At 50.2% G+C, this 57671-nt stretch carries 54 protein-coding genes (1 of these 54 running past the window's edge); 44 read left to right on the plus strand and 10 right to left on the minus strand.

Annotated features, from left to right (window positions below; genetic code table 11):
• Positions 1-63: 63 nt before the first annotated feature.
• From C5O22_RS06975 to C5O22_RS07000, 6 genes are all read left to right on the plus strand, one after another.
• Positions 64-1671, plus strand: coding sequence for an Eco57I restriction-modification methylase domain-containing protein (locus C5O22_RS06975; protein ID WP_132780497.1), 1608 nt, complete (start codon positions 64-66; stop codon positions 1669-1671).
• Positions 1672-1681: 10 nt separating this feature from the next.
• The gene (locus C5O22_RS06980; RefSeq protein WP_207895359.1) at positions 1682-4504 is read left to right on the plus strand and encodes a TrlF family AAA-like ATPase; all 2823 of its coding nucleotides are present in this window, start codon (positions 1682-1684) and stop codon (positions 4502-4504) included.
• A 74-nt stretch (positions 4505-4578) separates the two neighbouring features.
• Positions 4579-5319: a TIGR04255 family protein gene (locus tag C5O22_RS06985; RefSeq protein ID WP_132780498.1), complete on the plus strand. Its 741-nt coding sequence runs from the start codon at positions 4579-4581 to the stop codon at positions 5317-5319.
• A 2-nt stretch (positions 5320-5321) separates the two neighbouring features.
• Positions 5322-5606, plus strand: a complete 285-nt coding sequence (locus C5O22_RS06990) for a hypothetical protein (RefSeq protein WP_132780499.1) — start codon at positions 5322-5324, stop codon at positions 5604-5606.
• Positions 5593-5943 carry a type II toxin-antitoxin system PemK/MazF family toxin gene (locus C5O22_RS06995; protein WP_132780500.1) on the plus strand — a complete coding sequence of 117 codons (351 nt, stop codon included), beginning with the start codon at positions 5593-5595 and terminating at the stop codon, positions 5941-5943. The genes C5O22_RS06990 and C5O22_RS06995 overlap by 14 nt, the downstream gene beginning before the upstream one ends.
• A complete protein-coding gene (locus C5O22_RS07000; RefSeq protein ID WP_132780501.1) occupies positions 5943-8465 on the plus strand; it encodes a GIY-YIG nuclease family protein in 2523 nt (840 codons plus the stop codon). Before C5O22_RS06995 ends, C5O22_RS07000 begins: the two co-directional genes overlap by 1 nt.
• Positions 8466-8796: 331 nt before the next feature.
• On the opposite strand, the gene C5O22_RS07005 is transcribed toward C5O22_RS07000, so the two are convergent.
• Positions 8797-9309 (minus strand): GyrI-like domain-containing protein, encoded by a 513-nt coding sequence (locus tag C5O22_RS07005; RefSeq protein WP_132780502.1) that lies wholly within the window; start codon positions 9307-9309, stop codon positions 8797-8799.
• 213 nt (positions 9310-9522) lie between these two features.
• On the opposite strand from C5O22_RS07005, the gene C5O22_RS07010 reads away from it, so the two are divergent.
• Positions 9523-10344, plus strand: coding sequence for a hypothetical protein (locus tag C5O22_RS07010; RefSeq protein ID WP_132780503.1), 822 nt, complete (start codon positions 9523-9525; stop codon positions 10342-10344).
• Here the strand turns inward: C5O22_RS07010 and C5O22_RS07015 are convergent.
• Complete coding sequence (locus tag C5O22_RS07015; protein WP_132780504.1) at positions 10341-10946, minus strand: hypothetical protein; 606 nt, start codon at positions 10944-10946, stop codon at positions 10341-10343. The two genes, C5O22_RS07010 and C5O22_RS07015, sit on opposite strands and share 4 nt — an antisense overlap.
• 108 nt (positions 10947-11054) lie before the next feature.
• The gene (locus C5O22_RS07020; RefSeq protein WP_132780505.1) at positions 11055-11237 is read right to left on the minus strand and encodes a hypothetical protein; all 183 of its coding nucleotides are present in this window, start codon (positions 11235-11237) and stop codon (positions 11055-11057) included.
• 188 nt (positions 11238-11425) lie between these two features.
• Between C5O22_RS07020 and clpB the strand changes: the two genes are divergently transcribed.
• Positions 11426-13996 (plus strand): ATP-dependent chaperone ClpB, encoded by a 2571-nt coding sequence (gene clpB, locus C5O22_RS07025; protein WP_132780506.1) that lies wholly within the window; start codon positions 11426-11428, stop codon positions 13994-13996.
• Between the two features lie 179 nt (positions 13997-14175).
• On the plus strand, positions 14176-16698 hold the full coding sequence (sppA, locus tag C5O22_RS07030; protein ID WP_132780507.1) for a signal peptide peptidase SppA: 2523 nt from the start codon (positions 14176-14178) through the stop codon (positions 16696-16698).
• Here sppA and C5O22_RS07035 read toward each other — a convergent pair.
• From C5O22_RS07035 to C5O22_RS07045, 3 genes are read right to left on the minus strand one after another with little or no spacing between them, the layout of a single operon-like run.
• The gene (locus C5O22_RS07035) at positions 16652-17590 is read right to left on the minus strand and encodes a polymerase (protein WP_132780508.1); all 939 of its coding nucleotides are present in this window, start codon (positions 17588-17590) and stop codon (positions 16652-16654) included. The genes sppA and C5O22_RS07035 overlap by 47 nt on opposite strands.
• Before the next feature lie 28 nt (positions 17591-17618).
• The gene (locus C5O22_RS07040; RefSeq protein WP_243692898.1) at positions 17619-18980 is read right to left on the minus strand and encodes a lytic transglycosylase; all 1362 of its coding nucleotides are present in this window, start codon (positions 18978-18980) and stop codon (positions 17619-17621) included.
• On the minus strand, positions 18977-19981 hold the full coding sequence (locus C5O22_RS07045; protein WP_243692899.1) for a tetratricopeptide repeat protein: 1005 nt from the start codon (positions 19979-19981) through the stop codon (positions 18977-18979). Before C5O22_RS07045 ends, C5O22_RS07040 begins: the two co-directional genes overlap by 4 nt.
• Positions 19982-20153: 172 nt before the next feature.
• Here C5O22_RS07045 and C5O22_RS07050 point away from each other — a divergent pair, with 172 nt between their 5' ends.
• The 35 genes from C5O22_RS07050 (at position 20154) to C5O22_RS07220 (ending at position 54793) form a co-directional block, all read left to right on the plus strand.
• Positions 20154-20759, plus strand: a complete 606-nt coding sequence (locus C5O22_RS07050) for a DUF5668 domain-containing protein (RefSeq protein WP_132780511.1) — start codon at positions 20154-20156, stop codon at positions 20757-20759.
• Between the two features lie 7 nt (positions 20760-20766).
• The gene (locus C5O22_RS07055) at positions 20767-22458 is read left to right on the plus strand and encodes a tetratricopeptide repeat protein (RefSeq protein ID WP_207895360.1); all 1692 of its coding nucleotides are present in this window, start codon (positions 20767-20769) and stop codon (positions 22456-22458) included.
• A 126-nt stretch (positions 22459-22584) separates the two neighbouring features.
• On the plus strand, positions 22585-23160 hold the full coding sequence (rbr, locus tag C5O22_RS07060) for a rubrerythrin (protein WP_132780513.1): 576 nt from the start codon (positions 22585-22587) through the stop codon (positions 23158-23160).
• A 19-nt stretch (positions 23161-23179) separates the two neighbouring features.
• Positions 23180-23554 carry a desulfoferrodoxin gene (locus C5O22_RS07065; RefSeq protein ID WP_132780514.1) on the plus strand — a complete coding sequence of 125 codons (375 nt, stop codon included), beginning with the start codon at positions 23180-23182 and terminating at the stop codon, positions 23552-23554.
• Between the two features lie 18 nt (positions 23555-23572).
• The gene (rd, locus tag C5O22_RS07070; RefSeq protein WP_132780515.1) at positions 23573-23734 is read left to right on the plus strand and encodes a rubredoxin; all 162 of its coding nucleotides are present in this window, start codon (positions 23573-23575) and stop codon (positions 23732-23734) included.
• A 67-nt stretch (positions 23735-23801) separates the two neighbouring features.
• A complete protein-coding gene (locus tag C5O22_RS07075) occupies positions 23802-24122 on the plus strand; it encodes a hypothetical protein (RefSeq protein WP_132780516.1) in 321 nt (106 codons plus the stop codon).
• A 355-nt stretch (positions 24123-24477) separates the two neighbouring features.
• Complete coding sequence (yajC, locus tag C5O22_RS07080) at positions 24478-24843, plus strand: preprotein translocase subunit YajC (RefSeq protein ID WP_132780517.1); 366 nt, start codon at positions 24478-24480, stop codon at positions 24841-24843.
• 47 nt (positions 24844-24890) lie between these two features.
• The gene (gene secD / locus C5O22_RS07085; RefSeq protein ID WP_132780518.1) at positions 24891-26612 is read left to right on the plus strand and encodes a protein translocase subunit SecD; all 1722 of its coding nucleotides are present in this window, start codon (positions 24891-24893) and stop codon (positions 26610-26612) included.
• Positions 26612-27838, plus strand: a complete 1227-nt coding sequence (gene secF / locus C5O22_RS07090) for a protein translocase subunit SecF (protein WP_132780519.1) — start codon at positions 26612-26614, stop codon at positions 27836-27838. Before secD ends, secF begins: the two co-directional genes overlap by 1 nt.
• A gap of 240 nt (positions 27839-28078) precedes the next feature.
• A complete protein-coding gene (gene ispH / locus C5O22_RS07095; RefSeq protein WP_132780520.1) occupies positions 28079-28957 on the plus strand; it encodes a 4-hydroxy-3-methylbut-2-enyl diphosphate reductase in 879 nt (292 codons plus the stop codon).
• A gap of 148 nt (positions 28958-29105) precedes the next feature.
• Positions 29106-31763 carry a valine--tRNA ligase gene (locus C5O22_RS07100; protein ID WP_132780521.1) on the plus strand — a complete coding sequence of 886 codons (2658 nt, stop codon included), beginning with the start codon at positions 29106-29108 and terminating at the stop codon, positions 31761-31763.
• A 9-nt stretch (positions 31764-31772) separates the two neighbouring features.
• The gene (locus C5O22_RS07105; protein ID WP_132780522.1) at positions 31773-32324 is read left to right on the plus strand and encodes a hypothetical protein; all 552 of its coding nucleotides are present in this window, start codon (positions 31773-31775) and stop codon (positions 32322-32324) included.
• 135 nt (positions 32325-32459) lie between these two features.
• On the plus strand, positions 32460-33530 hold the full coding sequence (gene gap, locus C5O22_RS07110) for a type I glyceraldehyde-3-phosphate dehydrogenase (protein WP_132780523.1): 1071 nt from the start codon (positions 32460-32462) through the stop codon (positions 33528-33530).
• 272 nt (positions 33531-33802) lie between these two features.
• Positions 33803-35062 (plus strand): phosphoglycerate kinase, encoded by a 1260-nt coding sequence (locus C5O22_RS07115; protein WP_132780524.1) that lies wholly within the window; start codon positions 33803-33805, stop codon positions 35060-35062.
• Between the two features lie 92 nt (positions 35063-35154).
• Positions 35155-35901 carry a triose-phosphate isomerase gene (tpiA, locus tag C5O22_RS07120; protein WP_132780525.1) on the plus strand — a complete coding sequence of 249 codons (747 nt, stop codon included), beginning with the start codon at positions 35155-35157 and terminating at the stop codon, positions 35899-35901.
• A gap of 267 nt (positions 35902-36168) precedes the next feature.
• A complete protein-coding gene (gene secG, locus C5O22_RS07125; protein WP_132780526.1) occupies positions 36169-36597 on the plus strand; it encodes a preprotein translocase subunit SecG in 429 nt (142 codons plus the stop codon).
• Between the two features lie 38 nt (positions 36598-36635).
• Positions 36636-37109 carry a PTS sugar transporter subunit IIA gene (locus C5O22_RS07130; protein ID WP_132780527.1) on the plus strand — a complete coding sequence of 158 codons (474 nt, stop codon included), beginning with the start codon at positions 36636-36638 and terminating at the stop codon, positions 37107-37109.
• 11 nt (positions 37110-37120) lie between these two features.
• Positions 37121-37435 (plus strand): hypothetical protein, encoded by a 315-nt coding sequence (locus C5O22_RS07135; RefSeq protein ID WP_132780528.1) that lies wholly within the window; start codon positions 37121-37123, stop codon positions 37433-37435.
• Positions 37432-38493 (plus strand): V0D/AC39 family V-type ATPase subunit, encoded by a 1062-nt coding sequence (locus C5O22_RS07140; protein ID WP_132780529.1) that lies wholly within the window; start codon positions 37432-37434, stop codon positions 38491-38493. Before C5O22_RS07135 ends, C5O22_RS07140 begins: the two co-directional genes overlap by 4 nt.
• 14 nt (positions 38494-38507) lie before the next feature.
• Positions 38508-40583, plus strand: a complete 2076-nt coding sequence (locus C5O22_RS07145) for a V-type ATP synthase subunit I (RefSeq protein WP_243692900.1) — start codon at positions 38508-38510, stop codon at positions 40581-40583.
• Positions 40583-40939 (plus strand): ATP synthase subunit C, encoded by a 357-nt coding sequence (locus tag C5O22_RS07150; RefSeq protein WP_132780531.1) that lies wholly within the window; start codon positions 40583-40585, stop codon positions 40937-40939. The genes C5O22_RS07145 and C5O22_RS07150 overlap by 1 nt, the downstream gene beginning before the upstream one ends.
• Before the next feature lie 10 nt (positions 40940-40949).
• A complete protein-coding gene (locus C5O22_RS07155; protein WP_132780532.1) occupies positions 40950-41291 on the plus strand; it encodes a V-type ATP synthase subunit F in 342 nt (113 codons plus the stop codon).
• Between the two features lie 33 nt (positions 41292-41324).
• Positions 41325-41942 carry a hypothetical protein gene (locus C5O22_RS07160; RefSeq protein ID WP_132780533.1) on the plus strand — a complete coding sequence of 206 codons (618 nt, stop codon included), beginning with the start codon at positions 41325-41327 and terminating at the stop codon, positions 41940-41942.
• On the plus strand, positions 41935-43764 hold the full coding sequence (locus C5O22_RS07165; protein ID WP_132780534.1) for a V-type ATP synthase subunit A: 1830 nt from the start codon (positions 41935-41937) through the stop codon (positions 43762-43764). The genes C5O22_RS07160 and C5O22_RS07165 overlap by 8 nt, the downstream gene beginning before the upstream one ends.
• A complete protein-coding gene (locus C5O22_RS07170) occupies positions 43761-45269 on the plus strand; it encodes a V-type ATP synthase subunit B (protein WP_132780535.1) in 1509 nt (502 codons plus the stop codon). Before C5O22_RS07165 ends, C5O22_RS07170 begins: the two co-directional genes overlap by 4 nt.
• Complete coding sequence (locus C5O22_RS07175) at positions 45269-45892, plus strand: V-type ATP synthase subunit D (RefSeq protein WP_132780536.1); 624 nt, start codon at positions 45269-45271, stop codon at positions 45890-45892. The genes C5O22_RS07170 and C5O22_RS07175 overlap by 1 nt, the downstream gene beginning before the upstream one ends.
• Positions 45889-46374, plus strand: a complete 486-nt coding sequence (locus C5O22_RS07180; RefSeq protein WP_132780537.1) for a universal stress protein — start codon at positions 45889-45891, stop codon at positions 46372-46374. Before C5O22_RS07175 ends, C5O22_RS07180 begins: the two co-directional genes overlap by 4 nt.
• Before the next feature lie 136 nt (positions 46375-46510).
• Positions 46511-46921 (plus strand): hypothetical protein, encoded by a 411-nt coding sequence (locus tag C5O22_RS07185; RefSeq protein WP_132780538.1) that lies wholly within the window; start codon positions 46511-46513, stop codon positions 46919-46921.
• 94 nt (positions 46922-47015) lie between these two features.
• Positions 47016-47801, plus strand: coding sequence for a J domain-containing protein (locus tag C5O22_RS07190; RefSeq protein ID WP_132780539.1), 786 nt, complete (start codon positions 47016-47018; stop codon positions 47799-47801).
• 60 nt (positions 47802-47861) lie between these two features.
• The gene (map, locus tag C5O22_RS07195) at positions 47862-48620 is read left to right on the plus strand and encodes a type I methionyl aminopeptidase (protein ID WP_132780540.1); all 759 of its coding nucleotides are present in this window, start codon (positions 47862-47864) and stop codon (positions 48618-48620) included.
• A gap of 99 nt (positions 48621-48719) precedes the next feature.
• Entirely contained in the window at positions 48720-50219 is a 1500-nt protein-coding gene (locus tag C5O22_RS07200; RefSeq protein ID WP_132780541.1) for a Do family serine endopeptidase, read from the plus strand.
• Between the two features lie 115 nt (positions 50220-50334).
• Positions 50335-50943 (plus strand): phosphoribosyltransferase, encoded by a 609-nt coding sequence (locus tag C5O22_RS07205; protein ID WP_132780542.1) that lies wholly within the window; start codon positions 50335-50337, stop codon positions 50941-50943.
• 82 nt (positions 50944-51025) lie between these two features.
• Positions 51026-52804, plus strand: coding sequence for a hypothetical protein (locus tag C5O22_RS07210; protein WP_132780543.1), 1779 nt, complete (start codon positions 51026-51028; stop codon positions 52802-52804).
• The gene (locus C5O22_RS07215) at positions 52801-54069 is read left to right on the plus strand and encodes a hypothetical protein (RefSeq protein ID WP_132780544.1); all 1269 of its coding nucleotides are present in this window, start codon (positions 52801-52803) and stop codon (positions 54067-54069) included. Before C5O22_RS07210 ends, C5O22_RS07215 begins: the two co-directional genes overlap by 4 nt.
• Before the next feature lie 52 nt (positions 54070-54121).
• Positions 54122-54793, plus strand: coding sequence for a ribonuclease HII (locus C5O22_RS07220; RefSeq protein WP_132780548.1), 672 nt, complete (start codon positions 54122-54124; stop codon positions 54791-54793).
• On the opposite strand, the gene C5O22_RS13745 is transcribed toward C5O22_RS07220, so the two are convergent.
• From C5O22_RS13745 to C5O22_RS07240, 4 genes are all read right to left on the minus strand, one after another.
• Positions 54726-55199, minus strand: coding sequence for a DUF3276 family protein (locus C5O22_RS13745; protein ID WP_132780545.1), 474 nt, complete (start codon positions 55197-55199; stop codon positions 54726-54728). The two genes, C5O22_RS07220 and C5O22_RS13745, sit on opposite strands and share 68 nt — an antisense overlap.
• A gap of 51 nt (positions 55200-55250) precedes the next feature.
• On the minus strand, positions 55251-55430 hold the full coding sequence (locus C5O22_RS07230) for a hypothetical protein (protein WP_132780546.1): 180 nt from the start codon (positions 55428-55430) through the stop codon (positions 55251-55253).
• On the minus strand, positions 55408-57351 hold the full coding sequence (locus tag C5O22_RS07235; RefSeq protein WP_243692901.1) for a phosphatidylglycerol lysyltransferase: 1944 nt from the start codon (positions 57349-57351) through the stop codon (positions 55408-55410). Before C5O22_RS07235 ends, C5O22_RS07230 begins: the two co-directional genes overlap by 23 nt.
• A gap of 227 nt (positions 57352-57578) precedes the next feature.
• On the minus strand, positions 57579-57671 hold part of the coding region annotated (locus C5O22_RS07240) for a sensor histidine kinase (protein WP_165910445.1) (this coding region is incomplete at its 5' end). 771 nt of the annotated region lie beyond the right edge of the window; 93 of 864 annotated nt are visible.

The following is a 57671-nucleotide window of genomic DNA, read 5'->3' on the forward strand; positions in this document are numbered from 1 at the left end:
CCGGTGGCCAGGATTCATTAGCGTGTATTCGCGTGTATTGGCGGATAAAGGGGGAAACCACGAATGGACACGAATGGACGCGAAGGGGAGAATAATCAACGGTCGCAATCTCTTGGTAACCATTCGCGTGGATTAGCGAATAGAGGCTACAATCCCGATGTGCTGACTTGCCTTGCAAACCTTTCGAGCGACGAGGTTTTTACGCCGCCGGCGCTGGCAAACCGCATGCTCGACCTGTTGCCCCAAAGCCTTTGGAGCGATCCCCAGGCCCGCTTTTTGGACCCCGCCTGCAAAAGCGGCGTGTTTTTGCGGGAAATCGCCAAGCGCCTGGATAAGGGCCTGGAACAGACCATCCCCGACCGGCAGGAGCGGATTAACCATATCATGAAAAATCAGCTCTTTGGCATCGCCATCACCGAGCTCACCGCCCTCATGGCCCGCCGCACCCTGTATTGTTCCAAGCACGCCAACGGCAAATATTCGGTGTGCACCGTTTTTGATACGGCCGAAGGCAATATCCGTTACCGGCGTACCGAACACGCCTGGCAGAACGGCCGCTGCCTTTACTGTGGGGCGAGCGATCAAAACTACGACCGCGGTGCGGACCTGGAAACCCACGCCTATGAGTTTATTCATACCGAACAACCGGAGGAGATCTTTAACATGAAGTTTGATGTGATTATCGGCAACCCGCCGTATCAGCTGAGTGATGGTGGCTTTGGGCGGAGCGCATCCCCGATTTATAATAAGTTCGTACATCAAGCGAAAAAACTCAATCCCCGTTTTTTAACGATGATTATTCCTTCCCGCTGGTTTGCCGGCGGCAAGGGGCTGGATAGTTTCCGCGAAGAAATGCTTCATGATGATCGGATTCATAAACTGGTGGATTTTGAAAACGCTGGCGAAGTTTTTCCCGGCGTGGATATTGCTGGTGGGGTTTGCTACTTCTTGTGGGAACGGGATTACCATGGTCCCTGCGAGATTACCAATGTCAAACAGGGAGAACAGGCTGTCTCGACCAGAAAGCTCGATGAATTCCCCACGCTGATTCGCCACGGCAAAGCAGTCTCGATTGTGCGTAAGGTGTTAGCCAAACGGGAACGACCCATGAGCGAGCAAGTGTCTGCAAGTAAACCATTTGGTTTAAGAACATTTGTCCGTCCAAAAGAATCGGGCGATTTAATTTTGCGCTGGCAAAACGGTGAGGGACCATATCCGCGCGGTGAGATTACCGTAGGGGTTGAGTTAATTGACCTGTGGAAGGTGATTACTTCCTATGTAGGCTATGATCATGCGGGAAATCCTGGTCCAGACGGGAAACGGCGGGTTTTTTCCAAGATTGATATTTTACCGCCTGGAACGATCTGCACAGAAACCTATTTGGTGATTGGTGCTTACGCTACCAAACAGGAGGCACAAAACTTAATCAGCTACATGAAAACGAAGTTTTTCCGGTTTTTAGTTGCCCAGTTCATGTATTCTCATCATATCACAAAAGAATCATATACTTTCGTCCCCATCCAGGATTTCTCCAAACCCTGGACCGATGAAGAGCTCTATGCCAAATACGGCCTGACCGCGGATGAAATCGCCTTTATCGAACAGATGATCCGCCCCATGCCGGCCACAGGCGAACAAGAAGCTCCCCCGGCGGAGGATGAAGAGGAATAAGGAGGCGCATATGGAACAAATAGTGAAACCGCGAATGAACACGAATAGACGCGAAGAAGAGAGCTTGAAATATTGGAAATATCCTGGCGCTCGGTGGTGGAAATTCGATTTTCACGCGCACACGCCGGCTTCTGCTGATACTGAACACTGGCAAAAATCAATTGGGACAGAACAGGAAGTAACACCGGAAAAATGGTTGCTTCGCTTTATGGCGGCTGGCATTGATTGTGTGGCCATAACCGACCATAATAGCGGCGTATGGATTGATCGAATCAAAACAGCTTACGAGAAAATGAAGAGCCAATCTGACAATGGATCGCCTCCTGAAGGTTTTCGTGAATTGACATTATTCCCAGGGGTGGAAATTTCGGCGAATGGTGGGGTGCATATATTGGCTATTTTCGATCCCAATGCCACAACCAGTGACATTGATACTTTGTTAGGGGCGGTCGGTTATCAGGGAACCAGGGGCAACAGTGACGGAGAAACCAACAAATCCGCGGCCGAAGTGATTGCCGAAGTATTGAAAGCGGGGGCTATTCCTATCCCGGCACACGCTGACGACGAAAAGGGTTTATTGCGTGTTAAACCAGGGACTAAGCAATGTTCGCTTTCCGCGAATACTATCAAACAAGTCTTGGAAGTAGAGGGGCTACTTGCAATAGAATGGTGCAGTGCAGCAACTCCATTTCCGGAAGCCGTGGAAAAACAAGCGTCTGCTTTAACCCGTGTATTGGGGAGTGATTGCCATAGTTTTCAGGGGAATAACGCGCCTGGTAGCCGCTATACATGGGTTAAAATGGCCAAGCCTACCTTAGAAGGTTTGCGGTTAGCGTTGCTTGATGGGAATGGTGTGTCAATTCTGAGAAGCGAAGAAGGATCATTTGATCCGTTTAAAATCCCCGCGCATATAATCCGTGCTATTGAAATTAATAAGATGAAGGTAATGGGGCACGGAAAACCTGCGCGATTTGAATTTTCGCCATATTTTAACGCCGTGGTTGGTGGTCGTGGAACCGGTAAGTCCACAATGGTGCACGCGCTTCGGATCGCAACTCAACGGGAAAATGAGCTTGAAGTTTTGCCAGAGGACAGTGAACCATATGAACGCTTTCAATCATTTCGCCGAGTGACCGAAGGCCGGGATGATCCTGGCGCATTGCGACAGGATACAGAAATCCGGGTAGAGTGGCAGACAGAGAATTCGCTTTTACGGGTGACTTGGCAAGCAGCAGATGAAAAAGCCATCGTCGAAGAGTGGCAAAATGATCAATGGCAGCAAACGGAAAGTCAGGCTATCAACGCTAGTCGTTTTCCTTTGCGATTATTTTCGCAAGGACAGATTATCGCAATGGCAGGTAAGGGGAGATTGGCCTTACTGAATGTTATTGATGAAGCGGCCGGAGTAGAATCTTTACAGCAGAATTTCGAAGAAGCACGGCGCGCATTTCTAACTCAGCGTACCCAATTGCGCGAAATTGAGGGAAAACTCACTACTCTGCCTGAGGTTAAGCGCCGTTTGCAAGAAGTGAAAGAAAAACTGAATTTCTTGAAACAGGGGGACCAAGCAGCCATACAACAAGCATATGCTCAGGCTCGGTATCAAGAACAGATCCTTAGCGATACACAAGCAAAGCTTCATAATATGGTGGAAATGTTGCGCGGTACTGCGAAACAATTGATTCTTGATGAATGGCCTCCGGAATATTTCGGGGAGTCTGATGTTGATCTTTTGCAATGGCGCAGAGAAGTTGATGCATTTCTCACAAAAATTTGCCAATCTTTAGAACAAGAAATATGTTCGTTAGAACAGTTTGTTAACAGTCTAGAGAGTCGCGAACAACTGATGGCTTGGAATTCTCGCATCCGCTCTATATATAATAAATATGAAGAATTACAAAAACAACTTGCCAGTCAAGGGGTGTCAGATTCGCAAGCCTTTACGCGCCTGACGCAGGAACAGCAGGAATTAGAAAAACAAGTTAAAACTCTTCAGCAATTGGAGACCCTACACAACGAATTAGTCAGCCAAATCCAGAGACAACAGGAACTGATTCTTGAATACCGCCAGGCCATTACTCAGAAAAGGGAAGAATTCCTGGAGCAGAAACTGGAGCAAAATCCCTATGTCCGTATCCAGGTAGTTTCTTTTGGTTTTGATAAGCAGATTATTGAACAAAGTTTGCGTGAACTTATCGAAGCGCCAGACGAACGGTTCCAAGATGATATTGACAAATTGGTATCAGAAATTACGACAAACACAGAAGATATCAACTGTAAGCTTGAAAAACTAAACAACATACGGTCTGTTTTGCTTGATCGTTCGGATACTATTGGAGGACGCTTTTCGAACTATTTAGAGCGTAAACTCCAAAAACCAGAGTTTGCCGATTATGTGATGACATGGTTTCCAGAAGATGATCTCAAAATCCAATATCAGCGCAATAATCAGTGGTATGAAATCCACGAGGGTTCGCAAGGGCAACGCTCAGCGGCATTATTGGCTTTTTTACTCGCATTTGGTGAAGAGCCTATTGTGCTTGACCAGCCCGAAGATGATCTAGATAATCACCTCATCTATGATTTAATAGTACGCCAAATTCGAGAAAATAAATTGCGCCGCCAGCTCATTGTTATCACCCATAATGCTAATGTGGTGGTCAATGGGGATGCCGAATTGGTGCATGTCATGGATTTTAAAAATGGTCAATGCGTTGTAGCGCAAAGTGGTGTATTGCAGGATAAACAAGTCAGAGAGGAAGTCTGTAGGGTAATGGAAGGAGGGCGTGAAGCTTTTGCTAGTCGTTGGAAACGATTGGGAAAGGAAATATAAGTTCTCAAACACGCTGCCTTGACAAGTTCCAAGCCTTATAAGACACTAAAACAGCAATAATAAAGGAAATATCAATGGCCATGGTCCCCAAACGATTAAAAAAAGAGCCCCTCATTGAAGTCATTTGGCAGCTCCAGTTTGAGGCTCCCGGCGCAGCAGAGGTTTTACCAGGCTTACTGTTTACGAAGCTCCAAGCAGAACATCCAGATTTACGGATAGAGCGCCTGCCCGCCGCAGAACTGCCCGCGTTTATTGGCCAGGTGGATCCGAATCTGAGTTTCGCCGCCAAGGTACGGATCAAAGCAACAAACAGCCCCTTAGTATGGCAGGTTGGGGATCGGGTAGTTACCGTCAATTGTACAAAACCCTACATTGGATGGGAAGCCTTTTATACAAATATTACCTCCGTAATCCGCACTCTTAAAGAAAGTCATCTTATACCGAATCCCCTGCGGCATTCCCTTCGATATATAGATTTGATCAACCTGGATAAAGAGCCGGATCTTTCGGCAATTCAGTTGGATTTAAAAATCGGGTCTTATCAAGTCAATCAGTTCCCTGTGCAAACACGTGTAGAAATTCCTGAAACAATGGTCACCCATATTGTACAAATTGTAAGTCCCGCAGAGCTCATGCTTCTCGACGGGAAACAAAAGGGAACACTAATCGATCTAGAAACCCTTTCTCAGAAAGAGCTAGCCTCATGGGATGAACTTCAGGAGGATTTAAAGCAATTACATAATGCTTCAAAAGCATTCTTTTTCACCCAGATTTTAACAAATAGTACTATAGAAAAACTAGAACCGGAGTATTAAAGATGATTTCTGATACCCTTTCTCTACATCTTAATTTTTGGAATACCACAACCCTAAATGTATCACAAAAACCCTCACTCAAAGGGAATAAGCAGAGTGGTATATCCGAACAGATCCCCCAATTCTATCAGCCGGGGAATGCCCTGAGTACAGCCTCTTCTGGGAATATCCTCTCCGTCCAGTCTTTGGGCTGGACAGCGGAAGAAACCCTCGAAACCTATGCTCGGCTTCGTCATTTTGCAGAAGACTGGGATGCTCCGGGGATGGAAGGGTATGACCAGCTATAAACGGGGTGATGTCATTCTTGTACGTTTCCCCTATTCAGATCTTACCCATTATAAAAAACGACCTGCCTTAATCGTTATGGGTGATGAAGTTCAGAGCGAGTTCAACCAGACCATTGCAGTGATGATTACTTCAAACCTGCAACGTACAGGCCCCACGAGGATACCAATCAATATGCAGGATGCTGCAGCCCAAGCTATGGGTCTGCTTACTGATTCAGTAATAGTCACCGATCATCTTGCTACTATAGAAGAACGAGAGATAGACAAGAAAATAGGGCACTGCCCTTTGATGGCGAAAGTGGATGATGCACTAAAAATTACCTTGGGGTTGTATTAATGATGCGTACCTTAGACGAAACAGCGGATTCCCAATTTTTCCCCCCGCGGCCTAAAGTAGATCCTAAAATCTATGCCTACGAGGACACTCATCCGCAATACAAGGGATTATTAAAAGTCGGTTACACATCCCGCAGTGTTCAAGAACGGGTGGCCGAACAATACCCAATCGTAAAACCCGGAGAAAAGCCCTATCGTATCGTTTTGGAGGAACCGGCAATTCGCAGTGATGGTACCACCTTTACCGATCATGAAGTACATCGGATGCTGCACATTAATGGCGTTCACAAAGAAGCAGGCGAATGGTTCCGTTGCACGGTTGAACAGGTCCGTTCTGCAATTCATGCGGTACGCACCGGACAGCTTTTCGAGGACCAACGTTCTTATTCTTTTGGTTTACGGCCCGAACAAGAAGCGGCCATTCAAAAGACGATCACCTATTTCAAGAGCTACCGAAGTGAAAACAACAAAACACCCCATTTTTTATGGAACTGCAAAATGCGCTTTGGGAAAACCTTTGCGGCATATCAGCTGGCCAAACGCATGGGATGGAAAAAAATCCTGGTGCTTACCTTTAAGCCCGCGGTGCAAAGTGCCTGGGAAGAGGATCTTCGTACCCATGTAGATTTTGCAGGCTGGCAGTTTATTAAACCCGACGGATCAATCACCTGGCAAAATGCAGATAAGACCCAACCTATCGTGTGTTTTGGGTCATTCCAGGACTATTTGGGCCGTGATCGCAGTACCGGTGGTATCAAACCTAAAAATGAATGGGTCCACGCAACCAACTGGGATTGCGTGATTTTCGATGAATATCACTACGGTGCCTGGAGGGAACGGGCAAAGGAGCTTTTTGAAGCAGAGGATGATAAAGAACAAGACTATGCGGAAGGTGAAGCGGCGGACTTTCTCAAAGATCCAAATGAGGAGATAGAAGATATTTTACCAATCACCGCAAGCCACTATCTGTATCTTTCGGGGACTCCATTCAGAGCAATTACTACCGGTGAATTTATAGAAGAACAAATTTATAACTGGACCTATTCAGATGAACAACAGGCCAAGGAAAATTGGGATTCTACACAAGGGCCCAATCCCTACGAAGCCCTTCCGCGGATGGTCCTGATGACCTACCAGCTACCTGACACATTGCGTGAAGTAGCCCTGCAAGGCGAATTTAATGAATTTGATCTAAATGAGTTCTTTGCCGCCGAGGGCTTTGGTGAGGCGGCGCGCTTTAAACACGAAGATGAGGTGCAAAAGTGGCTGAATATTATCCGTGGTGCAGATTTGCCTACCAGCTTGGACAATCTGCGGCTCGGCGCCGAAAAACCACCGTTGCCTTATTCGGATGTACGGCTTTTGAAAGTTCTGAATCACACGCTGTGGTTTTTGCCCAGTGTGGCCGCCTGCCATGCCATGGCGAACCTGTTGAAAGCTCGACACAACCGTTTTTTCCATGATTACCGGGTTATAGTGGCGGCAGGAGCTTCCGCAGGCATCGGAGTGAATGCTTTACAACCAGTATTAAAAGCTATGGCTGATCCATTAACAACTAAAACCATTACTCTCACTTGCGGCAAGCTTACTACGGGAGTTACGGTGCGCCCCTGGACAGGGATCTTTATGCTCCGTAATCTTTCGAGCCCGGAAACTTATTTTCAAGCCGCTTTCCGGGTGCAGAGCCCCTGGACAATCAAAAATCCCGATGGCGAAAGCCCAAACAAAGAATTAATCCTCAAAAAAGAATGTTATGTCTTTGACTTTGCTCCCGACCGGGCGCTTCGCCAAATCCAGGAATACAGTTGCCGTTTGAATGTAGACGATGTTGACCCCGAACAGAAGGTCGCTGAGTTCATTCACTTTTTGCCGATTCTGGCATACGATGGCAGTTCTATGCGCCAGATTGATGCAGCCGGAGTCCTCGACATGGCCATGAGCGGCACCACTGCCACGCTCTTGGCCCGCCGCTGGGAAAGCGCCCTCCTTGTTAATGTGGATAACGAGACACTCCGTCGCCTGATGAACAACGAAAAGGCCATGCAAGCCCTTATGAGCATCGAAGGCTTTCGCCGTCTAAACCAGGACATCGAGACCATCATCAACAAATCCGAAGCGGTCCATAAAACAAAAAAAGAAGCCTTCGACCGGGAGCTTTCAACGGAAGAAAAAAAGCAACTTACCGACGATGAGAAGGAATACAAGAGCCTGCGTAAACAAATCCAGGAAAAGCTCATCAAATTTGCGACGCGAATTCCCGTGTTTATGTATCTCACCGACTACCGGGAGCGGACCCTGAGGGATGTAATTACCCAGCTTGAACCGGGGCTTTTTAAAAAGGTGACGGGGCTCACCGTCCAGGACTTTGAGCTTCTTGTAAGCCTTGGGGTCTTTAACAGCGCCCTCATGAACGACGCGGTGTATAAGTTTAAGCGCTACGAAGACCCGAGCTTGGGTTACACCGGCATCCGCCGCCACGAAGGCGAGCCGATCGGACTCTATGATACGGTGGTGACGGAATAATCAATTTGAATCCAATGTGGCACAAGTACTATAGCCCCCCACTCCACAAATTTAGTCAAATTTATGGAGTGCCATTCCATAAATTCATACAAATTTAAGGAGCGGGGCTCCGGCCATGGAGTCTGGTAGAGCCAGGCGGACCCGTCCGCACGGGGCCCGCCACCAGCAGAGCCCCGCAGCCGCACCTGCATGCGCTGCACAGGGGCCCCGCAGCCGCACCTGTTGCACACAGCCCAGGCGGCCGCACCCGCATACGCCCTGCACAGGCCTGGGGACCGCCGGCCCCCGCACGCACCGCACACCGGCCCGGCAGCGCCCCGCGACCAAAGCACTAGCCCTTAGCCTTCTTTTTAATAGGAATCCAGACTTCGCTCCGGTAGTTGGGGCTGTTCTCCGTTATGGCCGGGTCATCTTGGTCAGGATAGACTTCAAAGTCCGGGGTGCCCGCATGCTCGTATTCAGAAGCAGGGAACCAGTCGGTATAAATCTGCTTCCAGAGGTCCTGAATCGCCTGGGGCATGGGGCCCCGGCATTCAAAGACCGCATAGGTTGCGGCCGGCACCTTTATTAGCTGGCAGCCCTGCGGAAAGTCCTTAAGGCTTTTGATGCCCCGCTCTACCGCAATAGCGTAGGCAAAGCTGTTGTCCTCCGGCTTGTAGTCATAGCAAATGCCGAGCATTCCCATGGGGCCGCAGAATTGAGCAAGCTTTGCTACCGAACCATCCTTGTGTTTATCCACCCAAAACTGGGGAATAACCTTAAGGTTAACCCCGCCGGTACTCGTTGTACGGAACACCAGCCCCGCAAACTCCATTTCATCCCGTTGTTCAATGCGATATTTCATCGATCTATCTCCTTTGAGTATCACCGTAAGCTGTATAGGCGGCCAGAGTTCCAGGGGAACCGATGCCGAGCGTGCCTCTGATGGGGTGATGCCGAAAAGGCGCTTAAACGCCTTGGCCTGTCATTTTTTGCTCAGTGCTGACCGGTTGTACTATACTGTAGTATACTTTTAATATGACCGGTAGGTCCCGGAAGAATTGCGGAGGGTATATTGATGAAGAAATTTGTGGCGGCGCTTTTTGCTTGTACCGTGAGTTTTGCGGCGGCGGCCCAGTCATGGAACCTTATAGATATGGGAGTGGGGCTTATCATCGAGGACGCCGAATACGACAAGGTGCTCAAGATTGCCCAGCGGGGAACCGCCTGGGATATGAAAGAACTCTATGAACAGGGAGCCTTTGCGGGAACCTACAAAGGGAATCAGCGTTTTGGGGCCTGGATTAAGGGGCCGGTACAGGCTGACCCGGTGTGGTACTATTCCTATGTAATTACCTACCCGGATGGCAAAACCTTTTCCTCCGGGCGAAACGGTTTTTATCTAGGCGGTCATGGAACTATACCCATTACCTCTGGCTCATACACAGATGGAAATTGGAAAATCGATTTTACGGTCTGGAACAAAAAAACCAACGAGAGCCGCTCTGTGGGTTCCGTTCAGTTCACCACAACCTGGGGTAAACCCGCCACCGGGTCCTGGCAGCTTATCGATGCAGGGGTGGGCATCTTAGACCAAAGCAACTACGATACCAAACTGGTCGTCCTTAACCGCGGGAACCGCTGGTCCCAAAAGTGGCTCTACGAACAGGGCTACCTGGCAAACCGGACCCAGACCTTTGCAACCTGGCTTGCGGGCCCTCCCGTATCAATCTATACCGATGCCAATGGATTCCCCATCTGGATGTACAGCATAAAGCTTACCTATCCGAACGGTACAAGCCAGGAATTCGGACCATCTTATTTTTATACCCCAGGCTTTGCCACCATGTTCCTGAATGTGGCTGAAGGACCGCTCGGGGGATTGAGGACCCTTAACTAATTAATTGCAATACCAACACAAAATGCTGGTGCAACCATAAGGGAAGGCTTAAATGGAACATCTTCTTGGGAGAGCACTCCAATGAGAGTGTATATCACTTTAATATTAAAGAAAATTGAGAATCTTTTCGTTATCGAATAGCCAACTCCTCCATAGATTCCAGGACCTACTCCTTGGGATAAAAACGTGGGTAGATCTAAACCAGATGTAAAATCCAGCATAGCCATTATACCCCCTACACCTCCTCCAAGGAGAAAGTACCACTTATTTAATTCCTTATAGTAACCTACACCTATGAGTCCATCAAAATGATAGGCTTGCGTTAGTACATTCTTCGGATAGCTATTACCATTGAAATTGGCACTTGATCCAAAACCACCGGATATACTGCCTAAGAAGCCAAATTCATCACCTTTAAAAGTATCAAAGGATACACCAATTGAACTCATGAGTGCTGTTAGTGAACCAGCCTCATGATATTTGTCAGAATGTAGGCTATCAAGTGTGTAGTTCGATCCTAAAAAATAAATTTCCTTTCCAAAAGAAAAACCTGCTAAAACAACTAGAAAAGCGCTCATTAAAAAATCTCTTTTTAAGTACATAACAAGATTTCCTCCTTGAAGGAAATATTAATCGCTTTTTTTTTAGCGCAAGTATAGCTAATAAAAAATAAAGTTTTCCTGTGACCAGAGTCTAATTGTATTAATTTACTACTGAAGCGGGAGCTGATTGATAGCCTGGAGAACTTCCGATTTAATAAAGGAAAATCCTTCTTTAAAAAGCTCAAGGCATGCGTTGACTACATCTGGATCATAAAGAGAACCAGCATGTTCCTTAATTTCAAACGAAGCCTGTTCTATACCCCGTGACGGCCGGTAAGGCCGGTGGGACACAACAATAGCATCCCCATCGGCCACGCAGATAATGGGGCTTGCGAGGTTGATGGTATCTCACTGAAGCCTCGCAGAATACTCCGAGCCATTATCTGTGTGACCGATTCAGAGGACCGGCTTTCCCTTATCCCTCTGTTAAAACAGAGAGCAAGTTGCCCCCTTTGGCGTTCCCTTCGTATCTTATAGGTATGAACTACGATAAACTAACCCTCAAAGCCCAGGAGGCGCTCCAGGAGGCCTCCAGTATTGCCCAAAAAAACGATCAGACCCAGGTGGATCTGGATCATATCCTGCTTGCGTTGCTGGAGCAGGAAGGGGGCATTGTTCGCCCGATTGTAGAAAAAATTGGGGCGAATCCGGACATTCTTACCCAGGATGTGCGGAAACTTATCAGTACTAAACCCAAGGTATACGGGGAAGCGGCGCAGCTCTACCTGAGTCCTGCCGCAAGTCGTGTCCTTGCCAAGGCGGAAACCGAAGCGGAAGCCCTCAAGGACGAATATGTGTCCACGGAACACATCCTGTTGGCCCTTACCAAGGCAGACGGCCCTGTGGCGGATCTTTTAAAACGCCATGGCATTACCCGGGAGGCGATTCTTACATCCCTAAAGAGTGTGCGGGGCAACGCCCGGGTAACGGACCAGAGCCCCGAAGAAAAATACCAGGTCCTCGAAAAATATTGCCGGGACCTTACCTCCCTGGCCCGGCAGGGAAAACTGGACCCCGTCATCGGCCGGGACGAAGAAATCCGTCGGGTCATGCAGGTCCTTTCCCGGCGAACTAAGAACAACCCGGTACTCATCGGTGAACCGGGGGTCGGGAAAACCGCCATTGTGGAAGGCCTTGCCCGGCGTATTGTGGAAGGGGATGTGCCCGAGGGGCTGAAGAACAAGCGAATCCTGGCCCTGGACCTGGGGGCCCTTGTGGCGGGGGCCAAGTTCCGTGGTGAATTTGAGGAACGCCTTAAGGCGGTAATCCACGAGATCCAATCCGCCGAAGGCCGGATCATCCTCTTTATCGACGAACTCCATACCCTGGTGGGGGCGGGGGCCGCCGAAGGGGCCACCGATGCGAGTAACCTCCTAAAGCCTGCCCTTGCCCGGGGAGAACTGCGCTGTATCGGGGCCACCACCATGGATGAATACCGGAAGTATATCGAAAAGGATGCGGCCCTGGAGCGACGGTTCCAGCAGGTCTACTGTGCCGAGCCTTCGGTGGAAGATACCATTGCCATTCTGCGGGGGCTTAAGGAACGGTACGAGGTCCACCACGGTGTGCGAATTAAGGACGAGGCCCTGGTGGCGGCGGCGACCCTTTCTACCCGGTATATTACGAGCCGTTTCTTGCCCGACAAGGCCATCGACCTGGTGGATGAGGCCGCAAGCCGGCTTAAGATGGAACTGGATAGCCGGCCCACCGAACTGGACAAGCTCGAACGGAAACTTCTGCAGCTTTCTATAGAAAAGCAGGCCCTGCAGCACGAGGAAGACCCGGCAAGTAAGGACCGGCTCGAAAAGCTCGAAAAGGAAATCGCCAATCTGACGGCCGAACGGGACGCCATGCGGGCCCGCTGGGAGGCGGAACGCAAGGATATTCAGGAATTGCGGGCCCTAAAGCAAGAAATTGAAGAACTTAAGATCGAAGAAGCCCGCTACGAGCGGGAAGGGAACCTCCATAAGGCCGCAGAAATTAAGTACGGCCGGATTCCCGAGGCGCAGCGGCGGCTTAAAGAACTGTCCGATAAAATCGAAGCCCGGAAAAACGAAATGAGCCTCCTTCGCGAAGAGGTAAGCGAAGAGGACATCGCCGCGGTGGTTTCCAGCTGGACGGGTATTCCCGTATCCAAGATGCTTGCCAGCGAGCAACAGAAGTACCTGGAACTGGAAAAGGTTCTGGAGCGCCGGGTGGTGGGCCAGGATGCGGCGGTCCAGGCTGTGGCAGACGCGATCCGCAGGAACCGGGCGGGTCTGTCCGACGCAGCCCGGCCCCTGGGGTCGTTCCTGTTCCTGGGGCCCACCGGGGTGGGAAAAACCGAACTCGCCAAGGCTTTGGCGGAGTTCCTTTTTAACGAGGAAAAGGCCCTCACCCGCATCGATATGAGTGAGTACGGCGAAAAACATACCGTAAGCCGGCTTATTGGGGCGCCTCCGGGGTACGTAGGCTACGAAGAAGGGGGCCAGCTTACCGAAGCGGTCCGTCGCCGGCCCTATAGTGTGGTCCTTTTTGACGAAATCGAAAAGGCCCACCCAGATGTATTCAACGTGTTCCTGCAAATTCTGGACGATGGGAGACTCACCGATGGGCAGGGTCGGGTGGTGGACTTTAAAAACGTGATCATCATCATGACCAGTAACCTGGGCTCGGACCTGATCCTGAATGCCAGGAATCCCGAAGAGATCCGGGGGGCGCTGCAGGAACTGCTTAAGGCGAGTTTTCGCCCCGAGTTCCTTAATCGTATCGACGAAACGGTGATCTTTAACCGCCTTGGAAAAGCGGAGATCCATAAAATTGTGGATATCCAGCTCGAGCGCCTTGCCCATCGTCTTGAGGATCGCAAATTGCGCCTTACGGTTACCCCTGCGGCAAAGGACTTCCTTGCCGAACGGGGCTACGATCCCCTCTTTGGCGCCCGGCCCTTAAAGCGGACCATCCAGAGCGAACTGGAAAATCCCCTGGCCCGGCTTATCCTGGCGGGTAAATACAAGGAAGGGGCTACGGTGGTGGTGGATCGCCAGGGGGATGGGCTGGTGTTTGCCTAGTCCTGACGCATCAGAGGGGGCCCTCAAGGGGCAGGCTGCCACGGGGGCCCTCCATAGGGTATCTGATAAGGGAGCGCGGTCCTCCAATCCTTCTAAATTTAAAAAGGCTTTCCCCCTTTGAATGAGTTCAGAGAGCGTGATACTATTTGTTCCATCTACTAAGTGGAGGAACAAATAGAATGAAAAAATTGCTGTTTTCCCTATCTGTGCTCTCGTTAGTCTGGGGTGGGGGAGGTCTTCTTCTCGCCCAATCCCCTGGCTTTGCAACCTTTGGGGATTTACTCGGGTATACCACCACCCCGGCGGTTCAGACGTCTCCCTTTGGTTCTTATCTTAATCCGGCCCTGGGAGGAACCTTACCCTTACTTGGTAGCGAATTCGAAGGGTGGGCCTATTCCAGGGTAGCTTCGTTTCAGGATATACGGGGCTACGGCCTGTACTATGCCGATGGGGTACTCTGTGGGGGCTTCCATGTTGATGAAAGTGGACCGGTAGCTAAGCGGGACCTCCGCTTTGGCCTTGCCCTGGGGAACCGGAGGTTTAGCCTTGGTTATGCCAATATCAGTGTGCTGGATGAAAAACTTAACGTTTCCCAGGGGTTTGCGGCCTTTCTCGTGGGGGCCCTGTACCGACCGCTTAAATATCTTTCCCTTGGTGGGGCCATGCTCGCCGATTACCAGGGGTCCTATCGTCAATTTATGATTGATGGGGGGATCCGTCCCCTGGGAACGGGAATGCTTACCCTTTTTGGTTCCTGGATCCTGATCCCGGGGGAAAGCTCTCAGTGGGCCGCCGGTGTTAGTGTCCAGCCTGCCCGGGGATTCGAGGTCTTTGCAAAATATAACGGAGAAGAGCGGTTTTCCGTTGGCCTTTCCCTTAAGCTTGATGGAGTAGGGGCTGGCTCTTCGTATAGTGGTTCCCTTCAAAACACCGATACGCTGGTCGGCGCGGGACTGTATCTCCCCGTAGGCAAGAAGGGATATGTGTTTCCTGGCCCTGCCGGGACTACCTACATCGAACTCTGTCCTGGCGAAGTAGTAGGGCAACCGAGGAGCCTCTTTGGAAGTCAGCAGAGCCTGCAAGATATCCTTTTGGTCATTCGGAAGGCCGCAGGGGACCCGGAAGTGGCAGGGCTTATCCTGAACCTTTCAAATTATAGTGCAAACCAGAGCGACACCTGGGAAATCGAACAGGCCCTGGAACAATTTAAGAAGGGGGGCAAAAAAATCGTTGCCTTTATCGACGATGCCAATTTTGATACCTACCTGCTCGCCTCGGTGGCGGATTCCATCGTGATGGATCCCCAGGGGACCCTTACCCTGGAAGGCTATGCCGTGGGGCGGGGCTACTTTAAGCATACCCTTGATAAATTGGGCATTGGTTTTCGGGAGCTCCGCTATTTTACCTATAAATCCGCGGGAGAAACCTTTTCTCAAGATAAGCTTTCCCAGGCCGATCGAGAACAATACGGAGCCTACCTCGATCGCATCTATGAGACCAGCATTTCGATCCTGCAGAAGAATCGTAACCTGACGCGGGAAACCATCGAACAGCATATTAACCAGAATTTCTTGCTTGCCGCCCCCATTGCCCGGGATGCAAAACTCGTGGATGAGATAGGGCGAAAAGAGGCTATCCTCACTGCGGTGGAGCGGCTCTCGGGTTCTCGAAGGAATATCCGCTTCTTTGGGGATGGTCAGCTTAGTTTCTTTAATCAGGGAATAATGGCCATGCTCCAGCAACCCTACAGCCCGGAAGATGAAAGCCGGGATGTGTGGGGAGAGCCCGCCCATGTGGCGGTGGTGTATGCCCTAGGATCAACCAGCCTGGATACGGGCATGCAGGCCCGGTCCCTTGCCCAGCTTATCGATACTCTGGCGAATGAGGGCTCTATCAAGGGAATAGTGGTTCGCATCGAAAGCCCTGGCGGCGATGCGGTGGCCGCCGATTACGTGGCCAAGGCAATTCGCCGTGCCAAGGAGAAAAAACCGGTCATTGTGTCTATGGGATCGGTGGCAGGTTCGGGAGGCTACTGGGCGGCCCTGTATGGGGATACCCTGTATGCTACTCCCTATACGATTACGGGTTCTATTGGCGTGATTGCTTCCTGGTTCTACGATAAGGGGCTAAACCAGAAGATTGGGGCCTCGCTGGATGTTCTAAAGCGGGGAGCCCATGCGGATTTGAATTCGGGAATCCTCTTACCCTATCGGGATCTTACGGAAGATGAGGTGGCCCAATACAAGAAATACATCTATGCCCTCTATGATCAATTCATAGAGGAGGTCGCTGCTGGCCGAAACATGAGCAAGGAAGAGGTAGAACAGCGGGCCCAGGGTAGAATCTACGCGGGACAGGATGCCCAGGAAAAGGGCCTTGTGGATCACGTGGGTGGGCTCATGGATGCCCTTACGGAACTGCGAGGGCGGCTTGGCATACAGGCGGAAGATGAACTCATTATTGAAAGTTATCCTCTGATGAACCCCTTTGCGGCCTTTGCCCAATGGATGACCCAGACCGTGATTCAGACGAACCAGAGGCCCCTCTTTACTTCGGTAGGCCTTTCTGTTTTTGAAGCGGAACTGCGACGTCTTCTTGCCTCGAGTGGTACTGTGGAACCCCGCATGTCCCTCGAAGATCTGGATATGCTCTCTGCTACCACGAAAAGGTCTGTTCTATCTGCTGATCCGCTATTACCATAATCATCCGGCCCTGCCGGAGTAACTCCCGATTTTCTTCGTTCGAGAGGATCCGCAGGGCATCCTCCCGGTTGATGATGGGATCAGTAGGGGTAACTCCAAACACCCCCTCTGCGAGAATACGGAGGGGGTATTCTCCCACCAGGGGAATGAGCGAATTCTGAAGCCCCGAAGGGGTCGGCAGAAGGATAGCCCGTTCATTCGTATAATGTACAATGCCGTTCTGGCGGGCTATGGTGGGATCTACCATGGTCCGTTCATATACAAGATTCATGGCTGAGTCCCATATGCGGGGAAAAAGGCAAGGGATAAGGTAGCTTGTTTCTTTTTTCCCATGAATGGGCAGGGGATCCTTTGCAATAATAATGATTCCCGTGTAGGGGCGGCTTGCCACAGTGGTAAGCGGGCGCGGGAGGGAGCGGGGGCGGGTATGCTGAATAAGGGTGGCCAACAGGTGATGCAGGGGGAATGTGTAGGTGGCCACCAATTCGTCCTTTGGAAAATCAATATACGTGGAAAGGGGAGAAGCAGAAGATATATAGGTATCAAGCACATCGGGCAAAATCGTATTTTCTTTAAGCAGATCCGCGATAGTGGTGGTGCTGCTTACCTGGAGATTCAAGAAAAAGGGCCGAATTTGGGCAGGAAATTCCATCGTAAGCCGTTCCATTGCTTCGGTTCTGCCGGTGGGCAGTTGAATCCCGTTGGGCGTAAGGGCGAGTGCTGCCCGTACATGAATTTGATGACTTTCCCAGGAAAGGGTTGCCTGTCCCCGGATCTGTCCTTTTCCCCCTTGGGCAGGTGAAAGTCCCTGGGCGTCTATCAGAAAAGGAACACAAAATAAGAAAAACACCTCTTTTATCGTATGGTGCCCCTTTGTTTTCCTTATACGCATGGTTCCCTCTTGAGCTTTTTGGGTTTTATTAGTTTCTTATCGGCGTTTTTAGGACCAAACCTTCGCGAAGAATTGAGGTAAGCTCAAGCCCATTGACGGAGGCCAGAATTTCCGGGTCCACGTCGTAAGCCAGGGCGATGGACCACAGGGTTTCCCCTTTCTTTACCAGATGCCGGCCGTTAAATTGAATAGAATCATCGATGGTGGGGGCCGGTCGCTGGTATTCTCCCACCTGTTTTAAGGCAGGAATCTTGATGGTGCTTCCCAGTTTCAGGTAACGTTCCTGAATTCCGGGGTTGGCGTTCTTTATAAGATCCACCGATACCCCGTAGTGGCGGGAAAGGGCCGAAAGGGTATCTCCTGAACGGATAGTGTAGTAGTAGTAACGGAGGAGTACCAGATCCTTTTGGGAAAGCACCGATTGTACAGCCTCCACATGCATCCGCGGAACCTTTAGCTGATAGTTCTTGTCTGCTGGAGTTACCCCATGGGTAAGTTCCTGGTTCCCTATCTGTAACCATTGGGGTTCTATGCCGGCCTTTTCCGCTAAAAAGGTAATGTCCACCATTCTTCCTACAGGAAGCCGTTCCCATTCAATTACCTCTGGCCACCAGGGTTCAAGGCCGTATCGGCCAGGATGGGAAAGAATTTCCGCCACCGCAAGGAATTTCGGTACATAGTGGGTGGTTTCAGTAGATATGGCCTTTTTTTCTATCAATTCCCAGTAGGTTTTGGCACCACTGCGGGCCAGGGCCCTTTGAATTGCACCTACCCCTGCATTGTAGGCCGCTAACGCCAGGGGCCAGTCCTTAAAGTAGCCGTAATTCTCTTTTAATTTTTCCAGGGCTCCTACCGTGGCTTTCCAGAAATCCCGCCGCTCATCGATCCAGGATGTGGTTTTCATATCAAAATAGATGGAACTGTTTTTCATAAACTGCCAGAGGCCGGTGGCGCCTGACCTGCTTACCGCCCGAGGACTATAGGCTGACTCAATCACCGGTAAAAACACGAATTCCAGGGGAAGTTGTCGTTTTTCTATTTCCCTGCGAATAAATGTCAGATAGGGTTCACTCCGGCGGAACACCGTGGAAAGCCAGTTCTTACCCTCTGGACTTGTGTAGCTTGCAAGGTATTTTTTCGTAAGCGGATGATCCAGGCCTTCCTGTATAAAAAGGAGACGCTCCTCTTTCCCATGCCAGGAGAGGGGTACTCCGTTTACAGAAAAGGTCCGTTCTTCCCCTGTGAAGGGCCCACTCCCCCGGATAGGACGAAGGGGTATCTCGATTTCCTGGCTTTCTGTTTTTTGAAGGGTTTCTACGACGTCCTGGGCAGAACCTATTCCTAAGCCCCCCAGAATGATGATCACCAACAGGGTTATTTCTTTTTTCATAGTTTTTCCCCATAGAAAATACCTGCCCATTCCCAGCGGCCATGGATATTGGGGTCGGCGGGAAAATTAATTTTTCGGAAGTAAAAGTACCAGGTGGACATCCGTTGACTCCATCCCCAGGTTTTTAGAAAAGCCTCGTTAGGATTAGAACTTGCGTCGACCTCAGCGGCATAGCGGATCCTGTTCCCCGCCATAAAGGGCGAAAAGGCTACTTCCTCTCCACTAGAACGATCGTCATATTCCTGTCCCCAGGAAAGGGCAAAAAAGTTTACCTTTGCTTTATAGCGATTAAGGAGGTTACTATTACCCGAATCCAGGGCCCCCTTTATGGCTTTAACCAGGGAGTCTAAAGAATCAAAGGTCCAATCCTTCGGGGAATTATAAAAGTCTACTATTTTTTTTGCATAGTCAAGGGCGTCAGGATATCCGGGTATGATGCTGGTATAGTAAGGAAGGAACTTAGAATAATTTTGAATAGCCTCTTCCCATTTGCCAATTTTTTCATAGTTTTTTGCAAGGAGAAAATAGGCTTTCCCAAGATCAATGTACTGGGGAAAGCGGCTTATCAATTCCTGGTAATACCAGATCTGCTGCTGCGGGTTGGGTACCAGTTCGATAAGCCTATTAAGACATTCCAGATGAATAGACTTGCCCTGTACCATAAGATCGGGATAGTTTTTCACTATCCTATCAAAATACAGGGCCGCCACCGGTTTCATCCCCTGCTCAAGATAGGCATAGGCGACCATGAAAAGAAGGTATGATTGATAGGGATCCTCTGGATGGGTGGTGCTCCAGAGGGTTACGAAGTTGATAAGCCGATGGTAATCCTTTGTCTGGAGATATTGGGTAGCTATTTCTCGTACAATTGAAAACTGGGTTTCGCCCGGATATGTTTCTTCCTGGAGGAGGCTAAAGAGATCTGACAGGATGCTAGCCTGATATTGGGTGGGAGCGGTGGTAAAGTAGGAATCGGAGAAAAGGGACGATTTGTCTGTCAAAACACAGGAAAAAAGGAGCCCCCCTATTACTAAAAAAAGAAGGCATGTCTTTTTTGAGAAAGGTTCTCCCCGCCATCTTTGATACGCGATAGGCCACTTCATGGGAATTTGATACTACCATAGGCCTTTTCCCATTGGCAAGAAGTGGTATCTCTCGTTATACTCAATACAAATGAAAAACTCCTTACACCATTTTTGGATAGGTCGTTTACTGTTTACGCTGGGAGTAACCTTCACCATCCTGGGGAGTATTCTCTGTCTTTCTATAGTGAAAGGGGTCTCTAAACTTGTGGTATTGCCCGCCGCTTTCTTTTTGATTCTGGGCGCCCTTTTTGCGTATACGGCGGTTCAGGTGAGCCGAAAAAGTGGGTACCTATACTTTTCTGCCTTTTGCTTTCAGATAGGGCTTCTTGTGTTGGGTCTAGCCCTCCAGATTATTCCCATTCCTTTCTATCGATTGTGGCCTCTCCTTGCTATTATTGCGGGACTTTCCTTTATACCGGTAATCCGTTTTAATAAAAGAAAACCAGTGGCGGTATTTTTAGTACCTGCCATTGCGTTTGTCGGTATCGGAGTGGTACTGCTCATATTTTCTTTCCATGTGGTGGATTTCTCCTTCCGTCGTTTTCTTATTACGTGGTGGCCCCTTTTCCTTTTGATAGGGGGTCTTATGCTTTTTCTCATTTCTTTATTTCCCTTCGAACCTAAAGAGGTGCATAAAAAGCAAAGAATACAACGTCCTCATAAAAGACCTCTTTCAAAGGACGGAACAGAATAAGATGGTTATGCAGAGGGTAGGGCTCCTTCTCTTGTTCAGCGTCCTGTTCTATGTTTCCTGTGTTTCTTCTCCCCACGAACGGACCTCAAAAGAGACCCCTATCGGAATAAAGGACCCACCGAACGCTTCTGCAGGCCGCTCTGGGGGGCTTTCGGAAGAAATCCGGCAACTGGTAGAACGGGGTAATCCTACAAGTCTTCTACGGGCCCTTGATATTATTCGAAGCAGAGAACTGGGAGAAAGCGAATTTGGCCGGGCCATGAATGGGGTTATTGTCACCATCCTGAAACGGGTATATCCTGATATTGGGGGGGATTTCCCTCCCATAGATCCTCCCCTTACCAGCGGCTACACAAAAATATTACGGGATATAGAGCGGAACGCCTATGTTCCCGCGGCTGCTACCTCTACAGATTTTATAGAACTGGTGGTTCCCTTTCTGGCGTACCTTCAGGAAACCCGTCTAGAACGGCTAGCGGTGGCAGAGCCGGACCTCATGCGGGCATCTCAGCTGTTTCCTTCATCGGTACTGGTTCCCCTTTTTTGGGGGATTATAGATGAACGACGGAATAATACCTCTGAGGCAATGCGAAAATACCGGCAAGCCTACGAACTTGCCTCAGATTGTTATCCTGCGGCGGTTAATCTTGCAAAGCTGTTAGCAAAGGAGGGGGCCTACCAGGAGGCCCTTGTACTTCTCCAGGAAAGTCTTACCCGCTATCCTGATAGTCGCACCATAAAACGGCAAATGGCATTGGTCTATTATCAATCTCGTAATTGGTCCCGGGCAGAAATGGCGGTTGCAGAACTTTTACAACGGGATACGAAGGATACGGAACTCCTCCTTATTCGTTCCCATGTCCTCGTAGAACAGGGAAAATACTCACAGGCTGCCGCAGCCCTCGATGCCTATGCCACATTTGATGCAACCAATCCTCTGTATTTGTATCTTCGTGCCCGACTTCAAATGGAGGGCTACCAAAATCGAGATGCGGCCCTTACCTATCTTCGATCGCTGGTAAAGGCCTATCCCGATAATGTGGAGGGGCTTTCTTATTTTGTGCGACTCCTGCTGGGTTCTTCCCGGCAGGAAGAGAAAAACGAAGGCCAGGCCCTGCTAAGCCAGCTTATGAGTATGGGGTCCCTTTCGCCTCCCATTCTGGAATTGGTGGTTCAGAATGCCATTTCCCGAGAAACCTGGTCGGAGGCCCTTACCTATGGGGAAATGCTCCTTAAAGAACGAGGCTCTTCCTCTGATAAAATGCTTCTGTATCAGGTGTATAAGGGTCTGGGGGACCATCCCAGGGCCCTTGCGATAGCTCAGGACCTTTTTCAGGCCTCCCCCGAAAGCGATGACACTATTTTGCTATATGTGGAGGCCCTGATTCTCTCAGGAAAACGGGACCTTGCCCAAACTCTTATTGACCAGCGGCTAACCCAGGTCCCTGCGGGTGCAAGGAGAAGTCAGTATTTTTATATGCGCAGCCTCCTGAGAACCGACGAAGAGCAGGCTTTGAACGATCTTCGTTCAAGCCTTTTTGAAGATCCCCGTAATATCAATGCGCTTATCAGTATGCTCGAAATTTATGATCGCCGGAAAGATGAACGCCGGGCCCTGTACTATTATAAACAGGCGGTTGCCCTGAATCCCGATCATCCTCGACTTCAAAAATACAAAAAACAATACGGAAGCTTATAATTCTCCCTCTTTTTAATAAATTAATAATCATTATTAATTGATATTTTCTCTTTCTCCCTTTATAATCTTAGGGAAGGAAATCGGCGGAAAGGCTGGTTTCCTGCGATTTTTATAATGGAGGCGCCTATGGCCAGCTTAAAGGGAACGCGTACTGAGAAAAACTTGCTTGCCGCCTTTGCGGGAGAGTCTCAGGCCAGGAATCGGTACACCTTCTATGCCAGCAAAGCGAAGGAAGAGGGGTATATCCAGATTTCCCAGATCTTTGAAGAAACGGCGAATCAGGAAAAGGAGCATGCCAAACGGCTTTTCAAGTTTTTGGAAGGGGGGGAGGTAAAGATAGAAGCTTCCTTCCCTGCCGGCCTCATTGGCACCACCGCCGAAAACCTCTTGGAAGCGGCCAGTGGGGAAAATTACGAATGGCAGACCATGTACCCCGAATTTGCCCGCATTGCCCGGGAAGAAGGTTTTTCGGCCATTGCGACGGTTTTTGAGTCCATTGCGGTTGCAGAAAAGCAACATGCCCGACGGTACGAAAAGCTCAGAGCTAATGTTCTGGATGGTACGGTATTTAAAAAGGACCACCCGGTGATGTGGCGTTGTCTTAACTGTGGTTATATCTATGAAGGCCTGGAAGCGCCTAAGGCCTGCCCCGCCTGTGCCCATCCCCAGGCCTATTTTGAACTGCTTGCAGAAAATTGGTAGTCCTAAGGAGGGAAAATCTATGGCCGTGTTATTTGGTATTTACAAGTGCGATATTTGTGGTAATATCGTAGAGGTGCTCCACGAGGGTGTGGGGGACCTTGTCTGCTGCGGCAAACCCATGAGGCTTTTTGTTGAAAACACCAGCGATGGGGCCCGGGAAAAACATGTGCCGGTGATTGAAAAGACAAGCACCGGCTACAAGGTGAGTGTGGGTTCGGTACTCCATCCCATGGAAGAAAAGCATTATATTGAATGGATTGAACTGGTGGCCGATGGGGTCCGATATCGCAAGTACCTTAAACCGGGAGATACACCGGTAGCGGAATTTGCTGTCCAGGCAAGCACCGTAACAGCCCGGGAATATTGCAACCTCCATGGGTTGTGGAAAGCGTAAAAGAAAAGGAGGCGAAGAATGAAGAAATACGTATGTGATGTCTGTGGCTATATTTACGATCCTGCTGCGGGGGACCCCGACAACGGCGTCGCACCGGGGACTCCCTTTGAAAAGCTCCCTGCCGATTGGGTTTGTCCCATGTGTGGGGCTGGAAAGGATGATTTTTCTCCGGTAGAATAAGAAGCAAAAATAAAGGGGAGGGAACCGCTGATGGGCTGGTACCTCCCCCTGGGGGTAGGTAAAGTCTATGATTTCGCGAGAGGATTTTGTGTTTACCATTGGGTATGATGGCCCGGTGGCGGTGGTGGATGGGCAGGCGAAAAAACGTTATGGTTCACTCAGTACCCGGGAGTTGGCTGAAAAGGGTCTGTTCCGGGCGGCCTATGCTTCGGCTTTGTACTCTAAGATGTATCCACCTAGCCATAATCCTCAGGCAGGAGAAGAGGAACTGCGCATCTTTGCGGAAATATACAATCGGGTTGCGGGTACCAATTATGGTCCCGATGCTCCCTTTGATCGACTTTTCGGGGTTTTCCCGATAGAAGTGCAAAAGGTAAAAATTTTGTAAGGTTTTGTCTTTATCTTATAATTAATAAATAAAGGGCAGGAAGGTCGCTGAAAAGGTTCGCTCGGCTTTTTCTCTTTTGATAAAAGGATTACCACTGTCTTGAATAGTAGCCACCGCCGGTTATAAAAAAGAGGAGGCCCTTTTTAGGGAGATATTTTTCCTTTTTGAGAAGCAGTGGTTCTGATTTTGTAGGAAAGATAAACGCCAGGGAAGGAACCTTCTCTGGCGTTTTTGTTTTTCAAAATTGATAATCTGAAAGCTCTGTACTGGTTTTAAATGACTTTTTCCATGTGCTTGACCGTTCTAGGAGCCTGTGGTATTTTAGCTAGAACTCTTGTATCTAAAGGATGTATCTATGACCACGATAGAATCTTTCTTTTCTTTGTTTCCCTTACAGAGCGCACCGGCTAACACCACCGCCTCTTTTGTGGGGAGTTTAATTCCTTTTCTTTTAGTGATCGGGATTTTTTATTTCTTGATTATCCGGCCTCAGAACAAAAAGCAGAAAGAGACGGAAAAAATGCTTGCCTCCCTTAAAAAAGGGGATAAGGTGGTCACCATCGGTGGAGTCCACGGGATTATCCACGCCGTGAAAGACACCACGGTAGTTCTTAAGGTGGATGATGCCACCAAGATTGAGTTTAGCCGGAATGCCATCGCCAGTGTGCTGGAAGCGGCTAAAGCCTCATCGGACGAAACGGTAACCGAAGAAAAGAAATAATTTTCACTGATTTAAAATCTAGAATCAGGAAAGGGTGGAGCAACGGCATGAGTAAACGGTATCGGTTTTTTATCATCCTGGCGACGGTCGCGGTATGTTTTGCTTTTTTGTATCCGACCCTGCGCTGGTATTTCTGGGTGCCTAAGGAGGAGCAAGCCCTGGCCCTTGGTTCTCGGGAACAAATTAAGAATTTTGCCAATCGGAAGGCCCAGGCTGATCTGCGGGATCTGAAGGTCCTTGCCCGGGAAGGGAAGGAGTTGCCTGAGAAGTTCTCCTTTCTTATTCCCATAGCAAAAGAGAATTACCGGCTTGCAAAAGTGCAGATGCCTAAAAAATGGGATGCCCGGGCAGTCCTGGCTGCTTTTGCAGGAGAAAAGGAAGCTCTTGATGCAATCGAGGGGAAATATCGGGATGAAATTCTTTCCCTCAAGGATTTACATCAGAGCGCCATCCAGCTTGGTTTGGACCTTTCTGGTGGTATGAGTGTGGTGATTCAAGCCAACCTCGATTCGGTAAAGGCCCGTCTTGGTCGGGATCTTACCGATGCGGACAGGGAAGACGCGATGAACCGGGCCCTGGAAGTGTTGAATAGCCGGATCGATAAATTTGGGCTTACCGAACCGGTCATTCGCCGTCAGGGAACCGATCAAATCTACATTGAAATTCCGGGTGCCGCAGACCCTGAACGGATTAATGCCATCATCATGGGAAAGGGGCGCCTGGCGTTCCATATCGTAGATGAAGAAGCCACCAATCAATTCCTTGCCTATTACCGACAACATCCCACCGATACCTTTGATAGCGAAGGGAACCTTATCGATCCCACTATTGTTCCTTCTGATGTGGTAATCCGGGGTATGTATGAGAAGGATAAGTACGGCCTGGATTCGTTTGTGGGCTATGTGGCTATCAAGAAGGAAGTGGGTCTTGATGGTAACCATATTAAAAATGCCCTGGTAAATCGAGACCAATTGAGTGGCCGGCCGGAGGTTACCTTCCTTCTGGATGATGAGGGGGGGGAAATTTTCTATAAGCTTACCAGTGCGAATGTTGGTAAGCCCCTGGCTATCGTGATGGATGATAAGGTAAAGTCACGAGCGGTAATTCAAGAGCCGATTCGGGAATCGGTTCGACTTACGGGCTTTGGTTTAGAAGAAGCCCAGAATATTGCCCTCATTTTGCGGACCGCTGCCCTTCCGGTGGAGCTTGAACCTGTCAGTCAACAGGCTATTGGGGCTTCCCTCGGGGAAGACACCATTCGTCGGGGCTTGAATGCCTTGCTAGGAGGAATCGCAGCGGTAATGGTCTTTATGCTCCTCTATTACAAAGGGGCAGGGATCAATGCGATGATTGCCCAGATCCTTAACCTTTTTATCATGCTGAGTATTCTTTCAGCCTTTAATCTTACCCTTACGTTGCCCAGTATCGCCGGTTTTATTCTTACGATCGGTATGGCGGTGGATGCAAACGTTATTATCTTTGAGCGTATTAAAGAAGAGCTCCGATTAGGTAAAGGTCGTCGAGCGGCGATTGAAGCGGGCTTTAATAAAGCTTTCTGGGCCATCATGGACTCCAATATCACCACCTTTATTGCGGCCCTTTTCCTTTCCCAATTGGGAAGTGGACCTATCCAGGGCTTTGCGGTGAGCCTTGCCATCGGGGTTGTGTCTTCTGTGTTTACCGCCCTCTTTGTGTCTCGCCTTATCTTTGATTTTGGTACCGATGTGCTTAAGCAACAGACGGTCTCCATTAGCTGGAGGGTCAAGTAATGAAACGGATTATCCCATTTTCTAAATTCTTTGTACCGGCCATCATTGTTTCCCTGCTTCTTATTATCGGGGGGCTTGTAGGATATGTAGTGCTGGGGGGCTTTAATCTGGGGGTCGATTTCCAAGCCGGGCTTATCCAGGAAATTCAGTTTGCGCCTACCGCTTTTAAATTGACCTATACGGGGAAGGGAATTGCTTCCATTTCGATGGATCGTGCTAAGCTTGATATTGTCATTTCAGGAACCGATGTAGAAAAAAAGACCTATAGTTTCCCCTACAGTCAGTACCAAACCCTGGGGCAACTTATTGATGCCTTACAGCCCATAGAGGGGCTTAAAGTAGAACGGACTGCCGGACAGGATATCCCTACAAATCTATTAGTGCAGAGTGCCCAGGGAAATCCCCGTCTTGGCTCTGAGCCTTATGGGGTCCACTATTTTAACAGTGAAGGGGCCGCCGTCCGTATAGGGGAGGTTCGTTCTGCCCTATCGTCCATTGCGGGTGTTTCAGTCCAGGTGCTGGGTAAAGAAACGGATCGAAAATTCCTTATCCGGGTAGATGATAAAGGGAAGGAAGCCAATTTTGCGCAGGTTACCACGGCGAAGGTTGCCAAAGCTTTGGAGGATGCCTTTGGAGAGGGAGAAGTCGCTTTCCTCCGTACTGACTATGTGGGTGCCCGGTTTTCAAAACATCTAACTGATCAGGCGGGGATGCTTGTGTCTCTTACCTTGTTGCTTATTTTGGTGTATGTATCTTTCCGCTTTAAGTTCCATTATGCCTTGGGTGCGGTGCTTGCTATCCTCCACGACGCGCTCATTATGGTGGCCTTTATTACGTGGCTCAGAATGGAGTTTAACACCACCACCATCGCCGCAATCCTTACCATCCTGGGGTATTCGATCAACGATACCATCGTTATCTTCGATCGGGTTCGGGAAGTTCTTCGATTGTACCCTGATGATTCGTTTGAACAGAATGTGAACCGGGCCATTACGGAGACCTTAAGTAGAACCTTTATCACCACCCTTACTACGATGTTTGCGGTTTTTTCTCTCTTTATTTTCACCACCGGAACCATGAAGGATTTTGCCCTGGCCCTGCTTATCGGAATGACCAGTGGTGTGTATTCTACTATTTTCATTGCCTGTGCGGTGGTTCTTTTCTGGGAAAAGCGGGCCCAAAAGAAAGAAGCCCTAAGCGGTGTTGCCCAGGTAAAGAAGGCCTAATAGAGAACAATAGGGTTTCTTTTTAGATCAAGAAGTAATAAAGATTTTGAAAAAAAGAGGGGGATGCCCAACTGTACGTGGGGATCCCCTGTGTTGTTTAAATGAAAAATTAAAGAGGATGGGGTGGGTACTCTGAGGAGACATAATCTTATCCTCTGGTTAGTAACACAATAGTCAGGGGCCTTTTCTTCATACTCCGGATAAGGCCCTTCTTTAACAAGTAGAAAAAGGACGAAGCCGATGGTACTTATTCGTTCTCGGGTCTGTGGATATTGCATGGGGGTTGAGCGGGCGATAAAAAAAGTATACCAGCAACTTGAGCTCGGTAGTGCTAGTTCGCTTGTGACCCTCGGTCCCCTTATTCACAACCCTCGAACCATAGAAAGCTTGAAAAAACTCGGCGTCAAAGTCCTTGATACGAAGGTCTTCCCTTCTTCCCTTGAAGGAACTACGGTGGTAATTCGTGCCCATGGGGTTGCTCCCCAGGTGGAAGAAGAAATTCGTCAGCGGGGAGGGGCCATCGTAGATGCTACCTGCCCTAAGGTAAAGAGTAGTCAGCGAAAGGCCGAACAGTATAGCCGACAAGGTTATGTGGTGTTTTTAGCCGGTGATCCGGGGCATGGGGAAATCCAGGGAATTGTGGGGTATACCCCCTCGGCCATCCTTATTCCATCCGCGTCATATGCCCGGGATATGGTTTCTCAGTGGGCGTCCCGGTGGCAGGATCGTCCTGTGGTTCTTATGGGACAGACCACTTTTTTACTTGAGGAGTACGAGGAAATCCGGACGATTCTGGAGACCTGTTTTCCCCACCTTATTACAGAACATACTATCTGTCTTGCCACCAAGGAGCGTCAGGAGGCCCTGGTGGAACTATGTGCAGAGGTGGACGCGGTTATTGTGGTGGGTGGTAAGAATTCGGCCAATACGCGCCGGCTCTACGAATTGGCCAAGGAGCACGGTAAACCCGCCTGGCATATTGAAGATCCAGAAGAGTTATCGCCTGATATTTTAAAATACGAAAAAATAGGTATTACCGCCGGCGCTTCCACTCCTATGGAACACATTGAGGAAGTGGAACGGTATATCACCCAGGTACTCGCCCGGGGAAAAACCTAATCGGTGGTGTTGCATTCTTTAGGGCAATTAATTAGTATAACAACCACTACCATTGAACGCTTGTGTGTTTTCAGAAAAAATCCTAGATCGCTCTAAAGCTTACGGGGATTCTGAAAACCAGGAGCATCTTCATCCAAGGAGTCGGCCCATGCATGCCGTGGAGTTAGAAAAAGCCTATGACCCTAAAAGCTTTGAAGATCGAATTTATGCCCTTTGGAAAGAATCGGGGAGCTTTCAACCTAAGGATAAAAAAGGAGTAAAACCTTTTGTTGTGGTGATTCCCCCGCCGAATGTAACGGGGGTGCTCCATATGGGGCATGGTCTTAATAATTCCTTGCAGGATATAATCGTACGTTATCATCGCATGAAGGGGGAACCCACCCTTTGGGTTCCTGGTACGGATCACGCGGGAATAGCGACCCAGAATGTGGTGGAAAAACGACTGCGAAAAGAAGGAAAATCCCGCCATGATCTGGGACGGGATGCCTTTGTGGCTGAAACCTGGAAGGTAAAAGAAGAACATCACCGGATTATTTCGCAGCAGCTTGCCAAGATTGGGGCCAGTGTAGATTGGAGCCGGGAACGGTTTACCCTGGATGAAGGGCTATCCCGGGCGGTCCGAGAAGTGTTTGTCACCCTCTACGAGCGGGGGCTCCTGTACAAGGGAAATTACCTGGTGAACTGGTGTAGTTCCTGTGGAACCGCCCTTTCGGACGATGAGGTGGAACACGAAGATGTCCCTGGGGTCCTGTACCATATTCGGTACCCCGTGGTAGGTGGTGAACCGGCTGCTTTTGTGGAAATTGCCACCACCCGCCCGGAAACTCTTTTGGGAGATACCGCAGTAGCGGTTCACCCAGAAGATACCCGGTATACCCAGCTGGTAGGGAAAGAGGTGGAATTGCCTCTTACCGGCAGACGCATTCCCGTGGTGGCCGATACCTATGTGGATCGGGAATTTGGAACGGGGGTGGTAAAGATTACCCCCGCCCATGATCCCAACGACTGGGAAGTGGCTCAGCGGCATAAACTCCCCCTTATCAATATTTTAACCCCCCAGGGGAAATTGAACGAAGAGGTCCCACCCCCCTACCGGGGCCTTTCAGTGGTGGAGGCTCGAAAACGGGTACTGGAGGACCTGAAAGCCCAGGGACTCTTAGTAAAAGAAGAACCGATTACCCATGCGGTAGGCCACTGTTACCGGTGTCATACGGTGATAGAACCCTACCTGTCGGAACAATGGTTTGTGCGGATGCGGCCCCTGGCAGAAAAGGCCCTGGCTGCCTGGAAGCGGGGGGACATTGTGTTTTATCCCCGAAAATGGGAAAACACCTATGAACATTGGCTTACCAATATCCGGGATTGGTGTATTAGCCGTCAGCTATGGTGGGGGCACCGAATTCCCGCCTGGTACTGCCGGCACTGCGGAAAAATCGTGGTGGCCCGGGAAGAACCCCTGGAGTGTCCCTACTGTAAATCCCCCGAGCTTGAGCAGGACCCGGATGTGCTCGACACCTGGTTCTCCAGCTGGCTGTGGCCCTTCAGCACCCTCGGCTGGCCCAATGATACCGCCGATTTCAGGCGCTACTATCCCACCACGGCCCTGGTAACCGCCTACGACATCATCTTTTTCTGGGTCGCCCGGATGATCATGGCGGGCCTCGAATTTACTGGCCAGGCCCCCTTCCGGGATGTGTACATTCATGGCCTGGTACGGGACAAGCAGGGCCGCAAGATGTCAAAGAGCCTGGGAAATGGCCTTGATCCCCTGGAACTGGTGGAAGAATACGGGGCCGATGCCCTGAAGTTTACCCTGGCCTATATGTGCGCCCAGGGTCAGGATGTACTCATCGATAAAGAATCCTTCAAACTCGGTTCAAAATTTGCTAACAAGGTGTGGAACGCCAGCCGCTATATTCTTATGAACCTGGAAGGGCGACAACTGGTGTCCAGTCCTGCCTTGCTTCCCGTGGACCGCTGGATCTACCATCGGCTGAATCGGGCGGCGAAAACCGTTTCGGAGGCCCTGGAGAGCTATCGCTTTAATGATGCGGCCCAGGCGGCCTATGAATATTTCTGGAACGATTTCTGCGATTGGTATGTGGAAGCCACCAAACTTTCTCTGAAAGGGGAAGATATTCAGGAAAAGGACCGGGCCACCACGGTGCTCCTGGATGTGCTTGCCGAATCGCTACGGCTCCTCCATCCCCTGCTTCCTTTTGTTACGGAGGAGATTTATCAAAAGCTTCCCAATACGGAGGGCCTGTTGATCCTTGCTCCCTATCCTTCGTACCGAGCGGAACGGGAAAGTCCTGAGGTGGAAGGGGCCTTCGAAAGTCTTCAGGATATGGTCCGTCAGATTCGGACCCTCCGCAGTGAATGTACGGTACCCCCTGACAAGAAGATTCGGGTGGACCTTAAAGTGGCTGCTGAGTATCCCCATCGTTCGTTTATTCAATCCCATGTGGCCCTTATGGAACTCCTGGCGGGGCTCGAAGATCTTTCAATCGAGGACCTGAGGGAAGGTGAGATGCGGCGCCCTGAAGGAACCGTTGTCCTGGTGGGGAAAGGATATGAACTGTGGGTGCATATTGCGGCGGTAGTAGACCGGGTGCAACTGAAAGAAAAGTTCGAAAAAGAAATTGAACGGGATCGGAAGTACCTGCAGACCCTCGAACAAAAACTCCAGAATCCTCAGTTTATAGAACGGGCTCCGAGGGAACTCGTAGAGGCAGAACAGGCAAAAATCCCAGAGGTGCGAAGTCGCATCGAAAAACTTTCTCTGTATATTCGGGATCTTTCGTAAGGGCCGATCATGAACACCGAAGAAATGCTCCGCCTTAAGGAGATGCATATTGCCCCCTACATCCAGCTCGCGACCGCTCTTATTGGTAAGCGGCGCCAGGGAGGGGGCAACATGTTTCGCCATCAGATCGACACTATGGCCATTCTCATTGATTACGGCTATATCGATTCGGTGCTCCTTAAGGCTTCGGTGGTTCACGATCTCCTGGAAGATGTGCCTGATTTTGAGCCTGCCCTGATGCTCTGTATCGATGAGGAAAGTCCTGATGTGTATCGGCTGGTCCTGGAAGTAAGCCGCCAGCCAGAAGAAAGTAAGGCGGTTTTTTTATCGCGGGTACGGACCCAGGGCTCCTACCGGGCGAAGGTGCTTAAGGTGGCAGATCGAATTTCCAACATGATTTCCCTTGGTTTTGTGATGGATGTGGACTTCATTACCCGGTATACCGAAGAGACGGAAACCTATGTGTTCCCCATCGCCCAGGAAGTAAATCCCGCCATGTTTGAGGAGCTAAAGAATCTCGTGGAAAGTCGCCGGAACCTGTTACGGTTTTGCAATTTTTAGAATCATCCCCCCCTTACTCCGTTATGGAGTTTGCCAGGGCCAATCTTTCAAGATTTTGCAATTTTTAGAACCCGTTGACATATCCTGGATTTTTGCGTACTGTTTCAGTACAAAATTACCGATTTGGGGGTTAACATGAAAATAGCGATTAACGGTTTTGGCCGGATTGGGCGGCTCGTATTCCAGGCCCTGGTAGATCAGGGTATGTTAGGGAAAAATAAGATTGATGTGGTAGCCGTAGTCGATGTGGCAACCGATGCCCAGTATTTTGCCTATCAGCTGAAGTACGATTCTACCCAGGGAAAGATGAAGGCTGAGATTTCTTCTAAAAAGAGTGATCCTTCCCTGGCAGAAGACGATATCCTTGTGGTAAATGGTCACGAAATTAAGTGTGTCATGGCCGAGAAGGAACTCAAGAATCTTCCCTGGGCTAAGCTTGGAGTGGAATATGTGATTGAATCCACCGGTCTCTTTACCAATGAAAAGGCCTGGGGTCACCTGGAAGCGGGTGCTAAGAAGGTAATCATCACGGCCCCTGCCAAGAGTGCCGACGAAACCAAGAAGATCCCCACCTTCGTGATGGGCGTAAATCACGAAAAGTATGATCCCGCCAAGCACGATGTGGTTTCTAATGCTTCCTGTACCACCAACTGTCTTGCTCCTATTGTTCATGTTCTCATGAAAGAAGGCATTGGTATTGAAAAGGGTCTTATGACCACCATCCACTCCTATACGGCCACCCAGAAGACCGTCGACGGGGTTTCCAAGAAGGACTGGCGGGGTGGTCGCGCTGCGGCTATCAACATTATCCCCTCTACCACCGGTGCTGCCAAGGCCGTTGGTGAAGTTCTTCCCGAAACCAAGGGTAAACTTACCGGTATGGCCTTCCGGGTGCCCACACCGACCGTATCGGTGGTGGACCTTACCTTTACCGCCGCTCGCGATACTTCCATCGAAGAAATCGATAGCCTTATGAAGAAGGCCTCCGAAACCTACCTGAAGGGTGTTCTCGGGTACTGCAACGAAGAGCTGGTTTCTACCGATTTCATTCACGATCCTCGTACCTCGATTTATGATAGCCTTGCCACACTCCAGAACAATCTGCCCGGTGAAAAACGGTTCTTTAAGATCGTTTCCTGGTATGACAATGAATGGGGTTACTCCAACAGTGTGGTAAAGCTGCTTCGCCATATGGCAAAGATATAATCCCTGCCTTGAGGGGCTGGGTGCCCGCTATTTCGTCGAGAAAGCAGGCCCCGCCCATACAGCAAGACCTTGATCGAAGGCGGGTGAAGCGTTTCCGAAAGGACCGGGGAAACTCGCCAGAAAGAAACCTCTTCTGCCGAAAAGAGGGGTTTCTGAAAGGACCGACTGAGGGTTCCTGGATTGGTGTATGGGTTGGGGAAGCGGATGTTTCTCGTGGGTATGTCAAGGCCCCGTCCATGTGGCGGGGCTTATTTTTTTAAAGGAGAGTTCCTATGATCAAGACCGTCCGGGATGTTAATTTAAAGGGTAAACGGGTAGTAATGCGGGTGGATTTTAATGTTCCCATGAAGGATGGGGTGGTACAGGACGATACCCGAATTGTGGCGGCTATTCCTACTATCAAGTATATCCTTGATCAGGGGGCAAGGAGCCTGGTGCTCATGAGCCACCTGGGGGATCCTAAAAAGGATATGAAAAAGGCCAAGGAAAAGGCAGAAAAAGAAGGAAAGCCCTTTGATGAAGCCAAGTATCTTGCGGGTAAACATCGAATGGCGCCGGTGGCGGCCTATCTCGCCCAGAAACTCGGGAAACCCGTGATTTTTGCAGGGGAAGATGGCTGTTATGGAAAGAAAGCCTTCATTGAGTCCCAGCCTGAGGGTTCCATTATTATGCTGGAAAACACCCGCTTCCACCCGGAAGAAACCAGCGAAGATCCCGCAGAACGGGATAAGCTGGCGAAGGAACTGGCTTCGTACGGGGAAATCTTTGTGAATGACGCCTTTGGCACGGCCCACCGGGACCACGCTTCTACCGCTTCCATTGCCAAGTTCCTTCCCGTTTCGGTGGGAGGCTTCCTTATGGAAAAGGAAGTGGCCTACCTGGAACCCATCGTCACCAATCCGGTAAAGCCCATGGTGGCTATTATTGGGGGGGCTAAGGTTTCCAGTAAGATCGCGGTTCTCGAAAGTCTCCTGAAAAACGCCAGCGCCCTGGTGATAGGCGGTGGCATGGCGTATACCTTCCTTAAGGCCCAGGGGCATTCCGTAGGGGCTTCTCTTGTGGAAGATGATCAGCTTGATACGGCCCGGAATATCCTTGCGGCGGCCCAAAAGGCGGGTGTAAAGATCGTGTTGCCCGTGGATCACGTTTGTGCGGATAAATTCGATGCCAACGCTACCCCGGTTCCGGTGGACTCGGTGGATGTCCCCGCGGGACTCATGGGGCTCGATGTGGGACCCAAGACTATCGCCCTGTACAAAGAGGTCCTCGCTACCGCAAAGACCATCGTATGGAATGGACCGGTAGGCGTATTTGAGTTTGAAAACTTTGCGAAAGGAACCGGAGAAGTGGCAAAACTCGTGGCCGAAGCTACGGGGCGGGGCGCCACTACCGTGGTGGGCGGTGGCGACTCGGTGGCGGCGGTGAATAAGTTTGGCCTGGCGGATAAGATGAGCCATGTGTCTACTGGTGGCGGAGCTTCCCTGGAACTTCTGGAAGGGAAAAAACTGCCCGGTATCGAAGTGTGCCGTTAAACTCGTACCCTATAAAAGAAAGGGGCTCTCGGATGGCGGGAGCCCCCTTTCGTTTCGTGTTTCTGTTATTCACTAAGTAAGGAGATTTTCTGATGAGACAGTATTTTATTGCCGGTAACTGGAAGATGCATAAAACAAGGCAAGAGGCGGCAGAGCTTGCCCAGGCCCTGGTGGCCCAACTAAAGGACGGAAAACACAAGTACCTCGTGGCTCCTAGCTTCACCCTCCTGGAAACGGTAGGGAAAATCGTGGCGGGGACCAATATTATGCTGGGAGCCCAGAACATGGCCCCAGAGGAACAGGGCGCTCATACCGGGGAAGTGTCGGTGCTCCAGCTTAAGGACCTGGGCGTGCAGGCGGTTATTCTTGGACACAGTGAGCGGCGCCATCTTTACAAAGAGGATGATGCACTTATCAACAAGAAGGTTAAATTAGCCCTTAAGCATGACCTTGAGGTAATCCTCTGTGTGGGGGAACTCCTCGAAGAACGGGAAGCCGGTAAGGCCGAAGCGGTCTGTGAAACCCAGACGGTTCAGGGGCTTGCGGGAGTCACCGCAGAAGAACTGAAGCGGGTTACCATCGCCTATGAGCCCGTGTGGGCTATCGGCACTGGAAAAACCGCAACCCCCGAAGATGCGGATGCTATTCATGCCTTTATTCGAAAGGTAATTGCCCGTTTGTATGGAGAAGAGGCGGCAAAGAAAATTTGTATCCAGTACGGAGGCTCGGTAAAGCCCGAGAATGCGGCCCAACTCATGGCTAAACCAAACATCGATGGGGCACTGGTCGGGGGAGCATCTCTTAAGGCTGATACCTTTGTGCCGATTGCCAAGTTTTAAAAAAAATGGGCAGGGGGTTGTTGCTTGTGGCAAAGGAACCCCCTGCCATTCTTCTCGATGGTTTTTCTTATACTTAGCAGGGGAGAGGGTTCTTCTGAGAAGTAAAGGCTCTCTTATAAAAAGTGGCCCTTTTTAACAGGAAAGCCTGAGAGAATATCTTGATAAAAAGGAAACGGCGTTTTTAACAGATTTAAAACAAAGCCCTTGCATAAGAAGAGGCCCCTACGATAGAATGGGGGGTAGTATTTTTGCCATGGGGAGAGATACATGGGGTTTGTAACTGTTCTACTTTTGGTTATGTTTGTGATTGTATCGGTTCTTCTTATTTTAATTGTGCTGGTTCAGGGAGAAGAGGGAGACACCCTTGGAGGCCTGTTTGCCGGCGGGAGTGGATCGGCGTTTGGGTCTCGATCAGGTAATATCCTTACAAAAACTACTTCTATTCTGGGGGCCCTTTTCCTTATTCTTGCATTTTCTCTTGCCCTGGTGAATCGTTCTGGGGGCGATCGAGGTCTTGAAGCTACCCCTAAACAGATAGAAAAATCGGGTACCTCCGAATGGTGGAATGAAAATACCGCTTCCCAGAGTGGGGATAGTGCCACTTCGGAAAGTGGTGCACCGCTTCAAACGGAACAGACCCCGGGGAACTCTGAAACGAGTCCTGTTCCGGCAGAGACGAATCCTGCTCGTCAATGAGATCCTGGTTACCCTCTGAAACAGGGAGGTAGGCGGCTATGTTGCTATGCGAGGTATTTTCGCCTGATCTTATTAAAGTAGGTCTTGAAGCGGAAAACAAAGATGAAGTTTTTGAAGAAATGGTGGATTTTTTCTGCCAGGCCCGGAATTTTCTTCATCGGAAAGAATTATTAGCCGCCATCTGGGATCGGGAATCCAAAATGTCCACAGGGATAAAAAAAGGGATTGCCATTCCCCACGGTAAGACCGATGTGATTGATCATGTGTCGGGGGTATTGGGGATATCAAAAAAGGGGATCGAGTACGAAGCCCTTGATGGGGAGCCGGTATACCTTCTTTTTATGATGTTTGCGCCAAGCCGGGATTCGGAAAAACATTTGCGGCTTTTAAAACGCTTGGCGGAACTACTGGATATGCCAGAGTTCTATACTGAACTGATAGCCCAGAAGACACCCCAGGGGGCACACGAGGTAATAAAAAAATATGAGGAACGGCTCATTGCCCTGACCTAACGAGGAACCCCATGGAACACCTAGCAGTGATGCATCATTTGCTGGATATCGAAAACCAGGCGGCTCAACTGGTAGCAGATGCCCAGAAAGAAGCGGACCGACGGATCCAGGAAAAGGAAGAGGAACTGCGAAAACACTATGAGCAGGTGTACCGGGAAGAGGCGAATAAGTGGGAAGAGGAGTATCAGCGTCGTTTAGAGGAATTACAAAATGAATATCGCCGTCTTCTTGCTGATTATGAGCGTGAGCTAGAAGGACGGACAACAGATATAACCACCTTTTGTAAAACCGTGGAAACCTACCTGTTCGAGGGGCAGAAAGCATGATGATTACCTCAGAACGGGCCTATACCTATGCAAAAGCCAGTGGCATCATTGGTAAGTCCTTTCTGAGAAAACGAATGCAAGAATTAGCGGCCGTAAGCCGTCTGAATGAATTGGATCGGCTGGTGTTTGGCGAAAAGGCCCGGGAACTTCCGGAACGGGCCCTTTTATTTGATCTCCAGCGTCGCATCATGCAGCGAACCGCGGAGGAAATCTTGAATCTTGTAAAACAGGCCTTTCCTCGGTTTTTAGCCCAGGAGTTGCCTGTACCACAGGCCATGCCGCCGAATCTCAGGCTTATCCAGCTATGTGTTCAGAGTTATGAGTATCAGGATCTCAAAATGGTGCTTACCTCCCTTGCTAAGGGGGAGCAAACAGCGCCATTTCATATCGATATTGCTCCCTTTGGAAGCATTGATTTTTCCGCATATCCCCATCTCGAGCGGATGGTACGGAATTCTGAGTTCTCCTGGTTAGTGGAAAAAGGCCCGGTGTATCAGAATCAGAACCTTGTCCTTTCTCTTCAGAATGAATTGGACCGAAGGTATTACCACCTTCTGTGGGAGGCGGTGCAGCGCCTTGCTTATTCCGAGAAAGGGCCAGTGGAGGATCTCCTTCGGCGGGAAATAGAGTATAAAAATTTTCAGTGGGCCCTGCGGCTTAAGATTTATTTTGATGTGCCTACCGAAGAAATCGAAAAACAGCTTATCCAGGAGCAGTATCGCGGTCGTTCCCTTGCCGCAGAGACGATCCGTTGTCTTTCCTTGCCTGTGGACCAAGCCTCTGCCTGGGCGACAAGTCCCTATTATTTTTTATTGAATAAAGAAACACCCGATACTCCCTGGAAACCCGATCCCCGTTTTGTTCAGCGGCACGCCGCATTAGAGTTGTATCACCGGGCCTGGCGCTATTTTCGGCGTTATCCTTTTTCTCTCAGCGCCCTGGTGTGTTTTATCAAGCTAAAGCAATTTGAAGAGGATCTCCTTATAAGCCTTTCTGAAGGTCTTGCCCTGGGTTTTTCAGGAAAAGAGGTCTTGCAGGAATTGGAGGTGTCCCCGTGATACGCCCGAAACCAATGAAATACGTAGAAATTACCCTGCTTGCGCGAGACGTGGACCGGGTTCTGGAACAGTTAGGGAAGATGGGGGTGCTCCATTTTTCCTTACCAGAAGGAGAGGAAAGTCCCTCAGAAGAGGCGACCGGATCTTATGCTGAAGAGCTGTCGCGACGGGAAAGCGAAGGGTTGGATAAAAATTCTCGGGCAACAAAGGGGACAACATCTCAGCCTTCGGTGTTAGAAAAGATAGAGGAACAGATTCGACAACTGGGGGACCTTGCTTCGTATTTAAAAATTGCGCTCTCCTTTGAACCCTCGGAAGTAAGTGCCCTTCCTACCGCGGAGGATGAACTTTTTCTTAGGGAACTGGCCCAACGGATAGAAAAACTGCGGGAAGAAGAACAACAGGTGCTCTCCAAAAAACAAACCATCGAAGAAGCCCTCCGGGAGGCCCGGGCTTTTGCGGGACTTCGCAGTCCCTTCCAGGATATGGAACAGTTGTCCTATCTTACCCTGCGGATTGGGAAGCTCGATATGCACCAGCTTCCCCTGATTCAAGAAGCCCTTGGAGAACGGGCGGTGGTGGTTCCCCTGGGTGATGGGGAACGGGTCATTGCGGCCTCTTCCCGAAAGGGACGTTTTGCCCTGGATTCGGAACTTAAAAAGGCGGGTTTTGTGGCGCTCAAAGTCCCCGAGGGCTTTACGGGGGTTCCGGAAGAAATGATTCAGGGCTTGGAAACCTCGGTTCAAGAACTGGATATGCGTTTGAAGGAACTCGTCGAGTTAAAAGAACAGTTGGTGGAAGAGGTGGGCCCCCAGCTTGAGCGTCTTGCTGCTTCCTTTGGGATGGCAAAGGTAGTAGAAAATTTGAAAAGTCACCTCGTGAGTACCAGTAATGCCTACACCCTTTCCGGCTGGATCCCGGCGGATGTGGTGTACCAGGTATTCCATGCCCTGGTTCACCTTACGGATGGCAGGATTGCCTTTCGTTCCTATGATCCGGAGGAAATTCCGGCGGTGCAAAAGGGAAAAGAGAAGGTCCCCGTCGTTATGGACCATGGGGCCTTTGTGCGAGGCTTTGAGAGGGTAGTATTTTCCTACGGTGCTCCCCTGTATGGCAGTATCGACCCCACCCCCTTTGTGGCATTTTTCTTTACCCTGCTCTTTGGCATCATGTTTGGCGACCTCGGTCAAGGGGCAATTCTCTTTTTATTGGGCCTTTTGATCCAGAAGGCCAAAAAGGGTTTCCTGAGCCGTTTTAAAAAATATGGAAGTCCCCTTGTGGCGGTAGGGGTCGCCGCTATGATAGTGGGCCTTTTGGATGGAGAGGTTTTTGCCAATGAACAACTCCTTATTCGTCCTACCAGGGCAATCACGGGCTTTTTAACCGGGCATCCGGTGGACCGGATTATTACCCTTATGCCTGAAAAGGGAAACCTGGAAAAACTTTTTATATTCTTTGGCTTTACCCTGGGCGTTGGGGTCCTGATTAATTCGGTGGGATTGATTATCAACATCGTAAATAAATGGACCTTTAAAAAATACGAAGAGGCCCTTTTTGCGAAAACCGGTCTTGCGGGGGCCCTGTTCTTCTGGTATGCCCTGTATCTTGGCATTCGAGTGGGGGTACTGCACGATGCTATTCACTGGTTTGATGGGCTGGGCCTCGGGCTTCCGCTCCTCGCCCTTTTCTTTGGTCCCCTCCTGTGGCGATTCCTTAATGGCCAGAAGCCGCTTTTTGAGCATGGCGCGATGGCCTTTGTTATGGAGGGCTTTGTTCAGATCCTTGAAACCCTTTCGGGCTATATTTCAAACACCGTGAGTTTTCTGCGGGTGGGCGCCTTTGCCCTATCCCATGCGGTCCTTTCCTTTATCGTTTTCTCTCTGGCTTCCATGTTGGCCCGCCAGGGGGGAGTCGGTTCGGTGGGGGGCCTGGTAGTTATGATCCTCGGTAATGGGATTATTATTCTTCTTGAGGGAATGATCGTGGCCATCCAGGTGGTGCGATTACAATATTATGAATTCTTTAGCAAATTTTTTACTGAAACCGGGGTGGAGTACGATCCGTTTCGGTTTAAGAGGGAGGTTGCCTGATGAAGCGTCTCGTTATGATCATGACCCTTGTACTGCTAGCGGGTTTTGTCTCGTTCCTGGGGGCCCAGACCGCCGAGGGGGCTGGAACAGGAGGAGGGGAAACAACGACTCAGGAAAAGTCGGTACAAAAAGAAACCAGTCAGGGACAAATCCCCTGGAAGTACTTTGCCGCAGCCCTGGCGGTGGGGATCTCCTCTATTGCGGGAGGAATTGCGGTGGGGCAGATTGGATCTGCAGCTATGGGTGCCATGAGTGAAAATCCTGAACTATCCGGAAAAGCCCTACCGTACGCGGGTCTTGCGGAAGGGATCTGTTTGTGGGGTTTCTTGGTGGCCCTTTTTATTCTTTTGTTGTGATAGGTTCGCGGTGGACTACTTTTTTATTGGGGAAGCGGAACTGGTCACGGCCTTCCAGTTTGTAGGAGTTTCGGGAAAGGCCGTGGATACGGCCGCAGAGGCCCGTTCCATTTTTAAACAGCTTACGGAGGGCCTGGTTCCGGAACTTGGTTTTGCAAAACCTACCATCGAGCCCTGTAAGGTACTCATCATTACTGAGGAAGTGGCGGAGTGGCTTGGTGATGACCTTGTTCAGTGGCAACTGTCGGGGCAGTTTCCCCTCATTGTGGAATTGCCAGGTTTGCAGGGGCCCCTGGCAGGACACAAAACCCTTATGGAGTCAATCCGGGAGGCCATTGGAATCAGTATTTAAAAGATTTCCCATGGCACGATGTAGGAAGCAAAAATGGAAGAGTTACATTCGACAGAAGCTCTGGATCGAGAAATTTTAGAGGATGCTCGAAAACGGGCGGATAAAATTCTAAAGGCCGCTGCGGAAACCATTAAGAAACGGGAGCAGGAATGGCAAAGCTGGCTTGAACAGTCCCGTTCTCATTTAAAAGCCCAGTATGAAGAACGGCTGAAGGCCGCAGAAAAGGAAATCATGTCCCGTCTTCCCTTAGAGAAACGACGGTTTCGTTCCCTCCGGGCCGAGACTCTTTTAAAAAAAGCGATGGATACCTATATCCAGGGGGTGCCCCGTTCCCAAATTCTTGCCTTGCTTGCCCATCATTTGGAAAAGCGGCTTGCCCCGGTGGTTGCCTCGGCTTCGGAAGAGGTCCTTGTGTCTTCTGTCGGATTAACCCAGGAGGAATTGGGCATGGTCTTGCAGAAATCCCTGGGGACTATTCCCTGGCGTGTTGCGGAAGCTTCTTTTGCGAGGGATCCCTATCCTTCCCTGGTGTTGGAAGGTACGGGGTGGCGTATTCGACTTTCTCTGCAGGAACTGGTGGAGGATCTTCTCCTGGAAAAACGGGCGGAACTGGCTTCGGCATTGCTTGGCGAGGGGGTGCTCGATGATTGAAAAAAAAGAGACTCCCCTTTCATCCCCCTCCCTCATAGAAGGACGGGTTATTCGAATCTCGGGGCCGATCGTTCGGGCGGAAGGCCTTGGTAAGGCAGGCCTTTTTGATGTGGTAGAGGTAGGAGAAAAGGGGATTATTGGGGAGATAATTCGCCTTGAGGGCGACCAGGCGGTTATCCAGGTGTACGAAGATAACACGGGCTTACAGGTTGGTTCTATCGTGCGTTCTACGGGCCGTCCCCTTTCAGTGTTTCTCGGACCTGGTCTTATTGGCACCATTTATGATGGGATTCAGCGACCCCTGGATGTGTTGTATCGCCTGTCAGGACCCTTTTTACAGCCGGGAGTTCGGGGCGAACCTCTGGACAGCCAGAAACGCTGGCCCTTCACTCCAAACCCGGATCTGGAACGACGGTTGAAACAGGGGGAATCCATCCCCATGCAACCGGGGCTCCTTCTTGGAACGGTTCAGGAAACTCCCAGTATTACCACGAAGATCCTTGTTCCCCCGAACATGAAGGGAGGAGTGCTTGAACACCTGGCGCCGGAAGGCACCTATACGGTGCTTGATGTCATAGCCCGGTCCAGTATGGGCGAGGACATTTCCCTGGGACAATGGTGGCCTGTCCGTCGTCCCCGGCCGGTCCTGAAAAAACTGGTGCCTGATACCCCCCTGGTAACGGGGTTGCGGGTGATCGATATGTTCTTTCCCCTTTCAAAGGGGGGGACCGCCGCTATTCCCGGTGGTTTTGGGACCGGCAAGACCATGACCCAGCACGCCATCGCCAAGTGGTGCGACGCGGATGTGATTGTGTACATTGGCTGTGGAGAACGGGGCAACGAGATGACCGAAGTTTTAAGTGAGTTCCCCCATCTGGTTGATCCCCGGACAGGGCGCTCTCTTATGGAGCGGACCATCCTTATAGCCAATACGTCGAATATGCCCGTGGCTGCCCGGGAGGTTTCGATATATACGGGAATCACCCTCGCCGAATATTACCGCGATATGGGGTACCATGTGGCTATTATGGCCGATTCCACAAGCCGTTGGGCCGAAGCCCTCCGGGAGCTTTCAGGAAGAATGGAAGAAATGCCCGCCGAAGAGGGCTTCCCCTCCTATCTTCCTACCCGGCTTGCGGAATTCTATGAACGATCCGGTCGGGTTACGACCCTGTCGGGGAAAGAGGGGTCGGTAAGTATTATCGGCGCCGTTTCTCCGCCGGGGGGCGATTTTTCAGAACCGGTAACCCAGCATACCAAACGATTTATCCGATGTTTCTGGGCCCTTGATCGGGACCTTGCCAATGCCCGCCATTATCCCGCTATCAGCTGGAGCGATAGCTACAGCGAATACGCCGAAGAAATCCGTCCCTGGTGGGAACGGCGTAACCCTGCCTGGGTTTCCTTGCGGCGGGCTGCCCTGGAACTGTTAAAACGGGAACAGCGGCTCCAGGAGATTGTGCGCCTCATTGGACCCGATGCCCTTCCCGATGAAGATAGGTTGGTGTTGCTTACGGCGGACATCATTAAAAACGGCTTTCTCCAGCAAAATTCCTTTGATGAAGTTGATAGGTACTGTGTCCCCGAAAAGCAGGTGAGAATCCTCGACCTTATCATGAAATTCCATGAACGGGCCCTGATGTGCCTTCAGTTAGGGGCGCCCCTCATAAAAATAACTGAGCTCCCTATTCGGGAACAGCTGGTGCGCCTTAAGAGCCAGGTTCCCAACGATGCCTTAGATCTTCTCAGCGCCATGGAGCGGGACCTTAAAGGAGCGTTTGATGCCCTGGAAGGGACCTATAAGGCAAAGGAGGTCCTATGAGAGGAGTAGAGTTCCAGGGATTGCACCGTATCGAAGGCCCGGTGGTCATTACCCATCGCAGTAAACAGGTAGGATTTGGAGAAATTGTGGCCGTCCTGGATCGTAGTGGGGAACGACGGATTGGTCGGGTTATCGATCTCAGCGAGGATTGGGCGGCCATCCAGGTATTTGGTTCTACCACGGGCCTATCCGCGGAAGATTCCCGGGTTGAGTTTCTTTCCCACCCTATGGAACTTCGGGTTGGTCCTGGGTTGTTAGGACGGGTTTTTGATGGGTTGGGCCGGCCCATCGATGGGTATGGACCGATTTTTTCTTCTGATTTTCGGGATGTGAATGGGCTTCCTATCAATCCCTATGCCCGGGAATATCCCCGGGATTTCATCCAGACCGGTATTTCTGCCATCGATGGAATGAACACCCTGATTCGGGGACAAAAGCTTCCTATCTTCTCGGGCAACGGAATGCCCCATAATCGTCTGGCGGCTCAGATTGTGCGACAAGCAAAAATCAGGAGTCAACAGGAGTCCTTTGTGGTGGTCTTCTGTGCCATGGGGGTAAAATTCGATGTGGCCCGCTACTTCCTGGATGAATTTGAACGGACAGGGGTCCTTGCCAATGTGGTGGTTTTCCTGTCCCTGGCCGATGCACCTTCCATAGAGCGGCTTATCACACCCCGCTGTGCCCTGACTGCCGCAGAATACCTGGCCTACGATAAGGGAATGCATGTCCTGGTGGTGATGACCGACATGACCAATTACTGTGAGGCCCTGCGGGAGGTTTCCGCAATTCGGGGAGAAGTGCCCAGCCGCAAGGGATATCCGGGGTATCTCTATTCTGACCTGGCAAGTCTCTATGAACGGGCTGGAAGAATTAGCACCTCCCCCGGATCTATTACCCAGATTCCTATTCTAACCATGCCCAACGATGATATCAGTCACCCCATTCCCGACCTCACCGGCTACATTACGGAAGGACAGATCGTGCTGGATCGGGAATTGTTCCAGCGAGGGGTGTACCCACCGGTGGCGGGGCTCCCGAGCCTTTCCCGCCTTATGAAAGACGGTATTGGGCCGGGCATGACCCGGGAGGATCACAAGGATGTGGCGAGTCAGCTTTTTGCCGCCTATTCCCGGGTAAAATCGGTTCGTAACCTGGCAAGTATTATTGGGGAAGAAGAACTTTCGGCCCTCGATAAGCAGTATCTCCAGTTTGGAGAACAGTTTGAACAGAATTTCCTCTCCCAGGGGGAATACGAGGACCGCAGTATTGAGACTACCCTTGACCTGGGGTGGAAGATGCTTACCCTCTTGCCCCGGGAAGAGCTGGTCCGGATTAAGGAAGAGTATCTGGAAAAGTACCTTACGCCGCTTCTTTCACAGAAAGGCCAGGGAGGAGATGGATCCCTTCTAAAAGGAAGAAAGGGGGCCTTTGAAGATTCAATGGGGGAGCCCCAGGGCGAACCGTTGCCCCTGTCTCTTTCTGAAGATGGTGCAGGGAGGTTCTGATGGCTCGGGAAAACATCGCCCCGACAAGGAGTAACCTGCTTAAAATTAAAGAACGGCTTGCTATTGCCGAGGAAGGCTACGACCTATTGGAGCAGAAACGGGAAATTCTTATCATGGAGCTTATGCAGACCGTAGAGGAAGTAGAGCTTCTTGAACGGGAATTGGCAAAGCGTATCGAAACGGCCTATCCGGCTTTGCAGCGGATGCTCATGGTGGTAGGGCGAGAACGGGCAGATCGGCTCAGTAAAAACAGTATTCCCTGGATAGAACTCCATGAAAAAACCCGTCTTCTCGCGGGAATGCACCTTCTAAGCATAGAATACAAGATAGGAACGGTAAAAATTCCCTATGCCCCGGCGAATTCATTTGCAGAATGTGACCAGACCGTGTTAGAATTCTCAGAGCTTCTAAAAATTCTTACGGAGCTGGCTGCAATTCGAACCATTGCCTGGCGTCTTGCCCGGGAAGTACGAAAGACCCAGCGGCGGGTGAATGCCCTGGAAAAGCAGGTAATTCCTACTGCCCGGGAAACCCGCCAGTACATCGAAGCAGCCCTGGAGGAACGGGAGCGGGAAGCCTTTTTCTCCAGTAAACTACTAAAAAGGAAGGCTGGTAGGTTATGATACAGGGCCTTTTCTCTCATATTCTGGTAGCCCTCTCAGGGTCGGATGCCTCGATTCATGCGGCAAAATATGCGATCATCATGGCAAAGCTCTACCATTCTCGTCTTTCGGCGGTGTATGTGGTGGATACGGCCACTATTAAGCAACTTACCCTGAGTAGGATCTTTATCCAGGAAGAAAGCCTTGAGTATGAGCAAAGCCTGGAAGCCAATGGCCAGCGGTACCTTACCTTTGTGGAAGAACTTGCCCGGGCTAAGGGTGTTAAGATAGAACGGGAACTGCGAAAAGGGGCGGTGTATACGGAAGTTCTGTCGGTGGCGGAGGAAAAGAAGGTGGATCTTATCGTGCTAGGAGGCTGGGAAAAGGACCGGAATTCCCGGGATATCATCTCCCATGCCCATCGGGAAATCATGGTATCCGCCAAGTGTTCAGTATTGGTGGTAAAAGAGCCTAGTATTGATCAACTGTATAAACAACTGTAGTTTTTTGAGAGGAAACATGAAGGGACTATTTGATAAAGAGAGTCCCGTGGGGTTATCAATAAGAACGATAAAAACATACAAAAGTTGAGGGTGTTCTGGTGAGAAAGCCTAGTTTCTGAAAAGAAGAGGAGTGTCTATGAGAATTGCCTGTATAAAAGTAGCCTCTCGCCGAGGAGAGGCATTGCCAGCGGGGGATCGCCTGGTAAAAGGAATGATCGCAGCGGGGCATCTGGTTGATGTGTTTGATGCCTGGGTTGATGATGGACTTCGCCTTCCGGGCTATGAATACGTGGTGGTGGTCGCCCGAAGCACTTCCTTTTTTGGGGGAAAGATGCCGGAGGCCCTTGCAAAATTACTGAAAACCGCCAGTTCCCTCGTAGGGAAAAAGGCGGCGGCCTTTTTTGTCAAAACCTCACCCTTTGGAACCGTTAAGGGACTGCGTAACCTCATGGCTACCATGGAACGGGAAGGGATGTTCATTAATTGGTCGGAAATTATCCTGGGCGAGGATCACGCCGAAGCCCTGGGAAAGCGGATAGGTTCTTAACCTCACCTTGAGGAATCATGAACATCCCAGTAACACGAAGAGAAAAGGTCTTTCTCTAAGCGAGGAAGTAAGTAACCGGGTAGATTAGAGAGCCGTGGAAAACTATTACGAAATCCTGGGGGTTAGTGTCGACGCCAGCGAGGAGGCGATTAAGCGGGCCTTCCGGGAAAAGGCGAAGAAGGTACACCCTGATATTGCCGGCGAAGCAAGTCAGGCGGAAATGCGGAAGCTTCTTTCCGCGTACGAGACCCTTTCCCATCCCCAACGGAGGGAAGAATATAATCGAGCCTATGAACGGTTTACCAAAAAATATGAGTTTGATTATCGGACCTTTCTTAAAGAACGGGCGGATGACCCCGAAAGCCAGGCAAAACTGATATTTTTTGACCTCCTCCATCTGGAAGAAGAAGAGGCCATAGCGGTCTGGCGTGCCCAGGGGGGGCTTGATTTCCCCCTGGATCGATACCTGGATCGGGAAGATTGGATGGATTGCGTATTTATTCTGGCAGAGGAGCTTGCTAAGGGGGGAGCCTATTATGAGGCCTTTATGCTCCTTGTGCCGGTAATTAGAGAAGAACGGCGAAAGCCCTATTTCCGTCATTTCATGGTGGAAGTAGACACCTTTCTCCGGGATCTAGTACGAATAAAGCTTCCCCGGTTTTTGTCATCCCAGGAATTGGTGGCCTGCCTTGAACTTCTCCTTGATCTGGGGTATTCGGCCCATGAGGAAGCGCGATGGCTTAAGACCATGGCAGAACATCTGCTTGCCTTAGGATATCTGCAGGATGCACGGCGGGTTTTTCTCGAAGCTCTTCAGCGGGACCCCGCTTTGCCTCAGACCGTCCAGTTACGGCGCAAATTGGGTCTTACTGAAAAGTAACAATGCGGAATAGGAAGGATCCTATCATCATTTTAGAGAAAGAGGTATAAAGAACTCAACATGATTCGTTTAAAAAATCATACCCAGATAGAGGGAATTAGAAAATCCTGTAAACTGCTGGCTCGTATGTTTCAAGAACTTGTTCCTCTGGTTCAGGAAGGGGTAGAGACTCGGGATCTGGATCAGTGGGTACAGCGGTATATTAAACAGGCGGGGGGAAAGCCCGCCTTTTTGGGGTATGGGGATGATGCGAACCCTTACCCCGCAGCCCTCTGTGTTTCCATTAATAACGAGGTCATTCATGGTATTCCGGGGAAACGAAAGATTCAGAAAGGAGATCTGGTTTCCCTCGATTGTGGTATCAACCTTGAGGGGTATTTCAGTGACCAGGCTGTGACCGTAGAAGTTGGAGTCGTAAGTCCAGAAGCCCAGAGACTTAACAAAATCACCCAGGAGTGCTTATACAAGGGAATAGAGCAGGCCCGGTATGGGAATCGGCTGCTTCAGATAGCCCGGTCCGTGTATCAATATGCCCAAAGTTATGGGTATGGGGTGGTGCATCAGTACTGTGGTCATGGGGTTGGTTTTTCTCCCCATGAAGACCCCCAGGTTCCTAATGTCCCCCACGGGCCAAACCCTCGCCTTATAGAAGGAATGGTACTCGCAATCGAGCCGATGATTAACCTGGGAACCGGGGATGTAACTCTTCTAGATGATGGCTGGACGGTGGTTACCGCGGATGGAAAACTCTCTGCCCACTGGGAGCATACGATCGCCATATTTCAGGACCATACGGAAATCCTTACCTTGCCCGAATGAGGGTTCAGCATCGACATCAGTATTTGTACAGTTACCGAGGGTACTAGGCTGTAACCATTTGGTCTGAGAAATATTATATTTTGCATATGGAGGTTTTCTATGTCCCTGTATGATAAACTTGCCAGTAAGAAGTTCTTTGTCTTTAACCTGGTACTCGTAGGAGTCATTTTTGGTTTTATTTTGGCGGCAGTTACTATCCTTAAAGGACGATCCCCAGAAACTCCAGTGGTGTATGCCGAAACAGCCCCTCGCACGGTTCCGCAGGATGCTCTTTCTGTAGCTGAAAGCTTGCAAAACGCCTTTCGTTCTGTGGCAGACAGTGTGCTCCCGGTTATTGTACAGGTAAATACGGTGGAAATTCAAAGACAGCAAATTCCCCAGTTCCAGGGAATTCCCTGGGAATTCTTCTTTGGCACCCCTGATGATGAGAATTCTTCGCCACGAGAAAGGGAATTCCGGTCCCGTGGGGTAGGCTCAGGGATTATTGTCCGGCGGGATGGAAAGAACTATTTTGTGCTTACCAATAACCATGTGGCAGGTCAGGCTACAGAGATAAGTGTTACTCTTTATGATGGGAAAGAATATAAGGCTAAACTGGTAGGGAAGGATGAACGGAAAGACCTGGCGATGATTTCCTTTGAATCGACTACAGAATATCCAGTGGCGGTTCTTGGAGATTCTGATAAAGTAAAGGTAGGGGATTGGGCTATAGCGGTGGGAAGCCCCCTGGGTCTTATGTCATCGGTAACCATGGGGATTATCAGTGCTGTGGGGCGTACCGGAGGCCCCGCGGGCAACATTAATGATTTTCTTCAGACCGATGCGGCTATAAATCAGGGAAATTCCGGTGGCGCCCTTGTCAATATCCGGGGAGAAGTGGTGGGAATAAACACCTGGATTGCCTCTCCTTCGGGTGGGTCGGTAGGTCTCGGATTCGCCATACCGATTAATAACGCAAAACGGGCGATCGATGATTTTATTTCCACCGGTCAGGTGAAATATGGGTGGCTGGGGGTTTCCCTTATCGATGTGGATAAAGATATGAGTAATGATTTAAAGTTGGGCGATCGAAAGGGCGCTCTGGCCTCTCAAATTTTCATGGGTTCTCCTGCTGATAAGGCTGGTATTTTGCCCGGCGACTTTATTACCAGATTGAATGGGCGAGAGGTTCGAAATCGGGATCAACTGGTACTCCTTGTGGGAGATCTTAAAGCTGGGGAAAAGGCTACCTTCACCATTGTGAGAGGAGGACAAGAACGGACGGTGGAAGTTCGTATCGAAGAACGGAAAGAAGATAAGATTAATGACAACTCTAAATACTGGCCTGGTCTTATCGTGACTCCCCTAACGGAGGATATTAGGAGTACTCTAAAACTGGATTCTAAGGCGGAAGGCCTGTATGTGGCTGATGTCATTGCTAAGAGCCCCGCGGCTATCATGGGGGTCCAACGGGGTGATCGGGTGGTTGGAGTAAACGGGGAATCCGTAAAAACCCTGTTTGATTTTTATCGTATCTTAAACGATAGGACAAAGAAGGATCTCTACTTTGAAGTAATCCGGGGCGATACTCGCCTTGAGACCATGCGATATAAGCGGTAAAAAGTTGGTCTGTGCTTATAGCAGGTGATTAAAATAAAGGGCGCCCTTTTAGGGGCTTATTTCCGGCCAGAAGGGAGCCCTTTATTAAACCCCTGTTTTTGGGTATTATCCTTCCATGGAAAAGGAATTTTTACCCTACGATGTGGTTCGAAACAACGCCTTAAAGCTGGCCTACCGGATTCATCAGGATGGTTTTGTACCTGATGTGATTTACGTTTCCCTGCGAGGTGGGGCTTACCTGGGAAACGTGATCAGCGAGTATTTTAAAATCGTACGAGCCCATGATCGACCCGTGTATTATGCCGCCGTGGTAGCCCGATCATACACGGATATTCGGAAACAGGAGCGGGTAATGGTTGATGGCTGGACCTATGACCCCGCCCATCTGCGTACCGGCGACCGGGTACTTCTCGTAGATGACATTTTTGATACGGGAAGAACGATTAATCGCCTCGCCGAAATTATTTTAGAAAAAGGAATTCCCCGGAAGGATCTTAAGGTAGCGGTCCACGATTATAAGTATTTTGTGGATAAGGTGGAACAACTACCCATCCAGCCTGATTATTGGTGCCGCAAGCATGAACTTTCGGTGAATGGGACGGATCGCTGGATCCACTATCTCAGTCACGAACTCGTGGGGCTTACCAAAGAAGAATTGGAAGAATATTACTATAAGGATGACCCCGAACTCCGGCCGGTGTTAGATAGAATTCCTACCCGATAACATATGCAGCGATTCTCCCCTGATTTCAGGGGTATTCGACTGCCTTGGCCGAAAGAACCGGGTGGGTAGGGAGAATGAGCCTATGTGGATATGGAAAAAAGTACAGAGGAAAAGAGGTATCGGAGGGGGGCTCGTTTTTTTGATAAGCACCCTTTCCCTCTGGGGAGCGGAGGCCCCTGCTTCTCGTTTTTTGTCAGTCTTTCAGAAGGCCGATCGTCCGAAGGTCCAGCTCTTTATCCAGAATCTGGATAAAACGCGGGAACAGCTTCGTAGAACGACGGAGGAGTTTTTTACATCCTACGAACTACATCGGCAGAAAGGGGCCGTACTTGCGGCTTTCCTCCATGAGAGGCTTGTGGGGGAGGAGGGTAGTGATAAAAGTTTCTCTCCTCCTGAGTCAAGGAAGGATCTAAAGGATGATGGGGCCTTCCTTAAGAGAATCCGATATGTCAATGCGGTCTATCCTCTGGGGCTGGGGACGGGGGATTCCCCTCTTTCGGAGGAGGGGATGCTTCAGGAACTCTATCGACTCAGGACCCTTCGGCTAGATACCGCTCGAGACTGGGTAAAAAGTTCTTACCCGCCGGGGGATACCAGGACCACCGTTACGGCCAGGGATCTGGAAGAAAGTCTTATCCGGGAAGGGACCGCTTTCTCTCGATACCTCAAACCTCGGATTGCCAAGGCCTCTAAAAGTGTGCTCCTTCCTCTTGCGGAGGCCCTGGAAACTCGCCTTTTAAGCCATCCTGAAACACCTCCTTTCGCATTTAAACGGCTGCGAGAGGAGGCCCAAAAATTAAAAACCCCTCAGTACCAGGAATGGATTCTTTCTCTCTCTGGAACAAGCCCCCGTTTTCTTGTTTCCTTTGCCTATTCCTGGGGCAACGTGACGGGACCAGAAATAGATTCTTTTAAAAAAGCCTATAAAGAATTCCAGCGGACATACGAGAAGGCCCAGACCTTTCGGCATATTCTCTCTGCCGCCGCTGGGCTCGTCTGGCTGATCGACGAATATGAAGGGTTCCGGGGCCCTGATGATCGCTTTTGGGAAGATATCAGATATGCCCTGGCCCAACTGCGTTCCCTTTCTCTCGAAGATGTGGATATGGTGCTTCAAGAGTATCCCTCCTATCGGTGGGCCTTTCTTGAGGTTTCCTCCAGTCTCTGGCTTTTTCTCTTTCGTCCCATGCCGGCATGGATCCTCGAAAAACTGGGGGACCCCGTCGGCGTTTCAGAACTCCGTTCCTGGTTGTTTCAGGTGGGGTACTATACCCCAAAAGGTACGCAGGAGGAACAAAAAAAGATTCCGGTAGAAAAGAATGTGTCGTATACTTTTACTCGGGAAGATATTGAAACCCTGGAACGCTATGCCCTTGCCCTTGTGCGGGCCCAGGATGATATACAGCGTTTGGAAGTGGTTGTCCCTTTGCTTTCTCAGCAAAAGATACTAGAGTACTTTATGGTTGGGAAGGGACGAACAGAAGAAGGGAAGCTCCTCTATCAATCTATGCAACGGTTGTTAGCGGCAGAATCTCCGCCAGCGGGGCTTGTAAATTCTTCAGCAACGATGGTGCTTTTTATGGGGGATCTTTTGGCAGGAAAGCCCCTGCGGGCAGAATTACTTGCCCTCCTGTATCAGCAATCCGGTAAAGGGAAAGGCCCGATGGTTTTCCCCTATGAAAGTTATGGATCTTCTCTTATACGAGAGGTATGTGATCGGTATGGAATTCCAGAGAACTTGCTTGTGGTAGGAAGGGGAAAAGAAACCTCTTTCCCCTGGACTGAAGCAGTGGGGGCTCTTTCCCTTTCTGGGTTTCGACTGGCAGAGAGTTTTAGTCTTGCCAGGAGGGAACAGAGATGAAAAACCTTTTGCAGAAGCCTTTGCCTTTTTTTAGTGGTTTTGTGGGGTGCCGGAGAGTGTGGAAAGGTGCGGGTGTTATCTTCCTGGTGCTTATGATTCTTTCTTTTGGAAGCTGCAAGAAAGGTGAAAGCAATGGTGCGGTGCTGCAAACTCCTCCTCCGCAAAAAACCCTCCGGGATTTTTTTGGTAATCGACCAGAGCCACGATGCTTTTCCTACGGGACACGCCTGGAAAACCGTGTCCCGGTGGTGCGCTCTCTGGAATTTCCCCCTTCACCCCGCGATCTAGAAAACAGGGGGCCCCACATTGCCTATGGCTATGGTGAGCGGTATGAGGTGCGGGACCAGAGAATCCTGGAGGCCTATCCCCTTGTGGATGCCCCCGTTGAAGACTCCCCTGGCCCGACAGGGCCTCAGGACCCTGTTCCCTCTTCAAGCTCCCCGGCGGCGGACCCGGCTGAAAAGCTTCCCTTGATGGAAAATCTTGTATATGAAGCGACACCCCGCTTTCAGTGGGAATCGCCCTACCGTATTACGGCGGGCCCCCTGGTGTTTGCTGATACGGTTCTTCTCTGGACCGCCCGTCCTTCCTGTGTAATCCTTGATCGTATCAGTGGCCGCCTGGTACGGGAAATCTCCCTTTCCTACTATGTGGCAGGCTTTGAGTCCTTTACTGAAGCCCAGAATGAGCTTCTCCTTATTCATGGTGACCACAGTCTGGGATATTATGCATTGCAGGAAGAATCTCCCGGTGAAGAAGAGGCGAAAACGGAGGCCGCCTTTACGGAAATTCTGGGCCCCGCCCCAGAGGCCCGACGTAAGATTGAACAAAAGGTGGCAGCCCTGCTTTCTCGGCCTCAAGTTCCCCTGGGCAGGACCTATTTGTTTCCTGCCCGCGATGATCCTGATCCTCTTAACCCCCGGCTTTTTCGCTGGGATTGTCCTGAAGGGGGGAGCTATCTACTTTCTGTAGAGCCCCCCAAGGGAATGAGTCTCTTCCCTTGTATGATGGCCCTTTTTAATGACTCCGGTGAGTTTCTTTCTTCAAATTTGGAATATGAGGCCGCATCCCGTTTTGAGTTTACTCGTGGAGAACCTGGAACGCTTTATTTTGTGGTTGCTTTTCTAGATTTCCCCGAGGGAAAACCAGAAGGTGAAAATAGTCCGGGGATAAGCGAAAAACCTATTTCAGAGCCCTCTTCTCTATCTGCGGCAGCAAAGGAAGAATTAATGCGAGGATTTCGAATTCTGTTACGCAAGAAATAAATAGTAAGAGGAATCCTTTCGGGGGATACACATGAAAGAAGAGGGAAGAGTGATGATTTCACCTCGTCTGTGTGGAATCGATGAGGCTGGGAGGGGACCCCTGGCAGGGCCGGTGTGCGCCGCGGCGGTGGTGCTCCCTGAGGATTTTCCCGTGGAAGTTCTTAATGATTCAAAGAAGATGAGCGAAAAACAGCGGGAGTATGCCCGGGCCCTGATTTGTGAACAGGCCCTGGCCTGGTCAATTGGATGGGCCTCTCCTGCCGAGATAGATAGGATTAATATTTTGCAGGCGAGTCTGCTTGCTATGGAACGGGCCTTTCAGGGCATCACCGTTCCCTTTGATCTGGATCTGGTAGTAATAGATGGAACCTTTTGCCCTTCATTACCGGTTCCCTGCCGAGCGGTCGTGAAAGCGGATAGCCGGGTTCCCGCGGTGATGGCCGCTTCAATCCTTGCAAAAACCGCCCGGGATCGCATGATGATGCGCTATGGCTGGCTGTATCCTGAGTACGGCTATGAGCAGCATAAGGGATATCCTACGGCGTTACACCTTGAACGGATTCGGCAGTACGGACCTTCTCCTATTCAACGGATGAGTTTTATGCGGGAAAAGCTGGTGGAGGGTTCCCACAAGGCCACTGGGCCTCGAAAGAATGTTATTCCTTCGGAGGGACCGGCCGAACCTGAACTGCCCTTTTACGAGTCTTCGGCAGTTCAGAACTAGGGTTCCCTGCGTTTTTGGAAGATTCGCTGCTCTTTGTCTTTGCCCTTTCTTTTTTAATACGAAGGTGTGCTTTTTTGGTGTTTCCGCTCTGTTCCCCTTCGCCGGCATTCGCCCGGGGCTTTTCTCCTTTGGCCGCCTTCTCCGAGGATTTTTCTCGCCCCTGCCGTTGCTGTTCTTTATAGGCCTTTTCCAACACCCGCAGGGATTCGTCGAACCCTTTTAGGAATTCTTTAAGATCCTCGGCAAAGAGGACTATCGATTGACGTTCGAATCCACCGGTGTCTTTATTTTTACTCTCTACAATGTTAAGATAAAGATCCCCTAATCGATTTTCTTTTACATTAAAAAAATAGGTACGATTTTCTAGATGCACCTTCGTAGAAAAAATCTCTCCCCGTATACCCATTGTTATGCCTCTCTCCGAGAAAAATCAGGTTTCTCTTTACTCATATCCTCTTTATAGTATCGAAGTATCCTCTTTATAGTATCGAAGGGCCAGAACTTTACCGCTGTTCTTCATACAGGTAAAAGAAGACCATCGTTGTTTCCCTTTGGATCGATAAGAAAGCCCCTCTATAAACTGACTGGTTCTCCCCTCAGGATCCTCCTCCTTTTCAGGTGCTCCCGGCCAGTACATCCGCTTCCTCTACCATTTTCCGCTGCCAGAACAGGAGATCCCGTTCCATCCGGGGGTCCTTCCCTTCCGTATCCGCCATGATGCGGAACACTGGTTCTGTGCCGGAACCCCGCATCCAGATAAAGGCTATTTCCTTACCTTCCTGGTTCTTGAAGAGAATTTTGAGTCCCCCTCGGCCCGCTTCTTCAAAGCGAGAAAGGTTTCTTCGTTCTTCAGTTCCATTATACGCAATTGCTTCCCAGCTTACAATTCCATACCGTTGAGCAAGTTCTGACCGGCGTTCTTCCCACTCTTTGTTAAAAATTTTCTGATATGTCGCCTTTAGACGGCTATGGTCCTGGGTTTTTATGCGGAGTATCGCTTCCGGGTTATACGCACTGGTGGTAACAAAAGAGGGAATGGTTGCCAGAATATGGGAAAGACTATACGTTTCTGCGGTATTATCCTGTTGTTCCGATAATTCTTTCCAAATGTCAAACAGTCCCGAGCGCCCCTCGGTTTTTCGGATAAGGAGCAACTTTAAAATGGCCGCTAACGTATTAATGGGATCCCGGACTGCGGCGGGATAGGTGATGTTGCCCCCCGCCGCTCCTTCACCTAAGAAGCGAACCACATACCCCTTTTCTCGTAATTGTCGAGCAAGGCTTACCACATTTGCTTCCCCCACTTCTGCTCGAAACACGGAGACATCAAACACCCGGGCAATCCGGTCTATCCGCATGGATGTAGGATCATTGATGGCTACTGCAACCTTTTTCTGGGCGTTCCCTTTATTATCGTACTGGAGTTCTCCGGACCATACGAGGTACGAAAGTTCCGCAAGACAACAGAGGGAGAACACCTCCTGGGCTTCCAGACTGCGGGCCTGCTGCATCTGGTCATCCCAGATGACCAGGTTTCCCCGATCCCCATCGCAGTCCGGAACATAGCCTATTATATACGCCGGATCTTCTGCGTGTAATTCTTCCAGTTTGATGCGACAGGGCTCCAGGGATTCTCCTTCGGGCACAATTCGATGGGCAATAGCGCCGGGTTTTTCATTCATCACGGTTACCCGGCACCCTAAATTTTCTAAAAAGGCCCGATCGATACTGCAGGTCCGGGCAGATCCATTAAAATCGATGAGAATCCCTACCGGTGTGGTGGTAAGGGTCTCCCGGAGAATGGCAAAGAGTTTCTGCTGTTGGTGACTATCTTCGGTCCCGCTGATGACATGGCGGGTAAACACTTCGTAGGCCGCGAGGGCTTCTTCTTTGTATTTCGTGCTTTCTGAAAGAACCGCCAGAAATCGCCCGTGGAGTGAGGGGTCCGCAAGCCCTTGTATGGCTTTTTCGATATATTCGGGGGCCTCAAGCCGTCCCCGGAACTCGGCGATAAGGGGCGCCATCTCTGTGGCGGAAAGAACCCCGCCGTCGGTTCTGCCAAATTTGATACCGTTGTGGCCGATCGGATTGTGACTGGCGGAAACATATATAAAACCGGAGACTTCTTTTTTTTCTCCCGCGATGCGGCTGTATGCCATGATTTCAGGGGCCGCGATGATGTGGGTGTATCGAACACGACAGCCCCTCTGTAAAAGGGCCCGGATAATACAAGAGGCAATAGCAGGGCCCGTGGGACGGGTGTCCACTCCTACCACAACGGTTACGGGTGTTTCTGGCTGTTCTTTCTGGAGGTGCTCTGCAAAAAGGTCTCCTGCCAGGTAACTGATAATCTGATATGCCCGTGAAATATGGGGTACCCGGGATTCTTCGTTCCCATCAAGGGCAAACACACCCCGCCATCCCGAGGCAGAAAGGATACATCGTTGTATGGTCTCCTGTACCTCGACTATACGGTTGGTAAGGTTTTCCTCCATACCCACCTCAGTGGTATCTGGAGGTAGGGATTTACCCCATTCGGGAGGTATTACGGCGGTCATGGGCACTCCTTTTCCTTCTCTATTTTAGTGGGACCTCACTATACCCTATTCTTCGTATGTTGGACTAGGGGGATAGGCGGCTCCTTCGTGGTTATGGGATACCGTATTACCTGAATATTGCTCAATAGGATAGGGAGCTTGTAGATAAGGTTGGAAACTTTTTTATTGACGAAGGATCTGGATAAGAAGAAGCGTTCCGACAGTTTAATCTGATAGGTGGACTGGTCTTATTGAGATACAGAAATGGGCAGGGCGATAGTAAAACAGGTCCCTTCACCTTCCTTGGAATGAACTGCAATTTTCCCTTTATGAATATTGGT

Origin of the sequence: Treponema sp. J25 (assembly GCF_004343725.1) — a bacterium.
Classification (GTDB): domain Bacteria; phylum Spirochaetota; class Spirochaetia; order Treponematales; family Breznakiellaceae; genus J25.

Excerpts from the sequence above, each read along its gene's own strand:
- C5O22_RS06975 (WP_132780497.1), top strand. The coding sequence starts at position 64 with ATGGACACGAATGGACGCGAAGGGGAGAATAATCAACGGTCGCAATCT.
- C5O22_RS06980 (WP_207895359.1), top strand. The coding sequence starts at position 1,682 with ATGGAACAAATAGTGAAACCGCGAATGAACACGAATAGACGCGAAGAA.
- C5O22_RS06985 (WP_132780498.1), top strand. The coding sequence starts at position 4,579 with ATGGCCATGGTCCCCAAACGATTAAAAAAAGAGCCCCTCATTGAAGTC.
- C5O22_RS06990 (WP_132780499.1), top strand. The coding sequence starts at position 5,322 with ATGATTTCTGATACCCTTTCTCTACATCTTAATTTTTGGAATACCACA.
- C5O22_RS06995 (WP_132780500.1), top strand. The coding sequence starts at position 5,593 with ATGACCAGCTATAAACGGGGTGATGTCATTCTTGTACGTTTCCCCTAT.
- C5O22_RS07000 (WP_132780501.1), top strand. The coding sequence starts at position 5,943 with ATGATGCGTACCTTAGACGAAACAGCGGATTCCCAATTTTTCCCCCCG.
- C5O22_RS07005 (WP_132780502.1), bottom strand. The coding sequence starts at position 9,309 with ATGAAATATCGCATTGAACAACGGGATGAAATGGAGTTTGCGGGGCTG.
- C5O22_RS07010 (WP_132780503.1), top strand. The coding sequence starts at position 9,523 with ATGAAGAAATTTGTGGCGGCGCTTTTTGCTTGTACCGTGAGTTTTGCG.
- C5O22_RS07015 (WP_132780504.1), bottom strand. The coding sequence starts at position 10,946 with ATGTACTTAAAAAGAGATTTTTTAATGAGCGCTTTTCTAGTTGTTTTA.
- clpB (WP_132780506.1), top strand. The coding sequence starts at position 11,426 with ATGAACTACGATAAACTAACCCTCAAAGCCCAGGAGGCGCTCCAGGAG.
- sppA (WP_132780507.1), top strand. The coding sequence starts at position 14,176 with ATGAAAAAATTGCTGTTTTCCCTATCTGTGCTCTCGTTAGTCTGGGGT.
- C5O22_RS07035 (WP_132780508.1), bottom strand. The coding sequence starts at position 17,590 with ATGCGTATAAGGAAAACAAAGGGGCACCATACGATAAAAGAGGTGTTT.
- C5O22_RS07040 (WP_243692898.1), bottom strand. The coding sequence starts at position 18,980 with ATGAAAAAAGAAATAACCCTGTTGGTGATCATCATTCTGGGGGGCTTA.
- C5O22_RS07050 (WP_132780511.1), top strand. The coding sequence starts at position 20,154 with ATGAAAAACTCCTTACACCATTTTTGGATAGGTCGTTTACTGTTTACG.
- C5O22_RS07055 (WP_207895360.1), top strand. The coding sequence starts at position 20,767 with ATGCAGAGGGTAGGGCTCCTTCTCTTGTTCAGCGTCCTGTTCTATGTT.
- rbr (WP_132780513.1), top strand. The coding sequence starts at position 22,585 with ATGGCCAGCTTAAAGGGAACGCGTACTGAGAAAAACTTGCTTGCCGCC.
- C5O22_RS07065 (WP_132780514.1), top strand. The coding sequence starts at position 23,180 with ATGGCCGTGTTATTTGGTATTTACAAGTGCGATATTTGTGGTAATATC.
- rd (WP_132780515.1), top strand. The coding sequence starts at position 23,573 with ATGAAGAAATACGTATGTGATGTCTGTGGCTATATTTACGATCCTGCT.
- C5O22_RS07075 (WP_132780516.1), top strand. The coding sequence starts at position 23,802 with ATGATTTCGCGAGAGGATTTTGTGTTTACCATTGGGTATGATGGCCCG.
- yajC (WP_132780517.1), top strand. The coding sequence starts at position 24,478 with ATGACCACGATAGAATCTTTCTTTTCTTTGTTTCCCTTACAGAGCGCA.
- secD (WP_132780518.1), top strand. The coding sequence starts at position 24,891 with ATGAGTAAACGGTATCGGTTTTTTATCATCCTGGCGACGGTCGCGGTA.
- secF (WP_132780519.1), top strand. The coding sequence starts at position 26,612 with ATGAAACGGATTATCCCATTTTCTAAATTCTTTGTACCGGCCATCATT.
- ispH (WP_132780520.1), top strand. The coding sequence starts at position 28,079 with ATGGTACTTATTCGTTCTCGGGTCTGTGGATATTGCATGGGGGTTGAG.
- C5O22_RS07100 (WP_132780521.1), top strand. The coding sequence starts at position 29,106 with ATGCATGCCGTGGAGTTAGAAAAAGCCTATGACCCTAAAAGCTTTGAA.
- C5O22_RS07105 (WP_132780522.1), top strand. The coding sequence starts at position 31,773 with ATGAACACCGAAGAAATGCTCCGCCTTAAGGAGATGCATATTGCCCCC.
- gap (WP_132780523.1), top strand. The coding sequence starts at position 32,460 with ATGAAAATAGCGATTAACGGTTTTGGCCGGATTGGGCGGCTCGTATTC.
- C5O22_RS07115 (WP_132780524.1), top strand. The coding sequence starts at position 33,803 with ATGATCAAGACCGTCCGGGATGTTAATTTAAAGGGTAAACGGGTAGTA.
- tpiA (WP_132780525.1), top strand. The coding sequence starts at position 35,155 with ATGAGACAGTATTTTATTGCCGGTAACTGGAAGATGCATAAAACAAGG.
- secG (WP_132780526.1), top strand. The coding sequence starts at position 36,169 with ATGGGGTTTGTAACTGTTCTACTTTTGGTTATGTTTGTGATTGTATCG.
- C5O22_RS07130 (WP_132780527.1), top strand. The coding sequence starts at position 36,636 with ATGTTGCTATGCGAGGTATTTTCGCCTGATCTTATTAAAGTAGGTCTT.
- C5O22_RS07135 (WP_132780528.1), top strand. The coding sequence starts at position 37,121 with ATGGAACACCTAGCAGTGATGCATCATTTGCTGGATATCGAAAACCAG.
- C5O22_RS07140 (WP_132780529.1), top strand. The coding sequence starts at position 37,432 with ATGATGATTACCTCAGAACGGGCCTATACCTATGCAAAAGCCAGTGGC.
- C5O22_RS07145 (WP_243692900.1), top strand. The coding sequence starts at position 38,508 with ATGAAATACGTAGAAATTACCCTGCTTGCGCGAGACGTGGACCGGGTT.
- C5O22_RS07150 (WP_132780531.1), top strand. The coding sequence starts at position 40,583 with ATGAAGCGTCTCGTTATGATCATGACCCTTGTACTGCTAGCGGGTTTT.
- C5O22_RS07160 (WP_132780533.1), top strand. The coding sequence starts at position 41,325 with ATGGAAGAGTTACATTCGACAGAAGCTCTGGATCGAGAAATTTTAGAG.
- C5O22_RS07165 (WP_132780534.1), top strand. The coding sequence starts at position 41,935 with ATGATTGAAAAAAAAGAGACTCCCCTTTCATCCCCCTCCCTCATAGAA.
- C5O22_RS07170 (WP_132780535.1), top strand. The coding sequence starts at position 43,761 with ATGAGAGGAGTAGAGTTCCAGGGATTGCACCGTATCGAAGGCCCGGTG.
- C5O22_RS07175 (WP_132780536.1), top strand. The coding sequence starts at position 45,269 with ATGGCTCGGGAAAACATCGCCCCGACAAGGAGTAACCTGCTTAAAATT.
- C5O22_RS07180 (WP_132780537.1), top strand. The coding sequence starts at position 45,889 with ATGATACAGGGCCTTTTCTCTCATATTCTGGTAGCCCTCTCAGGGTCG.
- C5O22_RS07185 (WP_132780538.1), top strand. The coding sequence starts at position 46,511 with ATGAGAATTGCCTGTATAAAAGTAGCCTCTCGCCGAGGAGAGGCATTG.
- map (WP_132780540.1), top strand. The coding sequence starts at position 47,862 with ATGATTCGTTTAAAAAATCATACCCAGATAGAGGGAATTAGAAAATCC.
- C5O22_RS07200 (WP_132780541.1), top strand. The coding sequence starts at position 48,720 with ATGTCCCTGTATGATAAACTTGCCAGTAAGAAGTTCTTTGTCTTTAAC.
- C5O22_RS07205 (WP_132780542.1), top strand. The coding sequence starts at position 50,335 with ATGGAAAAGGAATTTTTACCCTACGATGTGGTTCGAAACAACGCCTTA.
- C5O22_RS07210 (WP_132780543.1), top strand. The coding sequence starts at position 51,026 with ATGTGGATATGGAAAAAAGTACAGAGGAAAAGAGGTATCGGAGGGGGG.
- C5O22_RS07215 (WP_132780544.1), top strand. The coding sequence starts at position 52,801 with ATGAAAAACCTTTTGCAGAAGCCTTTGCCTTTTTTTAGTGGTTTTGTG.
- C5O22_RS07220 (WP_132780548.1), top strand. The coding sequence starts at position 54,122 with ATGATTTCACCTCGTCTGTGTGGAATCGATGAGGCTGGGAGGGGACCC.
- C5O22_RS13745 (WP_132780545.1), bottom strand. The coding sequence starts at position 55,199 with ATGGGTATACGGGGAGAGATTTTTTCTACGAAGGTGCATCTAGAAAAT.
- C5O22_RS07230 (WP_132780546.1), bottom strand. The coding sequence starts at position 55,430 with ATGTACTGGCCGGGAGCACCTGAAAAGGAGGAGGATCCTGAGGGGAGA.
- C5O22_RS07235 (WP_243692901.1), bottom strand. The coding sequence starts at position 57,351 with ATGACCGCCGTAATACCTCCCGAATGGGGTAAATCCCTACCTCCAGAT.